Raw genomic sequence first — 56,422 nt, forward strand, 5'->3', positions numbered from 1 at the left:
CGGCGACTGCGCGGCACCGTTTCGCGCCGCGCTCGAGCGGCTGCGCGGCACGGCGGGCTGACGAATGCTGCCTGTGGCCAGCAGCCGGTCGATCTCACCCTGGCCGAGGGGTCGCTCGCGGTCGCTCTCCGGACTCGCTCGACGCTCGGCGCTGTAGAGGTCGAGGCGCTCCTGCAGGGCGGCCTGCGTGAACGGCTTGATGAGGTAGCCGACGACGTGGGCCGCGAGGGCCTGTCGCACCGTCGTCTGGTCGCGGGACGAGCTGATCACCAGCACGTCCGGTACCTTCGCGCCGAGTGTTCTGAGCCGGTGAAGGACTTCGACTCCGCTGATGTCGGGAAGCCGCATGTCAAGGAGCATGAGGTCGACCCCGCTCATGCTCTGCGCGAGCGCGGACTCACCGGTGCTGGCGGTACCGGCGAGCGAGAATCCGGGGATGTCGGTGATGAACCCGCTATGCAGGGCCCTGGCCCCACGATCGTCGTCGACCACGAGCACTCGGATCGGGTTCGAGGCCGCCCGCGGGCTCTCCTCGGTTCTGCTCATGCCGCTCCTCTCCTGGCCGCAACGACGGCGTCGATGATCTCGGTCATGGCAGCCGCTCGATCTCGAAGGCGAAGCGCGACCCGCCGAGTCGTGACGCCCCGACTTCGATGGTGCCGCGGCGCGACGTGACCGTCCGGCGGACGAGCTCGAGGCCGATGCCCCGTCCGAGTCCGCTCGGGTCGGGCTTGGAAGAGAACCCAGGGGCGAAGATACGGCCGCTCGCTTCGGCGTCCAGGCCGGGACCGTCGTCGTCGACGAGCCCGATGATGCGGCTGCCGCTCTCGCGAAGCGTGCAGAGGACCTGGGATGCGCCCGCCTCGCCCGCGTTCCGGCAGAGGTTCGCGATGACGGTCACGACGCCGTCGTCGATGTCCTCGTCGAGCTCGAGGTCGAAGCTCGCCTGCGCTCCCAGCTCGTGTAGTTCGGCCCGCACCGCCTGCGTCGTGGCGTCGAGGAGGGGGAGGTGGAGACTCGAATCGGTGCTGTCGGAAGCGTCGACCCCTGCCGTCCGAACCGGCACGACCTCGTCGATGTACTCGAGCGCGTCCTGGGTGTCGCCTCTCGAGACGAGGCCGTGGACCACGTGCATGCGGGTGCTGAACTCGTGAGACTGCTCGCGCAGGGCGGTGGTCGTGCGCCGCATCTGCGCGTGCTCGGCGGCGAGCGCGTCGAGTCTGCGGAACCGGCGCTCGACCGCGAACGCGAGGGCCGAGCTGGCGAGCGTGCCGAGGACGAGTGCGCCGATCGTCCAGGGGAGGAGCTCCCCGAGGGCCTCGGCGCTGTCCGCGGAGATGCTCGACTCGAGCACGCCGACGGCGACCATTCCGAGGACGGTGTCGTCTTGCCCGACCACGGGGACCTTCGCGCGCAGCGAGGGGCCGGATGCACCTTCCTCCGTGCCGTGGAACGCCTCCCCGGCGAGGACGGAGGCGTTGGCCGTCGAGACCTGCACCCCACGCTCGGCGGGGTCCGGATGCGTGATGCGCACGCCCTCGTCGTCGGTGATGACGACGTAGTAGACGCCCGTCGCGTTCTCCACGAGGCTGGCAAGCGGCTGCAGGGCATCGGTGGCCCCGGCGAGGTCGTCCGCGTCCGCGAGCGCTGAGGTGGTGCCCGCATTCGTGACGGCTTCGAGCGCTCCACGTACCTCGTCCAGCTGTGCCAGGCTCGACGCGACTTCATGCACGCGCTCGGCTGTGGTCTCGCGAAGCTCCCTCTCCTGCGCCGAGAAGGCGATCGCGGCCGTGATCGAGACGGAGCCGAGCGTGATGAGACTCGGCACCACGAGCATCCCCAGGCGCACGGCTCGCTGGCTGAGCTTGAACGGCATCGTCATCCTCACTTCCCGCGCCCCTGGCTTGCGGTTTCTGGCTTCTGGCCTCTGGCTCGAACCTTCCGCCCGCGCAGACCCATGCGGCGCCTCTTCGCGCCGGGCTCGCGAGCACTTATGAGCACAACTCCTCGTGGAGCTCCTCACGTGCGAGCGCGGTGCAATCCTAGGTCGATATTGCGGAGACAACGATGTCCGCGCGAATGGAGCAATGATGATCCGAGCAACGAAAGACCCGGCGGCGCCGGACGAACCGGGCCGGCAGGCCAAGCCCGGCGGCAGGCGTGTGGTCGGCCGCGTCATCGGTGGAGTCGTAGCCGCCGCATCGATCGCCGTCGCGAGCTTCGGGTCGATCACGTCCGCCGCGGCGGGTCAGGACATCAACGCGTCCATGACGATCATCGCCCCGGCAGCTGCCGGTGGCGGCTGGGACACGGTCGCCCGCGAACTGCAGCAGGCGCAGAAAGCCGAGGGGCTCGTCAACAACGTGCAGGTGGTCAACATGCCAGGGGCCGGCGGAACGATCGCGCTTGGCAATGTCTCCGTGCTCGATGGCGAACCCAACAACCTCCTCGTCGGAGGAACTGGCCTGCTGGCCGCCACCATCCAATACGACTCCGCGGCGAAGCTCGAAGACGTCACGCCGCTCGCGGTGATGGTCGAGGAGTACGACGTCATCGTCGTCCCAGCCGACTCCCCGTACGAGACCCTCGAGGATCTCGCCACGGCATGGAAGGCCGACCCGAAGTCCATCCCGTGGACCGGCGGTGGCTCGTTCGACCAGCTCGTGGTGACCGACCTCGCGCTGAGCGCAGGCATCGAGCCCGTCGACACCACCTACATCTCGTCTGACGGCGGTGGCGAGGCCATCCAGGCGCTCCTCAACGGCACGGCGAAGGCCGCGGCGGGAGGCTACGCAGACAACATCGACCAGATCGAAGCCGGCAGGTTGCGGGCCCTCGCGGTGGTGGCGGAGGAGCCCATCGAAGGCGTCGACATTCCGACAGCCGCCGAGCAGGGTTACGACATCTCGCTCACGAACTGGCGCTCGATCCACGCTCCCTCAGGCTTGACCGAGGAGCAGACGGACGCCCTCGCCGAACTCGTGGTGCAGACGACGGAGACACCCGAGTGGCAGGAGGCCATCGAGAGGTACCACTGGAACGAGCGCCTCATCACGGGCGACGAGCTCGACACGTTCCTCGCTGAAGAGGAACTGCGCATCACGGCGCTCTACGAGGAGATGGGACAATGACGCACCACGCGAACCCGACTGCCGCGTCGGCGGTCATCGGCGGAGACCTGACCTTCGCCGCAGGCCCAAGCAAGACGGCCACCCTCCTCAAGGGGCTGACGATGCCGCTGGTCATCGCAGCCTTCGCCACCTACCTCCTCTACGGCATCTTCACGATGAAGGTGCCAGAGGGGGCCGACTTCCCCGGGCCGCAGTTCTTCCCCGGCCTCATCGCCGCCGGCCTGTACCTCTTCGCGGCTCTGCTCGCCGTCGGTGCCGTCCGTGAGCTGCGCGCGACCGCGGCCTCCTCGTCGACGATGACCGAGGAGGAGCTGCTCGCCCGTGCGCTGGCCGACGACGAGGCGCTCGCTGCGGCGGGCTCAGCAGATGCCCCCCGCAAGGTGCGAGTCGACGTGAAGTCGTTCGCCTGGGTCGTCGGCTCGTTCCTGGTGTTCTCGCTGACGCTCGACCTGCTCGGCTGGGTCATCGCAGCAGCCCTCCTCTTCTGGTGCGTGGCCCGCGGCTTCGGCTCGACGAAGCCGGTGGCGAGCCTCGTCGTGGGGTTCACGCTGAGCTCGCTCGCCTACATCGCCTTCGACATGGCACTCGGCATGTCGCTCCCGTCCGGCATCCTCGGAGGTATCTGACATGGAAACGCTCCAACTCCTCATGGAGGGGTTCGCCGGTGCCCTCACCTGGCAGAACCTCATGTGGGTCTTCGTCGGCTGCCTCCTCGGGACCGCCGTCGGCGTGCTGCCGGGCCTCGGCTCCTCGATGGCGGTCGCCCTCCTGCTGCCCGTCACGTTCTCGCTCGAGCCGACGGCCGCGTTCATCATGTTCGCGGGCGTCTACTTCGGTGGCCTCTTCGGCGACTCGACCATGGGCATCCTGATGAACACGCCCGGGCAGGCCTCGGCCATCGCCTCGACGTTCGAGGGCCACAAGATGGCGCTGAACGGTCGGGCCGCCCAGGCGCTCGCGACGGCTGCCATCGGCGCGTTCATCGGTGGCTTCATCGCCTCGATCGTGGTGGTCTTCCTGGCCCCTGCGCTTGCCGACTTCTCCAGCAGCTTCGGGCCGGCGGAGTTCTTCGCCCTCGCGGTGTTCGCGTTCGCGGCGACCTCCACGGTGGTCACCGACAACGTCGTCAAGGGGCTCACGGCCCTGTTCATCGGCCTCGGCATCGCGGTCATCGGCATCGATGGCGTCTCCGGCGCCCCGCGCTTCACGATGGACTCCCCGCAGCTGTTCGACGGCATCTCGCTGGTGACCGTGACCGTCGCGGTCCTCGCGCTCGGCGAGGTCATCTACGTCGCCTGCCTCGAGCGGCACGTCAACGACAAGGGCATGATCCGTCCGAAGGGTCGCCCGTGGCTGAGCCGCAAGGAGTTCAAGGAGGCCACCCCGGCCTGGCTGCGTGGCACGGTCATCGGTCTCCCGTTCGGTGTGGTGCCGGCCGGCGGCTCCGAGATCCCCACGTTCCTCGCCTTCGGCCTGGAGAAGCGACTGGATGCGCGCCGCAAGGACCCGCAGTTCGGCAAGGGCGCGATCAGGGGCCTCGCAGCCCCGGAGGCCGCTGGCAATGCGACGACCGGTATGGCGATGGGCGCGCTCCTGGCGCTCGGTCTCCCCATCTCGGCGACCGCGGCGATCATGCTCGCCGCGTTCCGTCAGTACGGCCTGCAGCCGGGCCCGCTGCTCTTCGACCGCGCCCCCGAGCTGGTCTGGGCGCTGCTCGCGAGCTTCTTCATCGCCATGGTGGTGCTGCTCGTCCTGAACCTGCCGTTCGCGATGCTGTGGGCGAAGCTGCTCCTGATCCCGCGTCCCTACCTGTACGCGGGCATCACGATCTTCTGCGCGCTCGGCATCTACGCCACGTCGGGTTCGACGTTCGACCTGCTGATGCTGCTTGGGGTCGGCCTGCTCGGCTTCCTCATGCGTGCCCTCGACTTCCCGATCGCACCGCTCATCATCGGAATGGTCCTCGGCCCGCTGGCCGAGACGAGCCTGCGGGACGCGGCGATGAGCGCCAACGGCGACTTCTCGGTGCTGGTGCAGGGGCCGATCGCGATCGCGCTCTACACCCTCCTGGCGCTGGTGCTCGCCTTCACCGTGCGCGGCCGCCTCGTGGCTCGCAAGCGTGCAAAGCAGGAGCAGAAGGAGCTCGTGAACAGCTAGCGTGCCGTTCCCGGCACCAGCCTCACGGCTCCACGCTGCTGGTTCCCGGCGTCTGGCCGACCATGGCGGCGGCGATCGATTCGATCGTCGCCGCCATGGCGCGTGCGGCGCGCGAGAGGGGCACGTCGCTCCGGTGTGCGAGGCTCACGGTGCGCTGCAGGATGGAGCTCGTGAGCCTGGCGGAGCGGAAGCCCGCCCGCCCGCGGATGACCATGGCCGGCACGACCGCGACGCCGAGTCCGAGCTCCACGAAGCGCAGCACCGCATCCATCTCCGGCCCCTCGACCACCACGTTCGGTCGCAGATCGGCCTTGAGGAACGCGGCCTCTGCTGTGGCACGGAGGTCGTAGCCCCGCGAGAAGACCACCTGTGGGGCGGCGGCAAGCTCCTCGAGGGAGATGGTGGGGGAGCGGATCGCGGCGGCGCCGTCGACGGGGGACACCACGACGAGTTCCTCGTTGAGCAGCGGCAGCCTGGTGAGGGTGGCGCGCGGGGTCTGCCTGGATTCGGGAGTCGTGATGAGCGCGAGATCGAGCGCGCCTTCCGCGAGCTGCTCGATGAGGCCCTGGGAGCCGCTCTCCGAGACGTGCAGCTCGATGCCGGGATGCGAGGCGTGGAACGACTGCAGCGCGTCCGCGACGAGGCTCACGCACAGCGAGGGCGTGGCGCCGAGCCGTACCGTGCCCCGCTTGAGGTCGGCGAGCTCCGCCATCTCGCGCCGCACCGAGTCGGCGTCGGCGAGCATTCGCCGGGCGAGCGGGAGCAGGGACTCACCGGCATCGGTGAGCGCGACTCGACCTGGCGTGCGGTTGAAGAGCGGCGCGCCGAGGTCCTGCTCGAGGGTCGAGATCTGGCGGCTCAGCGAGGGCTGCGCGAGGTGCAGCACCTCCGCTGCCCGTGTGAAGTGCCCCTGCGAGGCGACCTCCACGAAACTCCGCAACTGGTCCAGGTTCATGCCGATAGCCTACGCGCATCAGGACGAACAGGACTATGCATTGGAGTAATCATCGGGTGCTCTCTAACGTTGCTGACATGACCGCGACCAAGTCCATCGAACGCCAGATCTCCACCACCGTGCTCGTCATCGGAACCGGCGGTTCCGGCCTGCGCGCCGCCATCGAAGTCGCCGAGCAGGGTGTCGACGTGCTCGCCGTGGGCAAGCGCCCCAAGCACGACGCCCACACCTCGCTCGCCGCCGGCGGCATCAACGCGGCCCTCGGCACGATGGACGCGGACGACAGCTGGCAGCAGCACGCCGCCGACACCATCAAGGAGAGCTACTGGCTCGCCAACCCGCACACCGTCGAGATCGTGACCCGGGGCGCCGAGCAGGGTATCCGCGACCTCGAGCGCTACGGCATGGGCTTCCAGCGCGAAGGCGACGGCCGCATCTCGCAGCGCTTCTTCGGCGCCCACAAGTTCCGCCGCACCGCCTTCGCCGGCGACTACACGGGCCTCGAGATCCAGCGCTCCCTCGTCGCCCGCACGGAGCAGCTGAACATCCCCATCCTCGACACCGTCTACATCACCCGCATCCTCGTGCGCGACAACGTCGTCTTCGGTGCATACGGGTTCGACATCAACGACGGCACGAGGTACCTCATCCACGCCGACTCGGTGATCCTCGCCGCCGGCGGGCACAACCGCATCTGGCGCCGCACCTCCTCGCGACGCGACGAGAACACGGGCGACTCGTTCCGCCTCGCCGTCGAAGCCGGCGGGCGCCTGCGCGACCCCGAGCTCGTCCAGTTCCACCCCTCCGGCATCATCGAGCCCGAGAACGCGGCGGGCACGCTCGTCTCGGAAGCCGCCCGCGGCGAAGGCGGCATCCTCACGAACGGCCTGGGGGAGCGCTTCATGGAGCGCTACGACCCCGAGCGCATGGAGCTCTCGACGCGTGACCGGGTCGCGCTCGCCGCGTACACCGAGATCAAGGAGGGCCGCGGCACCGCGAACGGCGGCGTCTGGCTCGACGTCTCGCACCTGCCCCGCGAGACGATCATGAACCGCCTGCCGCGCATCTACCAGCAGATGCTCGACCTGCAGATGCTCGACATCACCGTGAGCCCGATCGAGATCGCGCCGACCGCCCACTACTCGATGGGTGGCGTGTGGGTTCGCCCCGACGACCACGGCACCGACGTCGACGGGCTCTACGCGATCGGCGAGGCGTCGAGCGGCCTTCACGGCGCGAACCGCCTCGGCGGCAACTCGCTCATCGAGCTGCTCGTCTTCGGCCGCATCGTCGGCCGGGCGGCCGTCGCCCACTCCGAGGGCCTGGATGCGCAGCTCCGGTCTCCGGCAGCCGTCGCGCAGGCGCGCGGCGAGATCGACGAGCTGCTCAGCGCGGACGGTCGTGAGAACGTGCGCGCCCTGCAGCGCGCCATCCGCGACACGATGACCGAGTACGCGGGCGTCGTGCGTGACGAGGAGGGGCTCAAGGCCGGCATCGCGGCGCTCGACGTCATCGAGGCTCGGATGGAGGACGTCGGCATCCACCCGGATATCGCCGGGTTCCAGGACCTCGCGCACGCCTTCGACCTCAAGTCGTCGGCCCTCGCAGCGAGGGCGACCCTGGAGGCCGCCCTGGAGCGTCGCGAGACGCGCGGCTGCCACAACCGCAGCGACTTCCCCGAGCTCGACCCCGACATGCAGGTCAACCTCGTGTGGTCGCCGGGCGGCGGCATCACCCGGGAGGAGATCCCGCCCGTCCCCGCCGAGATCGCCGAGCTCATCGGCGAGGTCTCCGTGGAGGGCAAGCTCGTCGAGTAGCTCTCCAGGGCTGGAGCAGACATCACGTGTCCTCTCGCCCCTCTCCTCCGCCCACGCCGCGAAATCCCGAACCGGGAGCTGAGTTGTGGTCGCTTCAACGGTATGTTGACGACCACAACTCAGCTCCCGGCTCAGGTGTCTCGGGGCGCGGGGCGCGGGGGTCAGGGGCGCGGCGACTCGGGATTCGGCTTGCGCTTCGGGCCGTGCTCCGGCAGGCGCAGCACGCCCGTCCGGAGGTCCTCGCGGCGCACGTCCCTCGTGTAGTCGAAGTGCGGGTCCTCACGCAGCTGCAGGATGAGGGAGATGCCCAGCAGCGCGACGATGATCGTGAACGGCAGCGCCGAGAGCATCGCCGCCTGCTGGAGCGCCGCGAGTCCACCGGTGAGCAGCAGCAGGGATGCGCACAGGCCGGTGAGGAGGCCCCAGATCGCGAGGACCGGCTTGGCCGGTTCGAGCGCGCCTCTGGAGGAGAGCATGCTCAGCACGAACGTGTTCGCGTCGGCACCCGAGATGAAGAACAGCACGACGAGGACGATCGCGACGATCGACGTGATCTCCACGAGCGGCAGGTTCGAGAGCATCTCGAAGAACGCCGAGTTCACGTCGGCCGTGGCCGCGGTGCCGATGCTGCCGTCGCCGTCGAGGTCGAACTTGATGGCCGAGCCGCCGAAGATCGTGAACCAGCCGAAGAACACGAGGCTCGGCACGACCATGACGCCGAGGACGAACTGGCGGATGGTGCGGCCGCGCGAGATCTTCGCGAGGAAGACGCCGACGAACGCGCCCCAGCTGAGCCACCAGGCCATCATGAAGTACGTCCACCACTGCATCCACTGACCGTCGTCGGCCGTCAGCGGGGTCGTGAGGCTCATCTCGAAGAAGTTGCTCACGTAGGCGCCGGTCGAGCGCACGAAGAGGTTCGTGATGAAGTTCGTCGGCCCCACGAAGAAGACGAAGATGCCGAGGGCCACCGAGGCGAGCATCGTGATCTGCGAGATGTACTTGATGCCGCGGTTCACGCCAGACAGCGCGGAGAGCGTGAAGATGACCGTGATGACGGCGATCACGAGGATCTGGATGAAGGTCTCCGTCGGCAGCCCCATGACGCGGTTGAGGCCCTCCGTGATCTGCGAGGCGCCCAGCCCGAGGGACGTCGTGGTGCCGAACAGGGTCGCGATGATCGCGAAGATGTCGATGACGTTGCCGAGCCACCCGTCGACGCGGTCGCCGAAGATGGGGCGCAGCATGGGGGAGACGAGCCCCGTGTTGCCCTTGCGGTGCGTGGAGTAGGCGATCGCGACGCCGAAGACGCCGAAGACGGCCCAGGCGTGGGGGCCCCAGTCGAAGTAGGAGAACTGCATGGCGACGACGGCGGCCTCGACGGTGCCGGACTCGGCGAGTCCGTGCGGGGGCGTGACGAAGTGGGAGATGGGCTCGGCGACGCCGTAGCTGATGAGGCCGACGCCCATGACGGCCGAGAGGATCATGGCGAGCCAGGCCCACGTGCTGAACTCGGGCCGGTCGCTGTCAGCACCGAGGCGGATGCGCCCGAACCGGCTGCAGGCGAGGTACACGAGCAGGCCGATGCAGCCGATCGTCACGAGGAGGTACGACCAGCCCACGGTCGCCGAGGCCCAGGTGATCGCGGCCGTCATGGATCCGTTGAGCGTGTCTGGCGAGATCGCCGCCCACGAGACGAACGCCAGGATCAGGCCGATCGATACCCAGAAGACGACGCCGGGACGGTGACGCAGCGCGTCGGCCGCGGCCTGGGCGCGACTCGGGCCGGACGTCGGCTCGAGCCCGTGACCATCGAGTGCGTCGTCATCATGCAGCTCGGGCTTCGGAGGATGGTGAAGAGTCATGGTGTTGCTCCACTTCGGAGGAGGCAGGCCCGGGAGGGCGGAACGGTCATCGCGGTTGTGATGACCTGGTCAGAGCTCTGAGAGCCCTCGTCCATCGAAGAACTTGCCGGCCTTGTACAGAATGGGCGCGTCGTCGGTGGTCGTCGCGTGGTGCACGCGGCCGATGAAGATGGTGTGCGTGAGCGCCTGGAAGCGCTCCTTGATCTCGACCTCGATGGAGGCGGAGGAGCCGTCGATCAGCGGGCTGCCCTCTGGCCCCTCGTGCCAGGTGATGTCAGCGAACTTGTCCGGGGACTTGGAGGCGAAGGTCGCGAGCACGTGCTGCTGCTCGCTCGAGAGGATGTTGATGCCGAGGTGCGTGGACCTGAAGAGCGAGGGGTACGTGGACGACGACTTCTGCACGCACACGAGCACGAGCGGCGGGTCGAGCGACACCGAGGAGTAGGCGCTGACGGCGAGTCCGCGCGGGCGGCCCTCCTCGTCCTTCGTCGTGACGACGGTGACGCCGGAGATGAACTGCTTGTTGAACGCCTTGAGCATCTCGCGCGGGGGAGCTGCGGACTCGTCGGCGTAGTCGGCGTCGGCATCCTCGAACGCCGAGTGCAGGGAGGGGAGGCCGAGGTGGGTGAGCAGCTCGGCGGAGTCCCAGGTCACGCGCTCGGAAGAGACGCGTCCGTCCCGCAGGGTGCCGTAATTGGATCCGTTCGTGACGACGCGCTTGCCCGTCGGGGGGACAGTGCCGAGCGGCTGGCTGAACGTGCCGTCTGAGGTCCAGAAGACGGCGAGCGCGTCATCCTCGACCAGGACCTGGTCGATGCGCGTGACGAGGTCCGGGAACGCGGCGCGCACCTCGGTGACCTCCTGCTTGAACTCGTCGAGTGCGGACACCCGACCCGATCTTGTGCTCTCGCGCCGATAATCCGTGGTCACGAGGGCTTCGAACGCACCGAAGTCACCCCGATCCCAGACGTCGGACCATGCAGCTGCGACAGCATCTTTGATGTTTGCTTGCATGCAACGGAGCGTAACCCTGGGTTCATGCATGCGTCAACGCTTGGTTGTAAACGTTGTGTTTCCTGAGAAAAATCGGAATCGTTGACAATTCTGCGGCATGCCAGCTAGCGTTCTTGTATGCAACAGATCACGCCGTTGGGTCTCAGTGATGAGGCGTACGCAGACCTCCCTCTCCTCGAGCGACTCCGCCGTCTCGTGACGAGCGGCACGTACCCACCCGGCGACCCGATGCCGGAGCTCGTGCTCGCGCAGGAGTTCGGCGTGAGCCGCACCCCCATCCGCGAGGCGCTCAAGCAGCTGGAGAACGAGGGCCTCGTCGAGATCCGTCCCCGCGTCGGGACGTTCGTGCGAACACCCACCCGGCGGGAGATCGTCGAGCTGTTCCAGCTCAAGGAATCGCTGGAAGGGCTCGCCGCGAACCTGCTCGCCCGCCGCGGCCCCACCTCGGAGGTCGCCGCCCTCTCGCGCAACCTCGACGAGAGCGACGCCGCCGCCAAGGCCGGCGACACGGCCGAGTACGCCCGCCTCGTGCACGAGTTCCACTGGACCATCGTGCTCGGCGCCGACAACGCGAAGCTCGCTGAGCACTACGAGCGCCTCATGAACCAGCTCGCCTACCACCGCATCGTGCTGCGCACGATCGAGCGCCCCGGCCGTCTGCTCGCCTCCAACCACGAGCACCGCGCGGTTGTGCGCTCGATCGTGGAGAAGGATGCGATCGGCGCCGAGTTCGCCATGCGAACGCACGTCGAGGCGTCGAGCCGCGCAGCGCTCGCGCCGGCAGATCACGGCAACCCGGCCGACAGCGAGTCGATCACCGCCTGAGTCGCCGACGCCCATCCGGGCACACCAGACGTTCGAGGAGACCAGGAGCCACCATGACCACCACCGCCACAGCGACCGAGCGTCGCGGCGAGACGCTGCGCGAGCGCGCCGTCGCCCTCGGCGTGCGAAAGATCTCGACTGCCTACGAGGACATCATCTCGGACGGAGGCGTCGACGCCCCGACCGCGATCCGGCAGGCGAGTGCCGTCGCCGTCGTCCGCAACCCGTGGGTCGGGGCCGGACCCATCGCCGACCTCACGGAGGCCACGTCCGAGATCGCCCCCATCGTCGCCAAGCTCCTCAGCGACCGCCTCCTGGAGGCGCTCGGCGGGGCCGCGAACGTCGAAGCGTTCGGGAAGGCCGCCGTCGTCGGCGTCGACGGCGAGATCGAGCACGCCGGCGCGCTCATCCACACCCCCTACTTCGGCAACCTGCTCCGCGAGTTCCTCGAGGGCACCTCGATCATCTGCTTCTCGGACACGAGAGCCGAGGCCGGCGGCGACCTGCGAGTGCCGCTCTGGCATAAGACCGCCGCGGCAACGCGCAGCCACTACCAGTCGCTCGACGTGCACCTCGCGGATGCGCCGCACCGCGACGAGATCGCGGTCATCGCGGTCGCGTCGTCCGGCCCCCGCCCTCATCCCCGGATCGGAGACCGCACGACCGACGTGAAGGTCACCTCCGACATCCTGAAAGGAATCGCAGCATGAAGGTTCGCAGAGTCATCACCATCGTCGACGAGACGCTCATCGAGGGCGGCCGCACGGTCTCGCCCGCGGCGAGGACCGCGGTCGTTGCCGCCATCATCGAGAACCCGTGGGCCGGCCAGGGGTTCGTCGAGGACCTGAGCGCCGGCATCGACGCCGTCGCATCCGAGCTCGGAGCGCTGCTCGCCCCCCGCGTCATGGAGGCGCTCGGAGCACCGCTCGAGGCATACGGCAAGGCCGCGATCATCGGGTTGAACGGCGAGGTCGAGCACGGCTCGGCGCTCATCCACACGCTCAAGTTCGGCGACCACTTCCGGAAGGCGGCGAACGCGAGCACCCTGCTGCCCGCAGTCGAGAAGCGCGGGCCGGCCGGTGTCGCGTTCGACATCCCGCTCAAGCACTTCACCGACGCGACGATCCGCTCGCACCATCAGTCGTTCGAGGTGCGGATCGCGGATGCGCCGCACCCGGACGAGATCCTCGTCGCCCTGGCCGGGGCTGCCCAGGGGCGCCCGCAGCAGCGACTCGCGGCGCTCTCGACCGAGCTGTAGCGGGGCGCCGACGTGAGCTCGACGCCGACACGCACGCCCATCGTGCTGCTGCACGGGGTGGGGCTCGATCGGACCATGTGGGGCCGCGTCGAGGAGCTGCTCGACCGGCCGACGATCGCCCTCGACCTGCCGGGTCATGGAGCCCAGCCGCGGCTGCGCGGGGCGATGTCGCTCGCCGAGTTCGCGGCCGATGTCGCCGAGCGGCTTCCGAGCGGGCCGGTCCACCTCGTGGGCTTCTCGCTCGGGGCGCTCGTCGCCCAGCGAATCGCGAGCCACTCGAACCACCGAGTCCGGTCGCTCGTCTGCGTCAGCTCCGTGTGCCAGCGGACCCCGGAGGAGCGCGACGCCGTGCTCGCCCGGCTCGCCTCTGCACGGACCGACTTCGCAGCTACCGTCGAGCGCTCGCTCGAACGCTGGTACTCGGGAAGCGACGTCGCTCCCGAGACGGTCGACGCGACGAGGCGCGTGCTCGAAGCCAACGACGTCGAGTCGTTCGGGCACGCCTACGAGATCTTCGCGACGGGTGACCGGCAGATCGAAGCTGATCTGGCGTCCATCTCCGTCCCGACCCTCGCCATCACGGGGGAGCTCGACCCCGGCTCGACGCCCGACATGAGCCGCAGGCTCGCGGCCGCCATCCCGGATGCCCGGTCGCGCATCGTCGCCGGCGTGCGGCACATGCTTCCCGTCGAAGCGCCCGAGGCCTTCGCCGCGGAGCTCGCGGAGCACATCGAAGACACGGAACTCGCCAACTCCAGGCACCACGAAGGAGCACACCATGACTGACCGCTACGGACATTTCATCGACGGGGGCTGGCGCGATCCCGCCGGCGGCGCCTACTTCGAGAGCATCAACCCCGCGACCCTCGAGGTGCTGTACGAGGCGGCGAGGGGCGACGCCGCCGACGTCGAGCTGGCGGTCTCCGCGGCCAGCCGGGCGTTCGAGGCGCCGAGCTGGAGTGGCCTCACCGCGACGCAGCGGGGGAAGCTGCTGCGCCGCCTCGGCGACCTGGTTGCCGAGAACGCCGACGAGCTCGCCCGACTGGAGAGCCTCGACAACGGCAAGCTCCTGCGCGAGATGCGCGGCCAGCTCGCGTCACTGCCCGAGTACCTCTACTACTACGGCGGGCTCGCCGACAAGATCCAGGGCTCGCAGATCCCCACCAGCAACCTGCAGATCCTCAACTACACGCAGCACGAGCCGCTCGGCGTGGTCGGCGCGATCACGCCGTGGAACTCCCCGCTGACGCTCACGACCTCGAAGCTCGCGCCTGCGCTGGCAGCCGGCAACACCGTCGTCATCAAGCCGAGCGAGTACACCTCGCGCACGGTGCTCCGCTTCGCGCAGCTCGCGAGCGAGGCCGGGTTCCCCGACGGCGTCGTCAACGTCGTCACGGGTCTCGGCGCCGAGGCAGGCGCGGCGCTCGTCGAGAGCCCCCTCATCGCGAAGATCTCCTTCACGGGGTCGACGCGCACGGGCTCGGCCATCGCGGCGAGCGCGGCGGCGCGGTTCATCGGATGCACGCTCGAATTGGGCGGGAAGAGCCCGAACATCGTGTTCGACGACGCGAACATCGAGAACGCGGCGATGGGGGTCATCGCGGGGATCTACGCCGCGGCGGGCCAGACCTGCATCGCCGGGAGCCGCGTCTTCGCGCATCGCTCCGTCTACGACGAGCTGCTCGAGCGCGTCTCCGCTCGCGCGAAGTCCATCGTCATCGGCGACCCCCTCGACGATGCGACCGAGCTGGGCCCACTCGCCTTCAGCGACCAGCTCGAGAAGGTCAGATCGTATGTCGGCATCGGCGTCGACGAGGGCGCGACCCTCTACGCCGGAGGCGGCCGCCCCGACGTGCAGCTCCCCGGCTACTACTTCGAGCCCACCGTGCTGACCGACGTCACCAACAGCATGCGCGTCGTCCGCGAGGAGATCTTCGGGCCCGTCGCCGCCATCATGCCCTTCGACACGGAGGACGAGGTCGTCGGGCTGGCCAACGACACCGAGTTCGGCCTCGCGGCCGGCGTGTGGACGCAGAACCTCGCCCGCGCCCATCGCCTCTCGCGTCGCCTCGACGCCGGCACCATCTGGGTCAACACCTACCGCGCCATGTCGCCCATGTCGCCGAGGCAGGGCTTCAAGAACTCCGGCGTCGGCATCGAGCACGGCATCGAGTCCATGCACGAGTACACCCGCCTCAAGAGCGTGTGGATCAACACCGACGAATCGCCCGTCGCCGACCCGTTCGTGATGCGGGGGTAGGGCCGCATGCCACTCATCGACATCTCCATCGCCAAGGGGCGCACCCCGGAGCAGCTCAGGGCCCTCATCGACGGCGTGCACCGCGTCGCAGAGGAGACCGTGGGCGCCGCATCCGAGAACATCACGGTCGTCATCCGCGAGATCGAGCACGAGCACTGGTCTCGCGGGAACACCACCATCGCGGAACGCGCCAGCCGTCGCTGACGGCAGCAGCACCTCCACTCTCGAAAGGACACGACAATGCGTTTCTCTCTGTTCATCCACATGGAGCGCTGGGACGACTCCGTCAGCACCGAGCAGCTCTTCGCCGAGCTCGTCGAGCTCACGCTCCTGGCGGAGAAGGCCGGCTTCAGCACGGTGTGGATCGGCGAGCACCACTCAATGGAGTACACGATCTCGCCGAGCCCCATGCCGCAGCTCGCGTACCTCGCCGCGGTCACCACGAAGATCCGCCTCGGCGCAGGCACGATCATCGCCCCCTTCTGGAACCCGCTCCGGGTGGCCGGAGAGACGGCCCTGCTCGACGTCATCAGCGGCGGGCGCGCCGAGGTTGGACTGGCGCGCGGCGCGTACCAGTTCGAGTTCGACCGCCTCGCGGGCGGCATGCCGGGCAAGGAGGGCGGTAAGCACCTGCGCGAGCTGATCCCAGCCGTGCGCGAGCTCTGGCAGGGCGACTACGCCCACGACGGCGAGGTCTGGCAGTTCCCCGTCTCCACGAGCGTCCCGAAGCCCGTGCAGCAGCCGACTCCGCCGATGTGGGTCGCGGCCCGCGACCCCGACACGCACGACTTCGCGGTCGCCAACGGCTGCAACGTCATGGTGACGCCGCTCATGAAGGGCGACGAGGAGGTCGCCGACCTCGTGACCAAGTTCGAGACGGCGGTGTCGAACCATCCCGAGGTCGCACGCCCCGAGATCATGGTGCTGCGCCACACCTACGTGCACGAGGAGAGCGACCCAGACGGCTGGCGACCGGCCGCAGAGGGGGTCAACAAGTTCTACCGCACCTTCGACGCCTGGTTCGGCAACACGACCGACCCCGTCGACGGGTTCCTCGAGCCGAGCCCGGAGGCGAAGTTCTCCGAGCGACCCGAGTTCACGCCCGAGTCACTGCACAAGACCGCCATGATCGGCACGCCGGACGAGGTCATCGCCCGCCTGCGCGAGTACGAGTCGCTCGGGGTCGACGAGTTCAGCTTCTGGAGCGACAACTCCCTCTCCCACGAGCAGAAGAAGCGCTCGCTCGAGCTGTTCATCGAGCACGTCGTACCCGCCTTCCAGTAGCTCGGGGCTCACGCGCCCCGGCCGAGGTCAGGGGCGCGTGAGCTTCAGCAGGAGCACGGGCGTCTTCGCCTTGTACTCCTCGTAGTCGGCGTCGCCGCCCCACTTCTTGTCGGCCTTGGCCTCGAGCAGCGGCACTCCGCTGACCTTCGAGAGCAGCAGCACGACGAAGACCGGCGAGATGAGCGCGATCCACTGCCAGCCGACCAGGACGGGGACGGCGACGATGGCGACGCCGACCCAGAGCAGGATCTCGCCGAAGTAGTTGGGGTGGCGCGAACGCGACCAGAGGCCCGTGCGGATGAACCGACCCTTGTTCGCCGGGTCGGCCTTGAACGCGTTCTTCTGCAGGTCGGCGACGACCTCGATGACGAACCCGGCTACCCAGATGACGATGCCGACGATGCCGAGCCAGCCGATGGGCTCGCGCTCCGCGGTGCCCCCGGCGATCGCAATCCACGCTGCGGCGGCCGTGAGGCTCACCCAGAGGCCCTGCATGATCCAGACCCGCAGGAACCGCAGCTTGTCGCCCTTGATGTCGTCGAAGCGATCGTCGGAGCCCGAGCGGTGGATGCGCGCGAAGAGGAACGAGCCGAGCCGCAATGCCCACAGGATCACCATGGCTCCGAGGATCCAGGAGCGAGCATCCGGTGCCGGTGCCGCGATGAGCAGGCCGATGGTGACGACGATGAACGTCGCGCTTCCCGTGAGGTCGAAGAACCGCTCGGTCTTCGCCGCCGCCGAGGGCAGGTAGACGAGCACCTGGATGAGGAACGCGGCCGCGACGGCCCACGCGTAGAGCGGGAACCCGGCCAGCTCCGCCCCGCCCTGGCTGCCGGCGAGCGCGACGAGCGCGCCGATCAGCACGGCGATGGCGATCGTGATGATCGTCGCCCGGTTCTTGCTTCCCGCGGTGCTCGTGCCGCCTGGGGTGATGTCGCTCGTCATGCTGCTGCCTCTCGAGGCGCTGTGCGCCAGGGGGAATGGGGTGATCAGGAAGAGTGGTGATCAGGAAGAGTAGAGGGCGTCGACGACGTCCGTGCTGCGCTGCAGCACCGCTGCGCGCTTGAGCTTGAGCGTCGGCGTCACGAAGGTCGGATCGTCGAGGTCCGTCGCGATGAGCGTGAAGCGTCGCACCTGCTCGCTGCGGGCGACGAGCTCGTTGGCGCGGTCGACGGCGCGCTGGACGTGCTCGCGCGCCTTCGCATCCACCACCGTCAGGAGCTCGTGCTGCTCTGGCCTCGGGTGCGCGCTCGCTGCGACCTCGGCGGAGAACTCGGCGAGTGCCACTGGGTCGAGGATGATGAGCGCCGAGAGGTAGTTGCGTCCCTCGCCGATCATGACGGCGTGCGAGACGAGGGAATCCGACTCGACGGAGGACTCCCACCGCATGGGAACGATGGTCTTGCCGTTCGAGGTGACGATGACGTCCTTCAGACGGCCCTCGAGGACAACCCGGCCCTGCTCGTCGAGGCGGCCGAGGTCGCCGGTGCGGAAGAAGCCGTCGACGAACGCGTCCTGGTTGTGCTCGGGGTTGCGGTAGCCGCTGAAGACGCCGATACCGCGGGCCAGGATCTCCCCGTCGTCGCTGATGCGGACCGTGGAGCCGGGCAGCGGCCGACCCACCGTTCCCGAGCGGATGTCGCTCGGGAGGTTGCCGGTCAGGGGCGCCGTCGTCTCGGTGAGGCCGTAGCCCTCGATGACGGGCACGCCGATGCCGCCGAAGAAGAGGGAGAGCTCGGCGTCGAGGGTGGCGCCTCCGGAGAGGATGTGGGTGACGCGGCCGCCCATGACCTGCCGCAGTCGGCGGTAGAAGACCGAGTCGAAGAGGCGGTGCCGGATGCGCAGGCCAAGCGGGGCGCGTGCGGCCGGAGCTCTCGTCTCGAGGAACTCACCCCACTGGACGGCGGTGCTCTGCGCCGACGCCCAGACCTTGGCGAGCCCGCTCGCGGCGGCCTTGGCACCGGCTGCGGCCTGGATCTTCTGCAGGACGCGGGGCACGACGACGAGGAACGTCGGCTTCAGCTGCCCGAGGGTGCCGACGACGGCGGTCGGGTCGGCGAGGTGGGCGATGCGCATGCCGCTCGCGAGGCAGATGAGCTGCAGTCCGCGGGCGAGCACGTGGGCGAGGGGCAGGAAGATGATGGTGTTGCCCGCGGGATGCACGACCTCGCCGTAGGCAGCTGCGATGTTGAGGACCTGGCCGAGGAAGTTCTCGTGCGTGAGCACGGCCCCCTTGGGCTCTCCCGTGGTGCCGGAGGTGTAGACGATCGTCGCGGGGGAGTCGGGGGTGGCGAGCAGGCGGCGCTCCTCGAGGGCCTCGTCGGCGACGCCGAGCCCGAGGGCGGCGAGGCGCTCGAGGTCGCGATGCTCGCCGGGGCCGTCGGCCGCATCCATCGACCAGACGCCGAGCGCGTCGGATCCGCGCGCATCGAGTGGCGTCGTGAGCAGTCCCACGTGGTGGGCGCTGCCGCCGACCGCGAGCACCACCTTGGCGTCGTGGATGATGGCCGAGACCTGGGTGGGTGCCGAGGTCTCGTAGATCGGCACGACGACGCCGCCGGCGAACCACACAGCGAGGTCTGCGACGGCCCACTCGTAACGGGTGGGCGCCATGATGGCGATCGCGTCGCCGGGGCGCACGCCGATGGCGAGCAGCCCCTTGGCGACGGCTCGCACGGTCTCCGTGAACTCGCTCGTCGATACGTTGCGCCACGGAGCACTCGGATCGGTGGGGTCGCTCGGCACCTCGAACGCCGCGTGGTCCGGGGCGATCTCGGCACGTCGGGCGAGCAGATCGGTGACGTTGCGGTACCCGCCGGGGGCTCCGATGACGTCGGGGCCCACGAGGAGGGGAGTCGAGGATTCCAGCACTGCAGCCGCCTTTCGCGCGCCGGGCTGTCTCGCCCGTGTACGAAGGATTCGGAGCAGGGGAAGCCGGTGGATTGGACCGTATCGTGTCTTCGGCTTCGGGAGCTATCGACCCGCCAGATTTTTGCTAGCCAGGTTAGCTATTACGCCGTCTGGGTGACTGCGTGGCGCTCAGCGCTGGCGGTGCGAGCGCTGCGCGGTCGACGCAGGAGGGCGTCGACGGCCCACCGTCCGCCTCCCGTGAGGACAAGCGCGATGCCGAGGAGTGCCAGGACGAGCACGAACTCGTAGCCGCCGTCCTGCGCGAAGAAGCCGGCCGTGAAGTGCACCGTGAACATGGCACCGAGCGAGACGATCGCGAGCAGGGCTGCGGCGACGCGAGTGAAGAGGCCCGCGATGAGCAGCGCCCCCGCACCGATCTCCACGAAGGGGAGGGCGACGCCGGCCACGTCGGCGAGCGGGACGCCGAGGCCACCGAGCATCTCCTGGACCCCGCCGATTCCCGTGGTCGTGAGCTTCTGGACTCCGTGGAGCAGCATGGTCGCGCCGAGCGCGATACGGAGGATGAGCAGAGCGGCATTCGCTGAGGTTGACATGCGCTCGACGCTAGGAAGCGAGGCAAGCGGGAACCTGAGAAGCGCGGGTCGGGGGCGACGCCGAGCTGTCCGGGTGCGCCCCGGGTGTTCCAGCTCGTCCGCGACGCGAGCTTCACCGACGCGTGTGCCGTGGCGCGCGAGGGCGTGCCTGGTGGAAAGCCGGGCGGGTGAACTGCTCTTCAGGCCGAACCCGTCTGTATGACTTTGCTATGACTCAGAGCTCCCCAGCCCTGGCCGGGCGTGCCTGCCCGGCGTGGTCGCCGGGGTCAGCCGGCGAGCGGCTCGATCCTCGTGCCGCTCTCGATCGTCGTGCCGTTCTCGGTCGCTTTGCCGAACTTCGGTGCCTCGCCGACGAACGTGCATCCGCGGAACGTCGTGGCTGCGTTGAACTTGGCTCCGGTGAAGCTGCAGTCGATGAACCGCGTGTTCGTGAACTCGGCGCCGGAGAGCTCGGCGCCATCGAAGGCGCAGTTCGAGAAGACCGTGCCGGGGACGGCGCGAAGGCGTCGCAGCTTCGCGTCGCGGAACGTGCAGTCGGAGACCTCCGGCCCGATGGAGGCCTGCGGGATGCTCGCGCCCGTGAAGGCGCAGGCCCGCAGTGAGCCCTCGAGTCGGGTGTGCGCCGTCAGCTTGGCGCCGTCGAAGTGGCAGTGCGTGAGGGTGCTGTTGCTGATGCTGAGTCCGCCGACGAGTCCGCTGGCGTCGACGTTCGAGAGCTCGAGGTGCGCGATGGCGATGCCGAGACTGCCGGCCTGCAGCTCGCGGAGGTCCGTGGCTCCAGCGGACGCGTCGTGCCAGCTGGGGGTGAGCCGATGCGGGCCGGGCACGACGCTCGAGAGGCGCGAGAGCTGGGTGCGCAGCGACGAGAGCTCCGCGGAGGTCCAGCGTTCGCGGAGGGTCTTGCGTTCGGCGGCGCTCATGCCCTCGAGCGTAGCGGGCCGGGCCCATGGGGCTGAGCAGAGGGTATCGGGCAGACGTGGGGTAGGAGCCTCGGGCAGGCGCGGGTCGCCTTCGCCTTCGTCTTCGCTATCCTGTTCGCAGCGTCGCGTGCCGCTGGCAGTTCGTGTCAGGCATGGAGGCGCCGAATCGAAGGAGAACGGCGATGATGTCGTCACCCCCTTCGCCCTCGTGTGACTGAGGGCGAACCTGATGAGTGCGAACGAGAAAGCCAGGCTCATTGCCTGGAGCAGCGAGCTGAGGGACGTGCACGCGCGTCTGCGCGCCGCCCTGCGAGTCACCAGGGAAGCGGTCGAGAACGGTGATCCGGCAGAGCCGGCGGCGAGGGACCTGTTGCTGTACTGCCACGGTTTCTGCTCGGCGCTCGATGGGCACCATCGTGGCGAGGACCGCGAGCTGTTCCCGGCGATCGCGGCGGCGCATCCCGAGCTGCGTGACACGTTGCGGTACCTGCAGCAGGACCATTCGATGATCGCGCACCTCCTCTCGGGGCTGCAGTCGTCCGTGGACGCGGGTGCGTCGCCCCGTGTGCTCGACCGCCACCTCGAGGGCATCGCGGCGATCATGGAGTCGCACTTCCGCTACGAAGAGCGGCAGTTGCTCGAGGTGCTCGAGACGCTGGCGTTCGACGCCGATCCCTCTGCCGTGCTCGGGCCCCTGTAGTGCGTCAGTCGCGGTGCCTCTCGGTGTCGGTCGTGCCGCTGGGCTCGGCCCGCTGCTCGCGGGGCGCGCGGGATCGGTGCGACGACCAGGCGGCCCACAGCTCACGGTAGGGGCCCTCGGAATCGAGCAGCTCGTCGTGCGTTCCGTCCTCCACGATGCGGCCGTGCTCCATGACGAGCACCCGTTCGGCGCTGCTCGCCTGCGTCAGGTGGTGGGCGACGGTGACGACCGTCCGCCCCGCGAGGGCTCGCCGTGCCGCGGCCTCGAGGGCGCGTGCGTCGGTCGTGTCGGCGTCGGCCGTCGCCTCGTCGAGGATGACGATGGAGGCGCGGGTCACGAGCGCACGAGCGAGGGCGAGCCGGTGCGCATCCGTGGCCGTGAGCTCGGCGTTGCCCTCGCCGATGAGCGTCTCGAGGCCGTCGGCGAACGTGTGCCGCCATCGTGGCCCCGCGACCGATTCGAGGGCTTCGTGCAGCTCCGAGTCACTTGCGTTCTCGCGCGCCATGAGGAGGTTGTGGCGGAGGGTTCCCGAGAAGACGTGCACGTCCTGGCTCACCATCACGACCCGTCGCGCCCGCTCGTTCTCCTCCATGAGCGCCGGGTCGAGACCGGCGACGTCGACACGCCCTTCGCGCACGTGGAGGAGCCCCATCAGCACGCGCGCGAGGGTGCTCTTGCCTGCGCCGGACGAGCCGACGATCGCGACGCGCTGGCCTGCCGGGATGCGCAGCTCGTCGATCCAGAGGACCGCCGGGCGGCCAGGGTATGCGGCGACGACACCGCGCAGCTCCACATCGGGGGTGGCTGGTTCCCCGGCGACGGCGGCGGCGATCGCGGCCCCTGCCGCGGAGGCGGGCGCGGAGAGCCCGGCCCGTGCCGGAGCGAGCTGGATGACGCCGGCGACGCGGGCGAGCGAGGCGCCCGCCGACTGCAGGTCGTCGACGAGCATGAGCAGCGCGATGAAGGGCCCGAAGAGGGCTTGGAAGAGGAGCGCCGCGGTCGTGACCTCACCGATCGTCGCCGAACCGCTGAAGGCGAGCCAGGCGCCGACGAGGAGGACCGATGCCAGGCCGACGGCCTCGGCCATGTTCATGCGGAACCCGAAGCGGCTCTGCACGATGCGGGTGCGCAGCGACCAGCGCAGCACGTTCCAGGAGCGCGTGCGGATGCGCTCGGTGATGGCCTTGCCCCACCCGAAGGCGTGCACGGTGGGGAGGGCCTGGATGGCGGAGACCATCTCGCGGGAGCGCGCCGCGACGGCGACCCGCTCGGCGGCGTAGAGGCGTGGCGCCTTCCGCAGGTAGCGCCACAAGGCGAAGGCGTGCACGGGCACGACGGTGAGCATGGCGAGCAGGAACAGGGGGTTGAGGACGGCGAGGCCGATGCCCGTCGCGATGACCGCGAGGCCCGCCGAGACGACGGCAGGCACGGCGCCCGTGGTCACCTCGCCGACGGTGTCGACGTCGTCGGTGGCCCGGGAGACGAGCTCGCCGTCGGCGATCTCGTCGACGAGGACGGGCGGCAGGGAGAGCGCGGCGGAGACGAAGTCCTCGCGGAGGCGGGCGAGCGCCGTCTCCAGGACCGCGGCGAGCGCCATCGAGCCGAGGGCGCCGAGGGCCGCGCTGCCCGCGATCCCGGCGATGAGCAGGAGCGCGACGTCGAGGAGGCTGTGGTCGACGCCCGTGACGGCGTCGACGAGGCGCCCCAGCCCCGTGGGCACGAGCAGTGCTGCGCCCGCGGCGGCCCCGAGCAGGGCGATCGAGAGCACGAGCATCCACGGGCGAAGGGTGAGCAGATGCCAGGCGAGCCTGGCTGCGCGCTTGCCGCTCGCGATCGGCAGCGTCGTGGGCTTGGCCGACGAGTGCACGCCCGTCATGCGACCGCCTCCGCGTAGCGGGGGTCCGTCGACATCAGTTCGTCGTGGGTTCCCTCTGCCGCGATGCTGCCGTCGCGGAGCACGAGCACGCGGTCGGTCCTGACGAGGAGCTGCGGGTTGGAGCAGACCACGACGGTCGCGCGCTGGGCCGTTGCCGTGCGCATCCGCTCGCCGATGTGCTGCTCGGTGACGGCGTCGATGGATCCGGTCGGCTCGTGCAGCACGAGGACGGGGGCCGGGGCGGCGAGGGCCCTGGCGAGGGCGAGCCGCTGGCGCTGGCCGCCGGAGAGGGTGCGCCCCGCACCGCCGAGTGGGGTGCGGATGCCGTTCGGCAGCTGCTCGAGCACGTCCTCGAAGGCGGCGGCCGCGAGCGCGTCGTCGGGCGATCGTCGCGCGCCGGCGACCCCGGTCACGCCGACGACGTTCGCCGCGACGGTGCCCGGAACGGTGTGGGCGGCGTGGGGCGCCGCGGTCACGAGCTCGTGGAGGCGTTCGGCGTCGACTTCCGCGAGCGGGAGCCCGTCGACCGTGATGGTGCCGAGGGGCGGGTGGATGCGCCCGCCGAGCAGTCCGACGAGCTCGGCGGCGTCGTGGGCGTCGGCGACGACGCCGATGATCTCGCCCCGCTCGACCGTGAAGCTCACCTCGCGGAGGTGCGCGCCGGTGAGGCCGGAGACCGCGAGTGCCGGGGTCAGGCCCACAGGGACCGGGCGCGCTGCGGTCGGGCGTTCGCGGGCCGACGCGCCGCCTGAGGTCTCCGCACTCGGGTCGACGGCTGGTCCGTCGCCTTCGCGCGGCTCCCGCGCATAGGGGGCCTGGAGCAGGGAGAGCACGCGCTTCGCGGAGGCGCCGGCTCGCGCCCACACGGCACCCACGTTGACGGCGAGCGCTTCCATGGGGCCCATGACGACCTGGACGACGCCGACGACGGTGATGAGCTGCCCGACCGTGATGCTGCCCTGGGCGGCGAGGGCCGCGGCGATGAGGCCGATCGCGACGACGAAGATCCCCGTCGCGGTGCTCGAGACGCCCACGAACCACGCCTCGGCTCGCCTCGTGGCGATCGCCGCGACGCGCGCCCGCTGGCTCGCCTCCGCATAGCTGCGGGCGGCCCGGCCCGTCGCCCCGAGTGCTGTGAGGGTGCGGAACCCCGCGATGGCGTTGGCGGCGAGCGACGCGGAGTCGGCAGTGAGCCGCTGCTGGTCTTCGGCCCGCGCGCGCAGGTGCCTGCCGAAGCGGTCGAGCAGCAGGAGGAAGAGGGGGCCGCCGACGATCACGGCGACCCCGAGCGGCCAGGCGATGCTGATGAGCACGGCGCCGGCGGCGATGACGGCGGCGAGCTCGGCGACGGGGTGCACGAAGAGGAGACCCCCGAACGCGACCCGCTGCACGTCGGACCCGCCGACGCCGAGCAGCTCACCCGTGGGCCGCTGCCGGTCGCCGAATCCGCGGGGGTCGAGGCTCCGCTCGCTCACCCGCATCCGCAGCTCGTGGTGTGCTCGCTGGATGCCGTTCACGAGGAAGTAGACGCCGGTCCGGTACGACCAGGCCAGCAGCACGAAGACGGCGACGAGCACCGCGACCCACACCGCGAGCTGGGGTACGTCCCGGTCGACGATGCCTCGGTCGATGACGAGGCCCACCACGACCGGCACCGCCACCTCGCAGAGCTGGTGCGACACGAAGAGGGCCGTCGCCGGGGCGAGCCAGCGCTTGACGCTCATCGCGGTCTGCACGATGAGGCGCCTCGGCCCGGTCGTCTGCGCTGCTGCCACGCGGTGGCCTCCTGCTTGGTGCGGTCGACGTGCTTCGGATGTGCGGGAACTGAGCCGCGAGACGCCTCGGGTTAGTGCGACCTTGCTATTTTTCCCTAGTTTCGAGCATTCCGCGCCCATGTCGCTCGTGTGCGGCATTCTCGTGTGCGGCATTCACGTGCGCGGCGTTCACCGGTGCGGCATCCACGTGCGGGGCGTTCAGTCGAGGGAGAGCCATCCGCCGAGATGGGCGGCGACGCTGACGTCGCCGGGCAGGGCCCGGACCGTGGCGTCGGGCCGCTGCTCGGTGCGCCACGCGGCGGCCGCACCCCAGCGCTCGGTGCGACGGAGCGCGCGCTCCGACCTCACGACGACGTGCTCGCCGAGGCGGACCGCCCCGAGGTCGGAGATGCCGACCTCGGACACGGCGCGCTGCAGGGTACCTGCCTCGGGTCGATCGAAGCGCACGGCGGCGTCGATCTCGATGCGGACTCGCCCGCGAGGGAGGGCGCGCGAGGCTGGGACCACCCTCGTGTCCGAACCGAAGACCCGGTGGTGCTCGTCCGGGACGACGACGCTCGCGTGGGGGAGGTGCTCGAGGAGGCTGTCCACGCAGACGAAGGCGGCGCCCGCGCTCGGCGCAGCGGCCAGTACGGCGATGACGTCGGGGGCCGCCGTGCGGAGTGCGCGGGGTCGAGAGCCGTCGACGCCGATCTTCCGTGAGAGCAGCAGGGTCTCGTCGTTCTTGTGCACCTGGCTATCTGCGTCGGCGGCGGTCCTTCCCGCCCAGTCCGGGCCGTCGTGCCACGCCACGGCGGCCGGCTCGTAGGCGAGCACCGCCCCGGCGAGCCAGGCTCGGTGGGCCCACTCCCAGTCTTCGCCGCCGTAGCCGAGGAAGTCCTCGTCGAAGCCACCCGTCTGGTCGAAGAACCAGCGGGTGCAGGAGAAGACGGCGCCGATGACGAACCGGTAGGAGCGGTCGTCGGCATCGAGCAGCCTGCGCGAATCACGGTAGGCGTCGGCGAGCCAGGCGGGTTCCTCGAGTTCGTGCTCGGGCCCGGCGGCCTCGATCGCAGCGTCTGTGTCGATGCCGGCGAAGTCCGCGTGCTTGCGGTGCCCCGCGACGACAGCCTCCGGGAGGAGGGACGGGAGCGCCGCCATCCGCGACACGTACTCGGGCTCCGGTGCGGTGTCGGCGTCGAGGAAGCACAGCACGTCGCCCGTCGCGGCGCGCGCGCCGAGGTTCCTCGCGGCACCGGCCCGGAAGCCGAGGTCTTCTTGGACGAGGAGGCGCACCCCCGGTGGCACACGTGGCGCCGCTCGCGACCCGTCATCGACGACGATGACCTCGAGCAGCTCGGCCGGATGCGTCTGCCGCGCGAGGGCGGCGAGGGTGCGGTCGAGCTCCGACTGCTGCTCGAAGTGCACGACGATGACCGAGACGCTTCGCGGTTCGGGGTTCCCGGCACGTGCATCAGCGCCAGCGCCAGCGCCACCGCCACCGTCATTGCTGGAGCCAGCGTCAGCGAGGGCGAGGTCCCAGCGGTTGCCGGGCACCGAGCGGCCGAACGGGGGCAGCTCGGATGCGCTTGCGCTCACAGCGCCGCCCACCAGCTGAGGTAGGCGCGGGCGATCTCCTCGATGCTCGGGGAGGTCGACGTGGTCTCGTCGAGCCACGTCGACTCGGGCTCGCGGAGCGCACCTCGCAGCGCCTCGGCGAGCTGGCCATCCCGGACGAGCAGCATGGTCTTCGGGCGGATGGTGTCCATCTCGCGGAAGTAGTCGGAGTCGACCGTGAGCGGCCTGCGGCCTGCGGACAGCCAGTCGGTGAGGGAGCCGGAGGCCGACACGTGCTGGTGCGCGATGATCGGCACGGCGACGGCCCGGCTGCGCGCGAGGCGATCCTCGGGGGAGAGGAACCCGGTGCTCGTGAACTCGACGCCCAGCTCGGCCGCGTACCTGCCGAGGTCGACGAGCTCCTGCTCGTGCCCGGCGGACGCGCATCCGAGGGCCACGACGCGCGGACGATCGGAGGCCGGGATGGTGGCGACGGCCTCGACGACCTCGAGGTGCCCCTTGCCCGGGTAGTAGAAGCCGAGCACGGCGATCTCGTCGCTCGGCTGCCAGTCGGCGGGGCGGGGCTGCGGTGGCTGCGCCGGGAGCGGCACGACGTGCACCTCCACGCGGCGGCCGAGGGCGAGCTCGAGGAGTCGCTGCTCGTGGGCGCTGTTGCAGACGGTGCCGGCCGCGGCCGCCACGACCCTGCGGTAGCAGTCGGTGCGACGGGGGAAGCCGCGTTCACCGTCGGAGGGCTGTGGGACGTCGTGGAGGGTGACGCTCACGGGTCCGCGCGCGGCGAGGCGCTCGAACCGCTCGGCGGCGCGTTCGGGGGTGCTGCCCCAGAGGCGGTCGGTGAAGTGGACGTGCGCGAGCTGCGAGGAGTCGAGCCCGTGCGCACTGCGGTATGTGACGGCGGAGTCGAGCTTCGCGACGGCTGTCGCGACGGCGCGCGCGTATTGGTCGACGCCGTGGGTCTCGTCGTCGCGGTGGAGGAGCAGGGGCGTGGTGCTCACGCGGCCCTCAGCGCTTCCAACGTCGCCCCGTGCCTGGCGAGCCCCGCCGCGACGGCGTCCGGGTGCTCCCGGTACCAGGCGAGGTGGGCATCGCGAATGCGGTCGGCCGGGATGGCCTTGCCTTCGACGGTCCACGACTCGGTCGCGACGTCCTCGAGCCCCCACGTGTCGATGACGGACTGCTCGCGGGGTGCGTGGATGGAGTTCAGGATCTCGCGGTCGAGGGTGATGGCCACCTCCGGGAGGCCGAGGCGATCGCGCACGCGGCTCGCGGTCTCGAGCCAGATGGGGTTGCCGGGGTGGTTGATCGTGCGCGCCTGCGCGAACGTGGGGTGCCGGAAGAGCTCGGAGACCGTCACGGTGCCGTGGTGCTCCTCGCGGGTGCGCAGCTGGGCGATCGACTCGGCGGCGACGGCCGCGACCGCGTTCCGCGAGGCGGACACGGGGAGCGCATCCACCCCCGCCGCCTCGGCCAGGATGCGGAGGTCGTGGTACGGCACGAGGGGTGGCACCAGCGAGGTGTCGGACGGTGGGCGGATGATCGCCTGGAAGGGGTAGAGGCCAGCGAACCGGATGACGGGGAACAGGGCCATGCGCGCGTCGCTCGGCAGCTGTGCTGCGAGCTGTCGAGTGCCGACGGGCAGCCCGCGGTAGTCGTCGCGCACGGGCTGGGAGACGAGGAAGCTCGCGCGGCCGAGCCAGGCTTCGAGGTACGGGAGGTCGGTGGCCTCGAGCTCGTGCACCGGCGGCGTGCGCACGAAGCGGACGTCGTCGCCGAGCGCGAGACGGAGCGATTCTGCTTGGCAGTTGCCGATGGCGAGCCCGACGGGGCGGTCGTCCTCGGAAACGGGGCCGTTCTCGGGTGCGAAGAACTCCGCGAGGTGCGCGAGGCGTGCGGTGGCGTGCGTCATCGAGGGGAGCGTTCTCCGAACCTGCCGAGGTGGGTGGGGGTGGGGGTGCGGCTCAGCCTAGCTCCCGGGCGACCTGCCGCAGCGTGGGGTTGAGTTCGGGGTGCACAAAGTGGTAGCCGGCCTCCGTGAGGCGCTCGGGCAGCACCCACCGGCTCTTCAGGATGAGCTCGGGCTCGGTGCGCAGCACGGCCATCGCGGGCTCGAGCATCCACCGCCAGGACGGCATGCCGAAGGGGGCCCGCACGGCGCGGCGGATGCCCGCCATGAGGGTGCGGTTGTCGCTCGGGTTCGGGCTGGACACGTTCACGACGCCGTCGAGCTCCGCTCGGTCGAGGAGGAAGCGGACGGCCCCGACGACATCGTCGACATGCACCCAGCTGAACTTCTGGCGGCCTCTCGTGCGGTACTGCGGGGCGCGTCCGTCGCCGCTCGGCGCGCTGCCGATGCCCCGGTAGCGACGGTGGTTCGGCGCCCAGCCGTCGATGTTGGGCCCGCCGAGGCCGATGCGGGCAAGCGTGAAGAGCTTGCTCGCGGCGGGGCCGTCGCCGAGCACGATCGCCATGCGGAGCGCGACCCGACGAGTGCCGGGCAGCTCGCCCTCGAAGAACGCGTGCTCCCAGCTGCGGGCGACGTCGACGGAGAAGCCCTGCCCTAGCTCGCCCGTCGACTCCGTGTTCGGCCGGTCGGTGGCATGGCGGTAGATGGTGGCCGTCGACGCGTTGAACCAGACGCGCGGAGGGGCGGCCGCGGTCTCGACGGCGACCCGCAGTGCGCTCGTCGTCTCGACCCGCGAGCGCAGGATCTCGTTCCTGTTGGCCTCGGTGTAGCGGCAGTTCACGGACTTGCCGGCGAGGTTGATGAGCACCTCGGCGCCGTCGATCGCCCGCTGGATCGCCGCGGGGTCGCCCCAGCGCACCGACTCGTGTCTGCCGATGCGCGTGATCTCCCAGCCGTCGCGCTCGAAATCGGCGGCGAGGGCTCGGCCCACGAACCCGCTTGCCCCGGCGATGACGACGCGGCGTCGGCTGGGGACGGGGGACTGCTCGGCGTGGTTCTTCGGTTCCATGTGGCCGAGTGTAGTACTTTCTGAACATGTTCAGTTCTGAGAGCGGCGAGATGATCGAACCGGGAGCGGCACCCACGAAGCGCGAGCGGACCCGCGCCCTCATCCGCGACATCGCACTCCGGTCCTTCCGCGAGCGCGGGTACGACGCCACGACGGTGCGGCGCATCGCCGACGAGGCCGGGGTGTCGGTCGGCACCACCAACTACCACTTCGCCACCAAGAACCACCTCGTGCAGGAGCTGTACCTCGACGTCCAGCTCGGGCACGCTGCCGCAGCCGAACCACAGCTCGACGGGGTGCGCGACCTCGTCGATCGCCTCGCCGTCGTCTACCGCACCGGACTCGAGCAGCTCGAGCCCTACCATTCGCACGCCCCGGAGTTCCTCGCGGCCTCGGTGTCGCCGCGCTCGCCCATCAACCCGCTCTCCGAGGAATCGGCGCCGGCGCTCGCGGTGATCCGGGGGCTCTTCGAGAGCGCCGTCGAGGGGGCGAAGTCGCCGCTTCCCGACGAGTTCAGGGCTGGCCTGCCGCAGGCGCTCGTGCTGAGCCACCTGCTGCTCGCGCTGCTCTGGGTCTACGACTCCTCGCCCGGGCGCGAGCGCACGGGCCGCATCCTGGACCGCGCGCTCAACCTGCTGCGGATGACGCTGCCACTCACGCGGATCCCCGTCGTGCGGGCCCCGCTGCGCGAGCTCCTCGCGCTGGCCTCCGATGTGAGGGCCTGATGGCCGGGGGAGAGGGTGCGGCGGAGCGTGGGATGAAGTGCGGGCTGGACCGCGAGATGGACCGCGCTGGCGTACCCGAGCCCGAGCCCGAGCCCGAGCCCGAGCCCGAGCCCGAGCCTGGCGTCGGGGCCGGCGTCGGGCTTGGCGTCGAGCCGCGGGCCGTGGGGTCGCTGTCCGTCTCCGAGGCGGTGCTCGGTGATGACTTCGCGCGACTCGACGCCCAGCTCCAGCGCTACTTCGGGCCGATCCCGGCCGGGCATGAGGGCCGCGGGCGAGGCGTCTACGCCTGGGCCGGTTCCCGCTACCGGCTGCTGCGCCCGGTGCTCGCCTGGCTCGCGTGGCGTCACGTCCTCTTCCCCGAGCGCGGCCGCGACGTGCCGTTCACCGTCGTCAACCGGCCGGATGGGCCCGAGTCACTCTCCGCGCGACGGGAGTTCGAGTTCTCCCACGTGACCCGCGTGATGGAGGACACCATGAGCGTCATCCGCAGCCCGGGAGCGCGGCCGCGCCTCGTCGACCGGCTCGGCAGGCGTCGCGGGCTCGAGGTCGAGCTCGAGCTGTCCGTCGAAGACGGCGGTCTGCGGATGCGATCGACGCGGCTCGCGCTCCGGCTCCGCGTGCCGCGCCTGCTGACGCGCTGGGTGTCCGGGGTGCGTGGGGTGCGCCGGGTTCGCGGCGTGCACGGCGTGCACGGGGCGGGCACCGTGTCACCCATCCGGCACCTGCGCATCCCGCTGCCGCGCATCGTCACGATGACGCTCGACGAGCGCGCGCATCCGGAGGGCGACGGGCGCCAGTGCGTCGACGTGCGCCTGCGGGCGCCGCTGCTCGGGGACGTGTTCCGCTACCTCGGCGAGTTCGACTACGGCATCGTGCCGGTGCTGGCCCCGGGGTCGGTGCCGCTGCCGGTGTCGGTCTCAGCCCCGGTGCCGAAACCGGAGCAGCTGTCGAGGTCGGGCGGCTCCGGAGGATTCCCGGGCACGGGCGCGTAGTCTCGCGCCGGAACGAGCCGCACAGGGACCGGCATCCCAAGACCCGCATCCCGAGACCAGCATTGCGAGGCCGCATGGACACGAGCACCGAGACGCCCGAGATTCCGGAGATCGCCATCGGCGGCCCGATCAGACGCACGATCGCCATCCTCGGCGCGGGCGGCGACCTGACGGAGCGATTGCTGCTGCCCGGCATCGCGAAGGTCGTCGACGCGAGCCCGGAGGTCGAGGTGCACCTCATCGGGGCGGCCCGCACGCCGCAGTCCCGCGACGAGTGGCGGGGCGTCGTCCGCCGCAGCCTCGAGGCCGCCAGCGTGTCCGCCGCGACCATCGATGGGCTCGTGGCGAGGTCCGAGTTCGTGGCGACCGACGCATCGTCGCCCGAGGAGCTGCGGGAGCTGCTCGATGCGTGCCCGACCGCGCCGCTGCTCTACATCGCCCTGCCGCCCGCCATGGGCAAGAAGGTCGCTGCGGCGCTTGCCGAGCTCGAGCTGCCGGGAGAGCTGCGGATCGCGATCGAGAAGCCCTTCGGAGAGAGCGAGGCCGACGCACGGGAACTCAACGAGGCCCTCGCCAAAGTCGTGCCCGACGAGCGACTGTGGCGCATCGACCACTTCCTGGGCACGCCGGCCGCCGTCGAGCTGATGCGCTCACGCGAGGTCGTCGACGCGAGCGGCGTCCCCCTCGTCGAGGCGAGCGAGGGCGGCCCCCTCGGGCGGGTCGAGATCGTCTTCGAGGAGGAGCTCGGCATCGAGGGACGCGGCGCCTTCTACGACGAGACCGGTGCGCTGCGCGACATGCTGCAGAGCCACCTCATGCTCATGCTCGCGCTCACGGCCATGGAACGGCCGGGCGACCAGGAGAGCGCGCGCGATGCGGCGCACCCCGGCGAGCCGGTCGGCACGCTCGACGACGCCATGATCGACGTGCTCCGCAACGTGAGCGTGTGGGACGACGAGCCGGTCTCTGCACGCCGGGCGCGCTACACGGCGGGCGAGGTCGGCGGCAAGCAGCTCCCGGCGTACGTCGACGAAGAGGACGTGGAACCCGAGCGCGGCACCGAGACGCTCGCGGAGATCACGCTGCGGGTCGAGACGCCGAGGTGGCGGGGCATCCCGTTCCTTCTGCGCTCCGGGAAGGCCATCGGGGCTGCGAGGCAGGAGATCGTCCTGACGCCCGCCGATCCGGGAGCGGAGCCGACGCGCATCCCGCTCGACGCCCCCGCCGACGACAACAGCGCTGACCCCTACGCGAGGGTGATCGCCGGCATGCTCGGCGGCAGCACGCTGCTCTCCGTGCGTGGGGATGTCGCCGAGGAGCTCTGGCGCATCGTGGGTCCCGTGCTCGACGCGTGGGACCGGGACGCGGGCGACCTGGGGGAGTACGAGGCTGGCTCGGCGGGGGAAGTCGGGAACGAGGACGAGGGCGAGGACGAGGGCGGCCGCTGAGCGGTTCACGCCCGAACCCGCCCCGCGCCAGGAAAGGACCTGCCCCGTGAGAGGAGGGAGGCGCGTGCTGCGTGCATGTCGAATCGGCATCGGGTCATGCAGATTCTGAAGCGCCACTGTCGGTGGTCGGCCATAGCCTCGAAGGAGGACTCACCACAGCGCGAGGCTCGCTCCAACGCATGAGGCTCGCTCTAACGCACGGGCCTCGCTCCAACGCGCGAGGCTCGCTCCAACGCACGAAGAAAGGCACGCAATGACGCTGGCACCACATTCGCTCATCGCCGGAAGCAGCGAACTCGGGGGCGGCGACGAGCTCGTTGCTCGTCGCGCCGCGGACGGGGCGGTGCTCGCGCCGACCTTCCGCAGCAACACGAGCGAGGAGCTCGAGGCCGCCATTCAGGCGGCGCACGAGGCGTTCGACGAGTACCGCTCGACGTCACCGGCTGATCGGGCGGCCTTCCTGGAGCGGATCGCGGCGGAGATCGAGGCCGACAAGGACGAGATCATCGCCCGCGCCCACGAGGAGACCGGGCTCCCGGTCGCGCGGCTGACCGGCGAGGTCGGGCGCACGACCGGGCAGCTGCGCCTCTTCGCCAAGGTCGTGGCGGAGGGCAGCTGGCATGGGGCCCGCGTCGACGAGGCGCTGCCGGACAGGGCGCCCCTCCCGCGCGCCGACATCCGCCAGCGGAAGATCCCGCTCGGCCCCGTCGCCGTCTTCGGCGCGAGCAACTTCCCGCTCGCGTTCTCGACGGCGGGCGGCGACACGGCCTCCGCGCTCGCGTCGGGCAGTCCCGTCGTGGTGAAGGCGCACAGCGGCCACCTGGGCACGGCGGCGCTCGTCGGCCACGCGATCGCGCGCGCCGTCGAGGCCTCCGGCCTGCCGAGCGGCGTCTTCTCGCAGCTGTACGGCTCCGGGCGGGTCATCGGGCAGGGCCTCGTGGCCGACCCGCGCATCAAGGCGGTGGGCTTCACCGGCTCACGTTCCGGCGGGCTCGCCCTCGTGCGCGTCGCCCAGCAGCGAGCGGAGCCGATCCCGGTCTACGCCGAGATGAGCAGCGTCAACCCCGTGTTCGTCCTGTCGGCGGCGCTCGCCGCCGACCCAGCGAAGGTCGCAGCCGACTACGTCGGCTCGCTCACGCTGGGCTCCGGCCAGTTCTGCACCAACCCCGGGGTCGTCCTCGTGCCGAGCGGTGAGTCAGGAGACGCCTTCCTCGCCGAGGTGGGCACTCGCATCGCCGCGGCGAACGGCCAGACCATGCTCACGTCCGGCATCGGCGACGCCTACCGTGAAGGGGTCGCCGAACGCGAGGCCTCCGGTGCGACGGTCGTCGCGCGTGGGCAGGCCGACACTGCGGCGAACGCCCCGGCGCCGATCGTGTTCAGCGATGCCGTCGAGGCCTTCGGCGAAGCGCTCGAGGGCGAGATCTTCGGCGCCGCCGGGCTTGTCCTGCGCTACGACGGCACCGAGCAGCTTCGCGAGTTCGCGGAGCAGCTCGAGGGGCAGCTGACGGCAACGGTCCTCGCGGCCGACGCTGACGCCGACGAGGCCCGAGCCCTCCTGCCCGTGCTCGAGCGCAAGGTCGGGCGCATCCTCTTCAACGGTTGGCCCACCGGCGTCGAGGTCGGCTACTCGATGGTGCACGGCGGGCCGTACCCGGCGACGTCGGATGCGCGCTCGACGTCGGTCGGGGCGCTCGCCATCGAACGGTTCCTGCGCCCCGTCGCCTACCAGGACGTGCCAGACGCTCTCCTGCCCGAGGCGCTGCGCGACGCCAATGAGTGGGGCGTTCCTCGCATGGTCGAGGGGCGCATTCAGCTGCCCGCCAAGTACTGAGCCACCGCCAGTCGTGCTGAGTCGCCGCTGGTGGCGCTGAGTCGACACCGGTGGCGCTGAGTCGACACCGGGGTTGGGTGTCGCCACCGGTAGCCCGACGGCGCCACCGGTTCCGCCCCCCCCCGTCGAAAGCCCGTGACACGAGGAAGACCTCACCCGAACCGGGGTGAGGTCTTCCTCGTGTGGTCAGGTGCGCTGAGCAGTCAACCGGCGCGCTCAGCGCTGCACTGGCCTGCTCAGAGCTTCACTGGGGTGCTCAGAGCTTCACGGGGGTGAGCAGGGTGCCGTTCTCGAGCCAGGACGAGAGGTTGTCGAGGACGAGCTGCCGCATGTCCGCTCGGGTCTCGACGGTCCCGCTGCCGAGGTGGGGGAGCAGGACGACGTTGTCGAGGTCGAGGAGCTCCTCTGGCACGTTCGGCTCGTCCGCGAACACGTCGAGGCCGGCGCCGCGGATCGTGCCGGCCGTCAGGGCGGCCACGAGCGCGTCCTCGTCGACGACGGAGCCACGGGCGATGTTCACGAGCACCCCGTCCGGGCCGAGCGCCTCGAGGACCTCTGCGGAGATGAGCTTCTGCGAGTCCGGCCCTCCCGCCGCGGCCACGACCAGGGCGTCGCTGCGGCGTGCGAGCTCGACGAGCGAGTCGACGTACGGGAACGGGGAGCCCGGGATCTCGCGGCGGTTGTGGTAGCTGATGCGGCAGTCGAAGCCCTGCAGACGCTGCGCGATGGCGGAGCCGATCCGCCCGAGGCCGACGATGCCGACTCTGGTTCCCGTGAATCTGGTCGTGAGCGGGAAGTTGCCCGAGGCCCAGGAGCCGGCTCGCACGTAGCGGTCGGAGGCGCTGATGCCCCGGTACACGTCGAGCAGGAGCGAGAGGGCGGTGTCGGCGACGCAGTCGTTCAGGACATCGGGGGTGTTGCTGAGCGCGATGCCGCGCTCGCGGGCTTCGACGGTGTCGGTCGTGTCGTAGCCGACCCCGAAGTTCACGATCGCCTCGAGGGCGGGGAGGCGGTCCATGAGCGCTGCGGACACGCCGAAGCGTCCGCCCGTGACGACGACGCGCACCTGCGTGAGCTCCTGCTCGCGCTCCGGTGTCAGCTCGTCGGCGACGGCCGAGATGCGTGGAGCGTCGAACTCGGCGATGAGCTCCTTCTCCAGCTGCGGCATGAGCGGTCCGACGCGCAGCACGGTGGCCGCAGTGCCGGGCGAGGGGGACACGGGCGTGGTGTCCGGCGAGCCGTTGGGAGCGGTGGCTGGGGTCGACGCGAGAGGGGTTTCCATGTCTGGATCGTAGGACGCACGACCGATGCTGGTCCAAGATGCACTTTGCATAGATTGATTCCCTCGGAGCATTGATGCGTGTGTTGCCAGTAATCGCAAGGGAACGCGGGTCGCTAGTGTTGAGCCCGGCCCCGCGCCTCCCGCCGTCCCCCGCGGCTCCCTCGCTCAGCTCTGTTGACGCCGCCGAATCGGCGGACACAAGCTGAAGGCGTCTCAACGAGGAGAACCACTGACTCAGGGCAAGGCTCTCGAGTTCACAACACCGGAGGAACAACGATGTCTTCTTCACACGAACCGTCCCCGACCATCGGGCGATCCCCAGCTCACCGCCCGTCACGCGCGCGCCGTCCCATCGCATCCGTCACCAAGGCCGTCGCCGTCGGGGCCGCCGCGCTGCTGCTCACGAGCTGCGCCGTCGCCAACTCGGACGGCGCCGCGGGCGGCACCGGCGGCGGAGCGGCCGGTGCGCTCCGGGTCGTCCTTCAGCAGGAGCCGCCGACGCTCGAGCCCTGCGAGGCGAACCTCACCTCGACGGGCGTCGTCGTGCGCTCGAACATCACGGAGCCGCTCATCGAGCGCAACCCCACGACGGGCGACCTCGACCCGCTGCTCGCGACCGAATGGGAGCAGACGAGCGACACCGAGTGGACCTTCACGCTGCGTGACGACGTCGCCTTCCAGGACGGCACCCCCTTCGACGCCGAGGCTGCGGCCTTCTCGATCGACCGCGCCGTGAACAGCGACCTCGGCTGCAACGTCGAGGGCTACGTCTTCGGCGAGACCGACCTCGAGGTGAACGCGGTCGACGCGACGACGCTCACCGTCACGACGCCCGAGGCCGACCCCATCCTCCCTCTGAAGCTGTCCTTCATCGAGATCGTCCCGACCACGACGAGCACTACCGACAAGGTCCGCGAGCCCATCGGCACCGGCCCGTACCAGATCGGGCAGTGGGACGTGGGAACGAAGCTCACGCTGAACGCCTACGACGGCTACTGGGGCGACGCCCCCGCCTACCCGCAGGTCGACTACCAGTGGCGCGGCGAGGGCACGGTCCGTGCCGCCATGATCACGGGCGGCGAGGCCGACATCGCGATGGGCCTCAGCCCGGATGACGGCATCGGCGAGAACGGCGTCAGCTACCCGAACAACGAGACGATCGCGCTCCGCTTCTCGGGCGACATCGCGCCGCTGGATGACATCCGCGTCCGTCAGGCGATCAACTTCGCCGTCGACAAGGAGGGCATCATCTCCTCCCTCTACCCGAACGGCGACGTCGTCGCCTCGCAGCTGATCCCCGAAGGTGTCGTCGGACACAACGACTCGCTCGAGCCGTGGGCGTTCGACCTCGACAAGGCGAAGGCGCTCGTCGCCGAGGCCAAGGCCGACGGCGTGCCCGTGGACACGAAGATCACCCTCGTGACGCGGACCGCGCAGTTCCCGAAGGTCAACGAGCTCTCGCAGGTCCTGCAGGAGCAGCTCACCCAGGCGGGCCTGAACGTCGAGCTCCGCATGGTCGACACGACGCAGCACCTGCAGTACCAGCTGCGCCCGTTCGTCACGAACGAGGGCCCCATCGCGCTGCTCGTGCAGCACGGCAACCAGGCCGGTGACGCCCAGTTCACGGTCGACCAGTACATGAGCTCCACGGGAGCCCAGTCGACGTTCGGCACCCCCGAGTTCGACCAGAAGCTCGACGCTGCGGCGAAGACCTCCGGCGACGAGCGACAGACGGCGTACGAGCAGATCTTCGCCGACCAGAACGAGGAGATCGTGCAGTTCGCGCACATCGCGCACCAGACGGGCCTGCTCGGCATCGCGTCTGGCATCACCTACGAGCCGAACTCGGCGAGCGGCGACGAGCTGCGCATCGCCGAGGTGAAGCCAGCGGCCTGACGGCCGCCCGCCACCCCGGAGAAAGCAGCCGCTCATGTGGACCTATCTCAGAACCAGAATCGTCTCCAGCCTGCTGCCGCTCGTGGCCGTCGTCCTCGGCGTGTTCATCCTGGCTCGCCTCACCGGAAACCCGGCGAGCCTGTACCTGCCGCTCAACGCGACGGAGCAGATGAAAGAGGACTTCGCGGTCCGCAACGGGCTCGACCAGCCGCTGTGGATGCAGATCGTCAACTACTTCTCCGGGGTGCTGCGCTTCGACTTCGGCGAGTCCCTCCGAACGGGAGAGCCCGCAGCAGCCATGGTGCTGCGGGCCTTCCCGGCCACGCTGCAGCTGGCCGGCGTCACGATGCTCCTCACCGTGGTCCTCGCCGTCATCATCGGCAGCTGGGCGGCGCTCAAGCCCAACGGCGTCGCCGACCGCATCGCGAGCTTCTTCTCGATGGCCGCCGCCAGCGTTCCGGACTTCTGGCTGGCCATCATGGGCATCTGGATCTTCGCGATCACGCTCGGCTGGCTGCCCACCTCGGGCGTCGACAGCGGCGGGCTCTCCTGGATCCTCCCCATAGCGACGCTCATGCTTAGGCCCGTCGGTGTGCTCACGCAGATCGTCCGCGGCTCCATGGTGAGCGTGCTCGGGCAGCCGTTCATCAAGGTGGCCCGCAGCAAGGGCGCAGGCCAGCTCCGGGTCGTGTTCAAGCACGCGCTGCGCAACGCGGCGGCCCCAGCTCTGACGGTGGCGGGTGACCTCACGGTCGGCCTCATCAACGGCGCGGTCGTCGTCGAGACGATCTTCGGCTGGCCCGGCATCGGGAAGCTCATGATCGACTCGATCCTGCAACGCGACTTCGCCGTGCTGCAGGCCGCCGTGCTCATCACGGCCCTGTCGATCTTCATCCTCAACATCCTCATCGACCTCGGCTACGCGCTCCTCGACCCGCGGGTCAGGCCCGCCGCTAAGCAGTCGCGCATCCGCCCGACGAACAAGGACGACAAGCGGGACGCGGCCGGAGCTGCCGCTCGCACCTCCGGCAGCAACGCAGAGAAGGGCAAGGCGCATGTCTGACCCCCAGAACCCACCGATCTCGGGCGGCCCGAGCACGGGAGCCGCCCCGCAGCAGCCCCCCGCGACGACCAACGTGCTCCTGCAGAAGGAGAAGCGCGAGCGGAACGTCGCCGAGCGGCCCTCCATGTTCACGCTGCTGCTCAAGGACAAGGTCGCGACGGTCGCGGCCGCCGTCCTCGCCGTCGTGGCCGTCGTGGCGGTCTTCGGCCCGCTCATGGTGGGCGAGCTCGCGTCGAAGCAGGACCTCACGGCGATCAACCTGGCCCCCTTCAGCCTCGACAACGGCTGGGCATTCATCCTCGGCAGCGACTCGCTCGGCCGCAGCATGCTGGCGCGCCTCGTCATCGCGACGGGGACGACGCTCGGCGTCGCGGTGCCCGCCGTGCTCGTGGCGCTCATCATCGGCTCCATCTGGGGTGTCTGGGCCGGCTACTTCCGGGGCTGGCGCGAGTCGGTGTCGATGCGCATCGCCGACATCATCATGAGCTTCCCGTCGCTGCTGCTCGCCGTCGTCATCCTGTACGTCTTCAACCCGAGCCTCGCGAACATCGTGGCGGTGCTCGCGCTGACCCGCATCCCGATCTACCTGCGTACCGCGCGGGCCGAGGCCGCTGAACTGCGTTCGCGCATGTTCGTGGATGCGGCGACCAACTTCGGGACCAAGCCGCGGAGCATCATCTTCCGCCACATCGTGCCGAACGTCGTGCCGACCCTCGTCACGCTCGCGACGCTCGAGTTCTGCTACGTCATGCTCGCGGAGTCGTCGCTGAGCTTCCTCGGCATCGGCGTGCAATCGCCAGACGTCAGCTGGGGCCTCATGGTGGCGCAGGGACGCCAGTACCTGCAGCAGGCGTGGTGGCTCTCGGTGCTTCCCGGCCTCGCGATCGTCATCACGGCCGTCGCCGCGAACGTGCTGGCCTCCTGGCTGCGCATCGCGACCGACCCGAACCAGAAGTGGCGCCTCATGCAGAAGGCCACCAAGGTGAAGCTCCGCCCGGCGCTCCCCACGCGCGAGCCCGCCGGCGAGGTGTGAACCTCATCCAGGATCTGCAGTCTGAGCCTGCGGTTGGCGCCGCAGTCACCCACTCGGCCGGAGTCGCACGATGACTCCGGCCGAGTGGGTTGCGCTCGTCGTCATCTTCCTCGCCGCCTCCTGCCTGCAGGCCGGCATCGGCTTCGGGATGGGGATGCTCGCGGCCCCGTTCATCGCGCTCATCGACCCGGCCCTCCTGCCGGCGACCGTCATCATCATGTCGATCCTCCTCACCTCGATCGTGACGGTCGCCGAGAAGGACTCGCTCGACCTGCGGGGCGCGGGCTGGGCCCTCGTCGGCCGCGTTCCCGGCAGCGTCGCGGGGGCGCTGCTCGTCACGGTCATGGCACCCGCCGTGCTCTCGTGGGTCGTGGTCGCGACCGTCGTCACCGGCGTCGTGTTCTCGCTGCGCGGGTGGGCCCCGAAGGTCACCAGGTGGTCGCAGATCGTGGCGGGTGCCGCATCCGGCGTCATGGGCACCACCACCTCCATCGGCGGGGCGCCCATGGCCATCATCTGGCAGGGCTCGGACTCTGCTCGTCTGCGCGGCACGCTGTCGGCGTTCCTGCTCGTCGGGTCGATCATCTCGTTCGGCCTGCTGCTCGCCTTCGGTGCGGTCGCCCCGCAGACGTGGCTCGTCGTCCTGTGGATGATCCCCGTCGTCCTGCTCGGCTTCGTCGCGAGCAGGTTCATCACCCCGCATCTCGACAAGACGCGCACGAAGCGGCTCGCGCTCGGCGCGTCCCTCCTCGGCTGCGTGCTCCTCGTGGCGACGCAGCTCGTGCAGTTGCTCGCCTGAGCGCTCGCGCTCGCGCCTGTGCCGGTGTCTGCTCCCTTGCAGCGCAGACCTGGGGTTCGCGCATTCCGCCGGGCAGCCGTTGACGTCGAACCCCCAGGTCTGGAGTGGTGCCGGGCATGCTGTGCAGACTCTGCCGGGCATGCTGTGCAGACCTTGGAGTAGCGCACCTGCTGGGCCGGGCGTGGGTGATGAAGTCCCAGGTCTGTCGGGGCGCGGGGGTGTGCTGTGCAGACATTGAGTTGCGCACGCGTTGGGCCGGGCGCGCTATGCAGACCTTGGAGTAGCGCACCTGTTGGGCCGGGCGTGGGTGCTGACGTCCCAGGTTTGTGGGGGTCGCGGGGGCGCGCCGTGCAGACCGTGGGGTTGCGCACGCGTTGGGCCGGGCGCGCTATGCAGACCTGGGGGTTGCGGACGTGTTGGGCTGCGCGTGGGTGCTGACGTCCCAGGTTTGTGGGGGTCGCGGGGGCGCGCCGTGCAGACCGTGGGGTTGCGCACGCGTCGGGCCGGGCGCGCTATGCAGACCTGGGGGTTGCGGACGTGTTGGGCTGCGCGTGGGTGCTGAAGTTCCAGGTTTGTGGGGGCGCGGGGCGTGCTGTGCAGACCTGGGGGTTGCGCACGTGTTGGGCCGGGCGTGGGTGCTGACGTCCCAGGTTTGTGGGGACGCGGGGCGTGTTGTGCAGACCTGGGGGTTGCGGACGTGTTGGGCTGCGCGTGGGTGCTGAAGTTCCAGGTTTGTGGGGACGCGGGGCGTGCTGTGCAGACCTGGGGGTTGCGCACCTGCTGGGCCGGGCGTGGGTGCTGACGTCCCAGGTCTGTGGGGGCGCGGGGGTGTGCTGTGCAGACATTGGGGTTGCGCACGCGTTGGGCCGGGCGTGCTGTGCAGACGTGGGGGTTGCGCACGTGTTGGGCTGCGCGTGGGCGCTGACGTCCCAGGTTTGTGGGGACGCGGGGGCGTGCTGTGCAGACCTGGGGGTTGCGCACGTGTTGGGCTGGGGGTGGGTGCTGAATCCACAGGTCTGGGCGAGCAGGCGGACGCGCACGCACCGCAGCATCCGCGACACCATCTCCCCGTGAGCCTGCGGCAGGGGAGGGGCAGTGGCAGGGGTCAGGGAATGGGGCTAGCGGATGACGCGCTCCAGGGGCAGGCCGGCCGCGCGCAGGTCGATGTTGCGCGCGATGTCGGCGGCCCGCAGCTCGAAGACCTGGCGGGCGTGGCCGGAGTGGTGAGGCGTGAGCACAGTGTTGGCGAGGGGCGAGAAGCGCTCGACCGACGCGGGAGCGTGGCCGTCCGCATCCGGAGCTCCCCACCACACGTCGATGCCGGCGCCGGCGATGCGTCCCTCGGCGAGCGCGTCGAAGAGGGCGTCTTCGTCGACGACCCCGCCGCGCGCGACGTTGATGAGCACCAGCTCGGGCTTCGCGGCGGCGAGCTCGGCGGCGCCGATCGTGCCGCGCGTGCGCTCCGAGAGGGGGATGGAGACGACGAGCACGTCGGACGCCGCCACGAAGTCGAGCAGCCGGTCTGGCCCGAAGACCTCCGCGAGGTCGATCCCGTCGGGGCGGCGAGCATCCGGCCGCTGCCGGAGCGCGATGAGGCGCATGCCGAGGGCCTGCGCGAGGCGACCCACCTCGGTGCCGATCTCGCCGACCCCGAGGAGCCCGAGGGTGGTTCCGCGCAGCATCGGGTGGAAGGGGACGCTCGCGTCGTTGCCGATGGTGCGCCACTCGCCCGCGCGCATCTGCGCATCCGCCTGCAGGGCTCGCCGGCGCAGCATGAGCGCCGTCATGACGACGTGCTCGGCGATGGCCGCGCCGTGATGGCCGGTGTTGCAGATGGTCACCCCCGGTGGCAGGGCGTCGACGCTCACGCGGTCGGCCCCCGCGCCGGTGACGTGGAGGAGCGCGTCGGGTCGGAGCGACGACGCCTGCTGGGCGGTGAGCACGGAGGCGATGACGATGTCGGCCCCGCGGAGCGCGCTTTCCAGCTCCGCGGGGCCGAGCTCGGCCGCGAAGCTCCATTCGTGCTCCCGCTCGGTGCGGGCGAGGAGCTCCGCGAAGCGGGCGATGATCGGGTCGGTCACGAGGATGCGCATGGCGGTCTCCGGCTCTCTCGAAGGGGCGGCGGGGCTCGCGGCTACCAGCGTGGGCTGGCGACGGTGTAGTCGGGCTGGAAGCGCTGCATGTAGCCGGTGTCGTCGCGCTGCGTGATGCCGCTCGCCAGGAACTGCTCGTGCAGCTTCGCGAGGCCGTCCTCGTCGAGCTCGACGCCGAGGCCGGGGCCTGTCGGCACCCGGACGGCGCCGTTCACGAACGAGAGGTCGTGCGTGACGACGTCCTCGTCTGTCTGCTTCCACGGCCAGTGGGTGTCGCACGCGTAGCTGAGCGATGGGGTCGCGGAGGCGAGGTGCACCATGGCGGCGAGGCTGATGCCCAGGTGCGAGTTGGAGTGCATGGACAGGCCCCAGTCGAGCGACTCGGCGAGCCCGCCGAGGGTGCGCGAGCGGGTGAGCCCACCCCAGAAGTGGTGGTCGGAGAGCACGATGTCGATGGAGCCCTGCTCGACGGCGGGCTTCACGTCGGCGAAGCTCACGACGCACATGTTGGTGGCGAGCGGCAGCGTCGTGCCGCGGCGCACCTCGGCCATGCCGGCGAGGCCCGGGGTCGGGTCCTCGAGGTACTCGAGCGAAGATTCGAGGGCCTTGGCGACGCGCAGAGAAGTGTCGACGCTCCAGGCGGCGTTCGGGTCGAGTCGGAGCCCGAGGTCTGGGAAGGCGTCGGCGAGGGCGAGGATCGCGGCGATCTCCTGGTCGGGTTCGAAGACGCCGCCCTTGAGCTTGAGGGCCGTGAAGCCGTAGCCGTCCACCAGCTGGCGTGCCTGCTCGACGATGCCCTCGGGGGTGAGGGCTTCGCCGAACTCGTCGTCGCCAGCGCCGGGATGGCCGGCCCACTTGGAGGACCCACTCGGAGCAGGGGGATGGCCGGCCCACTTGTAAAACAAGTAGCCGCTGAAGGCGACCTCCGGCCGGAGGGCGCCCCCGAGGAGCGAGCTGACTGGCACTCCGAGGATCTTGCCCTGCAGGTCGAGGGCGGCGACGTCGAAGGGGGAGAGGACGCGGTCGGCGGTGCTCGACCCGGTCACCATGCCGCTCATGCCGTGCCCGCCCTGCGAGGTGTCGGCGATGAGGGCCGCGGCCACCTGGAAACGCAGCCGGTTGGTGTCGAACACGTTCACGCCGACGACGGCATCCGCGGCGAGGGAGAGGCGGTGCAGGTGGGGTGCATCCCCGTAGGTCTCGCCGAGCCCCGTGAGCCCGGCTCGTGTCCGGACCTGCACGATCGCGCGCAGCGCGTACGGCTCGTGGACGCCGACCGTGTTCAGCAGCGGCGGGTCCTTGAAGGCGACCGGCGTGATCGTGACGCTCGCGATCTCGTTCCCGGGGCTCCGGTCGAAGGGCTGTGGGAGCCCGGTCTCTGCTGCTGAAGCGGCTGCGGTCTGCGTGGTTGTGCTCGACGCGGTCATGTCGTCTCCCTCGGTTCGTCGTTGAACGTCGCGGTCGGTGGTCAGATGGGCGCACCCGATTGTGCCTGACGGGCACAATCGGGTGCCCTCAGCTCAGCGTCAGGCGACGGTGGCTGCGACGCGGTCCTGCTCCGTGGGGGAGTCGGCGCGCTTCGCGAGGAGTGCCCTCGTGTCGTCGATGAGTCGCTTCAGCTCGGTGACGTGCTCCGGCTTGGCGTCGATGAGGGGGGCGCGCACGTGGCCGGCGTCGATGCCCGACAGCTTGGTGGCTTCCTTGACGAGCGAGACGGCGTACCCGGGAACCGAGTTCCGGAGGCGGACGAGCGGGTGGTAGAAGCTGCGGTTGAGCTCGGCGAGGCGTTCCTTGTCGCCCGACTCGACCGCGTCGTAGAACGCGAGGGCGATGTCGGGGGCGAACGCGAAGGACGCGGAGGAGTACAGGGGCACGCCGATGGCCTTGTAGGCCTCCTGCGCGATCTCGGCCGTGGGGAGGCCGTTGAAGAAGAGGAAGTCCTCGCCGCGCGACTGGGCGTCGTCGGTGACGGAGCGCACGATGCGCGACATGAGGTCGATGTCGCCGACGCCGTCCTTGAGGCCGATGACGTTCGAGATGCGCGAGACGGTGACGGCGCTGTGCTCGTCGAAGCGGGCGGTGCTGCGGTGGTAGACGATGACGGGGAGCGTCGTGGCCCCGGCGACCTCCTCGACGTAGGCGACGAGCCCCTCGCTCGGGCCTGCGACGAGGTAGGGCGGGAGGAGGAGGATGCCGTCGGCGCCGACGGCTTCCGCACTGCGCACCTGCGCCTTGGCGTCGGCGACCGTGCCGCCGGCTCCCGCGAAGACGGGGGTCGCCTTCTTGGTGGTCTTCACGGCGGTGTCGACGACGGTCGTGTACTCGTCGAGGCTCAAGGCGTGGAATTCGCCGGTGCCGCAGGCGATGAAGATGCCGCCGGGCTCATGGGCGAGGCCCTGCTCGAGGTGCTGCGCGAGGGCTGCGACATCGACGGCATCGTCAGCCGTGAAGGGGGTGACCGGGAAGAAGAGGATTCTGTCGAGCACGTCGATCTCCTTAGTTGCGTGTCTCCGCGGTGCGTCGTTGCACGGTGCGGCTGTTCCGAGTTGTTTGCCCGGCTATCTGCGACGCTATGGTCTTATGGATGCGCAAACAAACTAAAGTGTGGATGAATCAATGTTGGGAGTGAATTGATGTTTACCCTGGTCCAGCTTGAGTGCTTCGTCGCCGTCGCCGAGGAACTGCACTTCGGGGCGGCCGCCGAGCGGCTCCGGATGACGCAGCCGCCCATCAGTCGTCAGATCCAGCAGCTCGAGCGCGAGCTCGACACGCAGCTGTTCGTGCGCACGAGCCGCCGGGTCGCGCTCACGGAGGCGGGGCGCACGCTGCTGCCGAGTGCTCGCAAGCTCATCGACCTCTCGGCGAAGGCTGCCGCCGACGTTCGCGCGGTCGGCGAGGGGGCGACGGGCACGCTCACGGTGGGCTACACGGCGGTCGCCGCGCACAGCGTGCTTCCCAAGCTGCTTCGGGCGGCGGCCGAGGAGCTGCCGGGCCTCCAGCTCATCCTGCAGGAGTCGGTGACGGTCGACCAGATGGATGAGCTCGAGCGCGGGACGGTCGACATCGGCCTGCTGCGTCCCATGCGCGACCGGCCTGGCGTGCAGTCGACGACGGTGCTGACGGAGCGTCTGGTCCTCGCCCTCCCGAAGGGTTCGAGGCTCGCGGAGTTCAGTGGACCGATCTTCCTGAGCGACCTCAACGACGAGGCGCTGCTCATGTACTCGCCGGGCGGTGCGCGCTACTTCCACGACCTGCTGCTCAGCATGTTCGTCGCCTCCTCGAGTCACCCGCGCATCGTGCAGTACGCGGGCCAGGTTCCCGCGCTGCTCGCCCTCGTGAACGCCGGCATCGGCGTGGCCCTCATCCCGGAGTCGGCGACGCAGCTCGCCCCGGATGGGGTCATCTGCCGGCCGGTCGCCGACGGTGACCGCTCCGAGCCCTACAACCGCGTGCATCTCGATATCGCATGGCGCGAGGATTCCGAGAACCCCCTCGTGAAGGCGGTCGTCGAGCTCATGCAGCGCCACGCGTGAGCCGCCGGGGCCAGGGTCGGGCTTTCGCGATCAATGCCGAAGGCGCATCCGATCATGCCGAATTCGCCCTCGATCGAATGGATGCTGCTCTTTAGAGTGGCAATACGGCACCGTGGCCAACGCCACGCGTGACCAGTCAGCGCGGCGATGGAGGCGGAGCTATGAACCAGGTGACGGTCGAGAAGTGGGACGTGATTCCCGTGGCGGGCCACGACAGCATGCTGCTGAATCTCAGCGGAGCCCACGCGCCCCTCTTCACACGCAACCTCGTGAAGCTCACGGACAGTGACGGGCGCGTCGGCATCGGCGAGGTGCCGGGCGGTGAGAGCATCCGCTCCACGCTCGTGGCCTCCGCGGAGCTCATCGTCGGCAGGCCGGTCGCCGACTACCGGGCGATCCTCCGCAGCATCAACGAGGAATTCGCCTGGCAGGACAGCGCGGGACGCGGCGCGCAGACGTTCGACCTCCGCACCACCGTGCACGTCGTCACCGCCTGGGAGTGCGCGCTGCTCGACCTCCTCGGCCAGCAGCTCGGCCTGCCCGTCTCGTCCCTCCTGGGCGAGGGCAGGCAGCGCGAGACGGTCGACGTGCTCGGCTACCTCTTCTTCGTCGGCGACCCCGACGCCACTGGCCTCGACTACCTGCGCGGCGACGACGACAGCGACGTCTGGGGTCGGGTGCGGCGCGAGACGGCGCTCGACAGCGACGGGGTCGTCCGACTCGCGACGGCGGCGCAGGAGCGCTACGGGTTCCGCGACTTCAAGCTGAAGGGCGGCGTGCTGGAGCCATCCGTCGAGGCTGGGGTCGTCACCGACCTCGCCGCCGCGTTCCCGGATGCCCGCATCACGCTCGACCCGAACGGTTCCTGGCCGCTCGCGGAAGCCCTGCGCCTCGGCCCGGACCTCAAGCGAGTCCTCGCCTACGCCGAGGATCCGGTCGGCGCCGAGAGCGGCTACTCGGGCCGTGAGGTCATGGCCGAGTTCCGCCGTGCGACGGGCATGCGGACCGCCACGAACATGATCGCGACCGACTGGCGCGAGCTCGGCCACGCCATCCGCTCGCAGGCCGTCGACATCCCGCTCGCCGACCCGCATTTCTGGACCATGAGCGGCTCCGTGCGCGTCGCGCAGCTCTGCGACGAGCTCGGCCTCACCTGGGGCTCCCACTCCAACAACCACTTCGACGTGAGCCTCGCCATGTTCACGCACGTCGCGGCCGCCGCGCCGGGAACGCCGACGGCCATCGACACGCATTGGATCTGGCAGGACGGGGAGGAGCTCACGACGGCCGCCCCGAAGATCGAGGACGGCGTCATCCGCGTGCCGACGGCCCCCGGCCTCGGGGTCACGCTCGACGACGACGCCGTCCGCCGCGCGCACGAGCTCTACCTGGGTCTCGAGAACTCGGCGCGCGACGACGCGTTCGCGATGAAGACCTTCATGCCCGAGTGGGCATTCCACCCGAAGCGGCCGGCGCTCGTCCGCGCCTAGCGGGCGACGCACGAGCTCCCAGAGCAACCAATCCAACACGACGAGGTGTGAGAATGGACCAGCGAATGACGCAGCAGCAGCTCCAGGCCGAAGAACTGGCCGAGGCGGCGGGGCGAGCCGAGGCTCCCCAGCCCGATCTGGTGGCGAACGACGACAAGGCCGGGAGGCCCATGCTCCTCTCCGTGCGCGACCTCTGCATCTCCTACGGCATCGGCGGCCGAGCCGTCGACGCGGTGCGGGGTGTCTCCTTCGAGCTGTACGCGGGGGAGGTCCTCGCGGTCGTGGGGGAGTCGGGCTCCGGCAAGAGCACCGTCGCGCACGCGCTCATCAACCTGCTCGCCCCCAACGCGACCGTGACGTCGGGCGAGATCAAGTTCGACGGTGAGCCCATCCAGGGGTTCAGCGACGCGCAGTGGCGCGGCATCCGCGGTCGCCGCATCGGGCTCGTCCCGCAGGACCCGGCCCTGTCGCTCAACCCGACGACGAAGGTCGGCGCGCAGGTCGCGGAGCCGCTGCTCATCCACGGACTCGCGAGCCGGAAGGACGCCCACGCCGAGGCGGTGCGCCTGCTCGACATGGCGGGGCTCACCGAGCCCGCCGCTCGCGCGCAGCAGTACCCGCACGAGTTCTCCGGCGGCATGAAGCAACGCGCGCTCATCGCGACGGCGCTCGCAGGTCAGCCCGAGATGGTCATTGCCGATGAGCCAACGAGTGCGCTCGACGTGACGGTGCAGAAGCAGATCCTCGACCACATCGACTCTCTTGTGCAGGAGCTGGGCACCGCGGTGCTCATGATCACGCACGACCTCGGGGTCGCCGCCGACCGCGCCGACCGCATCATCGTCATGCGCAAGGGGGAGATCGTCGAGACGGGCACCGCCGACGACGTCATGCTCCGACCGCAGCACGACTACACGAAGAAGCTCCTGCGCGCGGCGCCCAGCCTCCACAGCCACGAGGCGCGCACCGTGCTCGTGACGGACAAGGCGACGGGCAGGGCCGCAGGCGCGGTGACGGGAGCGGCCGCGGGGGCGAAGAGCGGGCAGGCAACGGATGCGCGTGCCGGCGTTCCCGACATCAGCTCGCCGCTCCTGCGGGTCGAGAACCTCACGAAGGAGTTCGCCCTGCCTGGTGGGCGCGGCGGCAAGAAGACCCTGACGGCCGTCGACAACATGAGCTTCGACCTGCACCGCGGCGAGACGCTCGCGGTGGTCGGGGAGTCCGGGTCGGGCAAGAGCACGACCGCGCGGCTCGTGCTGCGCCTCGAGAAGCCCACCTCCGGCCGAATCGTCTTCGACGACCAGGACATCACCGACCTCGAGGGGGAGCGCCTGCGTGCGCTCCGCCGCAGGTTCCAGATGGTCTACCAGAGCCCGTACGCCTCCCTCAACCCGCGCTTCTCGATCGAGCAGCTCATCGCGGAACCGCTTGTCTCGTTCAAGCTCGGCGACTCGAAGTCGCGCGCGAAGCGGGTGCGAGAGCTCCTCGACCAGGTCGCGCTGCCGCAGCTCTTCCTCAACCGCGGGCCCGACGAGCTCTCCGGCGGTCAGCGCCAGCGCGTGGCGATCGCGCGGGCGCTCGCCCTCGAGCCGGAGTTCATCGTCCTCGACGAGGCCGTCTCGGCGCTCGACGTCTCGGTGCAGGCGCAGATCCTCGACCTGCTCACCGAGCTCCAGCAGGAGAACGACCTCACCTACCTGTTCATCACGCACGACCTCGCGGTCGTCGCGCAGATCTCCGACCGGGTCGCGGTCATGAAGAACGGGGTGCTCGTCGAGCTCGGGAAGACCGGGGACATCCTCATGAAGCCGCAGGAGCCGTACACCCGCAAGCTCATCGACGCCATCCCCGGGCACGGGAGCTCGCACGCCGCGTAGGCTCGGCGCCCATGGGCGACGACGGAGATGAGGCAGACGCGGGCCGCGGAGGCTGTGGCGCTGAGCAGCCTGATGCCGCTGCACAGGGCGGCGATGCTGCGCAGGAGGGCAACGCTGGGCAGGACGGCGACCCTGCGCGGGGCGACGATGCTGCGCAGGACGACGAGCGGTGGCTGGTCGTCAAGGGTCGACGCTGGCGGCGCACCGACCCGGCGCTGCCTGTGGACATGGTGGAGCGCCTGAAGTCGCATCTCGGGCGCGGCCGTTCCGGGGTCGGTGCTGCGAAGCGCCGAGGTGACGATGCCGCGGTGGCGGAAGCCCGGACGAGGGTCGGCCTTGCCAAGCACGGGCTCGGGGAGCGCGGCCCGCGCTGGTGGGAGGAGCCGGAGGAGGCACGTCTGCAGCGCGCCCGGGAGGCGCTCACGGATCTCGATGCCCTCGACGAGTCGGGCACCTGAGGACTCGACCGCCACACGATCGACCACCACTGTTTACACGTGGGAAACTGTGTTCACTCGATACTTGGTTCATGAGCACTGAATTCCTGAGCGTCGACGCCGTGACCACCGCCGTACCGCCGTTCCGGGTGACCCCGGACTTCTGGTCCGAGCTGCCCCGGATGCCGCTCGAGCAGTATCCGGGCACCGACGGCTACATCGCGGACGTCTACTCGAACCCCGACGGCTCCGCCATGTCGGCGGGCTACTTCGCGTTGAACCACACCGATGCGCCGCTCGACTACTTCTACGACTACGACGAGATGAAGGTCGTGCTCTCCGGCACGTTCCGCCTCGAGAACGTCGACACGGGGCAGGTCTCGTTCGCGGGCCCGCGGGACGCGATCTTCTTCCCGAAGGGATCGCGCATCCTGTTCAGCACCGAGGATTCGGCGCTCGCGTTCTACGTCGGCCACCGCTCCGTCGCGCCCTGACCGTGATGGAGGCGACAGCCGTGGAACCGGTGGCAGGCGCTGCAGCGGTCGAGACCGAGGTCGCCCCGGGGGTGAGCCTGGCCGCGACGAGCTCGTCTCGCTGGCGGCGGCTGCTGGCCTCGGGGAGCAGCCGGGACGCGCACCCCGACCTGGGTGAGGACGCTCGCGCCCGCTGCATCACGTTCCTCGTCGACACGGCGGATGGGGCTTGTACCGGCGCCGGCATCGTCGTCGAGCTCGGGGATGTGGCCTCGCCCGCATCCCGAGCACGGATCGACGCCGCGCTCGCGCGGGCCCGGACCGGGTGGCGATTCCGCGTCGGCGGCGACGAGGCCGCTCTCGGTGCGTTGCGGGCGATCCTGCACGAGGCGGGTGTGCTCGACGAGGAGATCGAGTTCGTGCTGGCGACTCCCGGGCAGAGCGACGCGCAGGTCACGGTCTACTGCGGTCACTGTCACGCGAAGACGCGCACGACGGCGGCGCGCGCGAACGGTCCGGCGGATCCGGCGCAGCCGTCCGAGCCATCCAAGCCATCCGAGCTGGTGTCCTGCGGGGGATGCGGCATCGCACTCACCGTGTACTACCACTACTCGCGTCGCCAGGGCTCCTACCTGGGGTACTTCGCCGCCGCAGAGCAGGGCCGTGCCGAGCAGGAGCCCGCCGAGCAGGAACCTGCCGATCAGGACCCTGCCGAGCACTCCTCGGCGGGTCGGCGCCCCGTCAGTCGTGAGCGCTCAGAACTGGCCCTCGCGTGAGCGGCGCCGTCCTCGACATGGTCGTCGCCGGTGTCAGCGAGCTCTGCGTCGGCGTCCGCGCCATCGAGCTGCGGGATCCGGAGGGCCGCGTGCTGCCGTCGTTCGCGCCGGGGAGCAGCATCGCGGTGCAGCTCGGCGACGGGTCGCGCAACTCCTACTCGCTGACCGGCCCCGGTCGCCGCCCCGACCACTACTCCGTCTCTGTGCGGCTCGACGACCGAGGGCGAGGCGGGTCGCGGTGGATGCACGATCGCAGGATCGGCGACCCCGTCACGGTCAGCGTGCCCTCGAGTGCGTTCCCGCCCGTGCTGTCCGCCCGGCATCACCTGCTCGTCGCCGGCGGCATCGGCGTCACGCCGATCCTGTCCCATGCGAGGGCGGCGGCCGAGTGGGGTCGCTCGTTCGAAGTGGTCTACGCGTTCGGCGACGGCGGGGGTGCGCACCGTGAGGAGCTCGAGCGCCTCAGCGGCGGGCGTCTCACCGTGTGCGGCAGCAGGACCGCGTTGAGCGAGCACCTCGACCAGGCGCTCCTCGACCAGCCCCTCGGTGCCCACCTCTACGTGTGCGGGCCGGTGGCCATGATCGACGCCGTCCGCAGGGCGGCGCTCGCCGCCGGGTGGCCCGCGGCGCGCATCCACGCTGAGGCCTTCACGGCTCCAGAGCTCGAGCCAGGCGAGGCGTTCGACGCGCGGCTCCTGGGCCTCGGTCGGACGATCCGCGTCGAGTCGGGCACGACGCTCCTCGACGCCCTGCTCGCCGAGAACGTTCCGGTGCCGAACCTCTGCAGGCAGGGCGTCTGCGGTGAGTGTCGCGTCGGCGTCCGACCGGCGCGCGGCGCGGAGATGGCCGGCATCGAGCACCGCGACAGCTTCCTCACCGAAGAGGAGAAGGGCCGCGGCGACTGCCTCATGCCGTGCGTCTCCCGCCCGAGAGGCGAGATCCTGGAGCTTGAACTGTGACCGCATTCGCCGCCCGCGAGGTCGACCATTCGGTCGCCGTCGCCGGATTCCCCTTCCCGTTCCCCAAGGAGACCTACCGGTACAGCACGAACGTGGAGCCCGCCTCGGTGCCCCGCGCGACGCCGGTCGGCTCCTGGGGCGAGCATCCGGTCGACATCGACCATGCCTACCGCGGCGAGCTCGCTGAGCGGGCCCGCATCCTCAGCGCCGACCCCTCGCGGCTGCAGTGCCTGCCGCACATGGTGCCCGCCGCGTGGGATGCGATGTTCGTGCTCATGGAGCGGCTCTCCGAGGCCTACCCCGAGCACATGAGCCTCACGCGTGAGGGCGGGGGCTGGCACTGGCACAACGGACTCCTCGGCATCGACCGCTGCTTCGCGGTCGGTGAGTCCTCCTCGATGCCGGAGGGGCCCCTCGGGTTCATCGGCCAGCAGATGCAGGAGGACGTCGTGCTGCTCGACCAGCGCGACGACGAGCTCTGGGCCGACGCCGGGCTCGTGACGTTCGCCGCGGACTGGTCGTTCGGCTTCGACGTAGGTATGTCGTTCCTCGAGATCCACGGGCCGGTGCCTCGCGTGCACGACGAGGGGGTCATCCCTCGGGCCCAGGCGTTTCTCATGCGGCTCGAGCCTGGACAGAGCTACCGGCGCACGAACTGGACCCTGACCGTGGATGGGAAGCTGGACACGTCGACGGAGACGTACCCCGAGTGGGGGCCGGACAGGACCTCGCTCGTCGACGGGCCGCTCGCGGACGTCGGCACGCGACTCCACCTTCGAACCGAGGTGCAGCACCTCATCCGCCTGCCAGAGTCGAACGCCATCATGTTCCTGATCCGCAGCTACCTGCTGCCGTTCGCGGCGCTCGCGACGGTGCCGGAGTGGGCGGTGCGGACGGCGGATGTGCTCGAGGAGCTCCCGGAGGACATGGCCGAGTACAAGGGCGTCAGTCGCACGCGCGAGGTGGGCATCCGCTGGCTGCGGGAGTTCGGCGGAGCCTGCGATGGCGAGGCCGCAGGGGCTGCCTAACTGCTCTGCTGGCTGCTGGCCGCCGGTCAGGTCAGCCAGCGCTCGCGCTCACGGCGGTGGCGTCGGGCTGCTGTGTAGCCTTGCCGTCATGGCTGATGCTGACCAGGTCCCATCCGAACTCGCCGACGAGACTGAGCCGCCAGCGCTCACCCAGCAGGAACGCGCCGAGGCGACGCTCCGGTCGATCATGTCGGGCGGCAACCTGACCGCCGAGACCATGAAGCTCTCGAACGAGTTCACCGACCGCCACGTGTCACGCCTGAAGGCGCTCTTCCGGCGCTCGCCCTAGCAGGTGCGGGCTGGCGGCCGGAGGCGAGGAGCGATCTCGGGCAGGCAGCGATCCCCTGCGAGCACCCGCCCCAGGCGAGTGGCGATCTCAACCGAGCGCAGGGCTCAGCCGAGGAGCGTTCTCGGACCTCAGACGAGCAGGTAGACGGCGCCGGCGACCGTGAGTACGAGCACGATGCGGTCGAAGACCTTCTGGCTCAGGCGGGGTGCGAGCCAGCGCCCGAGGAAGGCCCCGCCGATGAGGAGCGGCACGAGGAGCAGGTCGAGCACGAGGGTGCCCGGAGTGATGAGCCCGAGGCCGACCGAGAACGGCAGCTTGGCGATGTTGACGATCGCGAAGAACCAGGCGGCCGTCCCCAGGAAGGCCTTCACGGGGAACTTCGCGGCGAGGAAGTACATCGCCATGACCGGGCCGCCGGCGTTGGCGACCATGGTCGTGAACCCGCCGAGCGAGCCGTAGCCAGCGCGAGCGACCTTCGCCGCCCGATCGCTCGGCGTCTCCGGGGTGCGGTAGCGGCGCCACACGGTGATCGTGACGAGGATGAGCAGGATGATGCCGATGACACGGCGAACCCAGCTGTCGTCGGCGAAGGCGAGGAACGCGGCGCCGGCGAGGAGGCCGACGGCGACGGCCGGGATCAGCTTGACGAGGGTCGGCCAGTCGGCGTGGCGTCGGTACGTCCACAGGGCGAACATGTCGCCGACGATGAGGAGCACGAGCAGCGCCCCGGTCGACTGCTTGGCGGGGAGGACCGCGGCGAAGGTCGCGACGGAGAGCGTCGTGACCCCCGGCAGTGCGGTCTTCGAGACGCCGACGGCGAACGCGGCGACGGCGAGCAGCACCCAGGCGAACGTGGGGAGTTGGGGGAGCAGCTCGAGCATCAGAAAAGTCTAGGCCCGAACTCGGTTTTGTCCTGTCGTGACGACAACGGAGTGCTCGGTGCCCGTCGGTCGGTGTCTCTGCGCCTGCGCCCGCTGCCGCGCGCCTGTTACCCCGCGCTTGTCGCCGAGCGCCAGAGCCCGAGCACCAGACTCCACCCCCCCCGAGGCACAGACCCGGGGCGCCCTAGTCGAGTCGGGGCGCTGGCTCCTCGCCGGCGAGCTCCCGCGGCCAGGGTGGGTTGGCGCCCGCACGCGCCACGGTGACGGCCGCGCTGCGTGCCGCGGTCGCGAGGGCCGCATCCGCCCACGCATCTTCATCGAGGCCTTCGACGAGCGCGTGGCGGGTGCTCGCGGCGGAGACGGCGTGCAGGAGTCCGGACATGAAGGCGTCGCCGGCGCCGACGGTGTCGACGACGCGGACCGGCGGAGCCTCTGCGGTGAGCTCACGCCGTGACGTGCGCGCGAGTGCGCCCTCGCTGCCGCGGGTCATGACGGCGAGGCGCGCTCCGAGCGTCGTGAAGCGCCGCAGCACCTCGGAGGGGGAGACGCCCGGGTAGAGCCACTCGGCGTCTTCGTCGCTCAGCTTCACGACGTGGCTGAGCGAGGCGAGGGCTTCGACGCGCTCGCGCACCGAATCGCGGTCGCCCATGATCGCCGCGCGCACGTTGGGGTCGTAGCTCGTGAGGATGCCGCCGCGTGCCCTGGCCTCGGCGAAGGACGCACGGACGACGGCGCCGCCAGGGTCGACGACCGCGCCGATCGACCCGGTGTGGAGCACGTCGACGCCATCGAGGTGCGGCGTCGGCAGCGAGAAGTCGAGGTCGAACTCGTAGCTGGCGCTGCCCTGCGCGTCGAGGGTGGCCTTCGCCGTTGAGGTGCGCTCGCCGTCGAGTGCTCCTTCGACGAGCGCGACGCCGGACTCCTTGAGGTGCGTGAGCACGAGGCGCCCGAGCTGGTCGTCGGCGAGGCGCGCGGCGAGCTGGGAGGGATGGCCGAGACGCGCGAGTCCCACGGCGACGTTCATGGGGGAGCCGCCCGGCAGGGCGCGCCCCTCCGGGGAGCCGGCATCTCCCGGCAGGAGGTCGATGAGGGCTTCACCGAGCACGAGGGCGCTCGCGAGGTGGGTGCTCGTGAGGTGACCTGCGGAGTCGTGGCGCTCGGACCTGTCGTGGTGCTCGGAGCTGGACGCTGTGCTGTCGGTGGATGGTTCCCGCTGGTTCATGAGATCGCCTCCGGTGCGACATCGCGACCGCTCAGCCACATGAGCAGGTCGATGGCTGTTCCCCGGACGGCCGGCCCGTGGCCGAGCGTCAGAGATCGGTCTGGTGAGGCACCCGCGTCGATCGCGACGAGGGCGCGGTCGGCGGCGAGCTCCCGGCCGCCGCCCATGGCGACGGGCGTCTTGCGCTGGTGGGCGATCGCCTCGAGCACCGCGGCGCGCGGGTACGTGTGGGTGATGCCGAGGGGCCTGCGGATGTCCTCGCCGTGCACGAACGCTTCCACGTAGCGCGTTGCCGCGGGCGTCGGTGCGCTCGAAGTGCGTCCGGCGGCGGCTCGGAAGCGCTCGAGCGTGTCGCGCGGATGCTCCTGCCGCTCGGCTTCCATTCCGCGCTGGTTGAGGGCGTCGAAGTCGAAGCGCGCCGACGCGAGCTGCGCGACGAAGCTGAACGGCGTGGTCTTCGCG

Annotated in this window: 51 protein-coding genes (2 of these 51 only partly in view); 29 read left to right on the forward strand and 22 right to left on the reverse strand. The window is 70.3% G+C overall.

Annotated features, from left to right (window positions below):
• Both C5E06_RS07230 and C5E06_RS07235 read right to left on the reverse strand, forming a co-directional pair.
• Window positions 1-546 carry the 5' portion of a response regulator gene (locus tag C5E06_RS07230; RefSeq protein ID WP_104306452.1) on the reverse strand. Its footprint begins 234 nt before the window's first position, so only the first 546 of its 780 coding nucleotides appear in the window; it begins with the start codon at window positions 544-546; its stop codon lies beyond the left edge, outside the window.
• 43 nt (window positions 547-589) lie between these two features.
• The gene (locus tag C5E06_RS07235; protein ID WP_104307233.1) at window positions 590-1,876 is read right to left on the reverse strand and encodes an ATP-binding protein; all 1,287 of its coding nucleotides are present in this window, start codon (window positions 1,874-1,876) and stop codon (window positions 590-592) included.
• A 211-nt stretch (window positions 1,877-2,087) separates the two neighbouring features.
• Here C5E06_RS07235 and C5E06_RS07240 point away from each other — a divergent pair, with 211 nt between their 5' ends.
• The 3 genes from C5E06_RS07240 to C5E06_RS07250 are packed head-to-tail and all read left to right on the forward strand — an operon-like array spanning window position 2,088 to window position 5,288.
• Window positions 2,088-3,131, forward strand: a complete 1,044-nt coding sequence (locus C5E06_RS07240; protein WP_104240953.1) for a tripartite tricarboxylate transporter substrate binding protein — start codon at window positions 2,088-2,090, stop codon at window positions 3,129-3,131.
• Window positions 3,128-3,757, forward strand: coding sequence for a tripartite tricarboxylate transporter TctB family protein (locus tag C5E06_RS07245; protein WP_104306453.1), 630 nt, complete (start codon window positions 3,128-3,130; stop codon window positions 3,755-3,757). The genes C5E06_RS07240 and C5E06_RS07245 overlap by 4 nt, the downstream gene beginning before the upstream one ends.
• Window position 3,758: 1 nt before the next feature.
• Window positions 3,759-5,288, forward strand: a complete 1,530-nt coding sequence (locus tag C5E06_RS07250; RefSeq protein WP_104299570.1) for a tripartite tricarboxylate transporter permease — start codon at window positions 3,759-3,761, stop codon at window positions 5,286-5,288.
• Between the two features lie 22 nt (window positions 5,289-5,310).
• Here the strand turns inward: C5E06_RS07250 and C5E06_RS07255 are convergent, their stop codons facing one another.
• Window positions 5,311-6,243 carry a LysR family transcriptional regulator gene (locus C5E06_RS07255; RefSeq protein ID WP_104306454.1) on the reverse strand — a complete coding sequence of 311 codons (933 nt, stop codon included), beginning with the start codon at window positions 6,241-6,243 and terminating at the stop codon, window positions 5,311-5,313.
• 77 nt (window positions 6,244-6,320) lie between these two features.
• Here C5E06_RS07255 and C5E06_RS07260 point away from each other — a divergent pair, with 77 nt between their 5' ends.
• Complete coding sequence (locus tag C5E06_RS07260) at window positions 6,321-8,060, forward strand: L-aspartate oxidase (protein WP_104306455.1); 1,740 nt, start codon at window positions 6,321-6,323, stop codon at window positions 8,058-8,060.
• A 161-nt stretch (window positions 8,061-8,221) separates the two neighbouring features.
• On the opposite strand, the gene C5E06_RS07265 is transcribed toward C5E06_RS07260, so the two are convergent.
• Both C5E06_RS07265 and C5E06_RS07270 read right to left on the reverse strand, forming a co-directional pair.
• Window positions 8,222-9,925 carry a BCCT family transporter gene (locus C5E06_RS07265; RefSeq protein WP_104306456.1) on the reverse strand — a complete coding sequence of 568 codons (1,704 nt, stop codon included), beginning with the start codon at window positions 9,923-9,925 and terminating at the stop codon, window positions 8,222-8,224.
• A 69-nt stretch (window positions 9,926-9,994) separates the two neighbouring features.
• Entirely contained in the window at window positions 9,995-10,939 is a 945-nt protein-coding gene (locus C5E06_RS07270) for a flavin reductase (protein WP_104306457.1), read from the reverse strand.
• 117 nt (window positions 10,940-11,056) lie between these two features.
• Between C5E06_RS07270 and C5E06_RS07275 the strand changes: the two genes are divergently transcribed.
• The 7 genes from C5E06_RS07275 to C5E06_RS07305 are packed head-to-tail and all read left to right on the forward strand — an operon-like array spanning window position 11,057 to window position 16,566.
• Window positions 11,057-11,764 (forward strand): GntR family transcriptional regulator, encoded by a 708-nt coding sequence (locus tag C5E06_RS07275; protein WP_104240960.1) that lies wholly within the window; start codon window positions 11,057-11,059, stop codon window positions 11,762-11,764.
• A gap of 53 nt (window positions 11,765-11,817) precedes the next feature.
• Entirely contained in the window at window positions 11,818-12,474 is a 657-nt protein-coding gene (locus C5E06_RS07280) for an amino acid synthesis family protein (protein WP_104240961.1), read from the forward strand.
• Complete coding sequence (locus C5E06_RS07285; RefSeq protein WP_104240962.1) at window positions 12,471-13,022, forward strand: amino acid synthesis family protein; 552 nt, start codon at window positions 12,471-12,473, stop codon at window positions 13,020-13,022. The genes C5E06_RS07280 and C5E06_RS07285 overlap by 4 nt, the downstream gene beginning before the upstream one ends.
• A gap of 12 nt (window positions 13,023-13,034) precedes the next feature.
• A complete protein-coding gene (locus C5E06_RS07290) occupies window positions 13,035-13,808 on the forward strand; it encodes an alpha/beta fold hydrolase (RefSeq protein ID WP_258067554.1) in 774 nt (257 codons plus the stop codon).
• The gene (locus C5E06_RS07295) at window positions 13,801-15,282 is read left to right on the forward strand and encodes an aldehyde dehydrogenase (RefSeq protein ID WP_104240963.1); all 1,482 of its coding nucleotides are present in this window, start codon (window positions 13,801-13,803) and stop codon (window positions 15,280-15,282) included. Before C5E06_RS07290 ends, C5E06_RS07295 begins: the two co-directional genes overlap by 8 nt.
• Window positions 15,283-15,288: 6 nt before the next feature.
• Window positions 15,289-15,486: a 2-hydroxymuconate tautomerase gene (locus C5E06_RS07300; protein ID WP_104306458.1), complete on the forward strand. Its 198-nt coding sequence runs from the start codon at window positions 15,289-15,291 to the stop codon at window positions 15,484-15,486.
• Window positions 15,487-15,522: 36 nt separating this feature from the next.
• A complete protein-coding gene (locus tag C5E06_RS07305) occupies window positions 15,523-16,566 on the forward strand; it encodes an LLM class flavin-dependent oxidoreductase (protein WP_104240965.1) in 1,044 nt (347 codons plus the stop codon).
• Between the two features lie 27 nt (window positions 16,567-16,593).
• On the opposite strand, the gene C5E06_RS07310 is transcribed toward C5E06_RS07305, so the two are convergent.
• The 4 genes from C5E06_RS07310 to C5E06_RS07325 form a co-directional block, all read right to left on the reverse strand.
• A complete protein-coding gene (locus tag C5E06_RS07310; protein WP_104306459.1) occupies window positions 16,594-17,511 on the reverse strand; it encodes a DUF1295 domain-containing protein in 918 nt (305 codons plus the stop codon).
• Between the two features lie 60 nt (window positions 17,512-17,571).
• Window positions 17,572-19,437, reverse strand: a complete 1,866-nt coding sequence (locus C5E06_RS07315; RefSeq protein ID WP_104299563.1) for a long-chain fatty acid--CoA ligase — start codon at window positions 19,435-19,437, stop codon at window positions 17,572-17,574.
• Between the two features lie 140 nt (window positions 19,438-19,577).
• A complete protein-coding gene (locus C5E06_RS07320) occupies window positions 19,578-20,030 on the reverse strand; it encodes a DoxX family protein (RefSeq protein ID WP_104306460.1) in 453 nt (150 codons plus the stop codon).
• 266 nt (window positions 20,031-20,296) lie between these two features.
• Window positions 20,297-20,950, reverse strand: a complete 654-nt coding sequence (locus tag C5E06_RS07325; protein WP_181062911.1) for a pentapeptide repeat-containing protein — start codon at window positions 20,948-20,950, stop codon at window positions 20,297-20,299.
• 229 nt (window positions 20,951-21,179) lie between these two features.
• Between C5E06_RS07325 and C5E06_RS07330 the strand changes: the two genes are divergently transcribed.
• Window positions 21,180-21,650 carry a hemerythrin domain-containing protein gene (locus C5E06_RS07330; RefSeq protein WP_104240970.1) on the forward strand — a complete coding sequence of 157 codons (471 nt, stop codon included), beginning with the start codon at window positions 21,180-21,182 and terminating at the stop codon, window positions 21,648-21,650.
• Window positions 21,651-21,654: 4 nt separating this feature from the next.
• On the opposite strand, the gene C5E06_RS07335 is transcribed toward C5E06_RS07330, so the two are convergent.
• The 6 genes from C5E06_RS07335 to C5E06_RS07355 form a co-directional block, all read right to left on the reverse strand.
• Entirely contained in the window at window positions 21,655-23,526 is a 1,872-nt protein-coding gene (locus C5E06_RS07335) for an ABC transporter ATP-binding protein (RefSeq protein ID WP_104306462.1), read from the reverse strand.
• Complete coding sequence (locus tag C5E06_RS07340; protein WP_181062912.1) at window positions 23,523-25,301, reverse strand: ABC transporter ATP-binding protein; 1,779 nt, start codon at window positions 25,299-25,301, stop codon at window positions 23,523-23,525. The genes C5E06_RS07335 and C5E06_RS07340 overlap by 4 nt, the downstream gene beginning before the upstream one ends.
• 198 nt (window positions 25,302-25,499) lie before the next feature.
• On the reverse strand, window positions 25,500-26,879 hold the full coding sequence (locus C5E06_RS07345; RefSeq protein ID WP_258067555.1) for a glycosyltransferase family 2 protein: 1,380 nt from the start codon (window positions 26,877-26,879) through the stop codon (window positions 25,500-25,502).
• Complete coding sequence (locus tag C5E06_RS19590; RefSeq protein WP_181059598.1) at window positions 26,876-27,853, reverse strand: hypothetical protein; 978 nt, start codon at window positions 27,851-27,853, stop codon at window positions 26,876-26,878. Before C5E06_RS19590 ends, C5E06_RS07345 begins: the two co-directional genes overlap by 4 nt.
• Window positions 27,850-28,764 carry a WcbI family polysaccharide biosynthesis putative acetyltransferase gene (locus C5E06_RS07350; protein ID WP_104306465.1) on the reverse strand — a complete coding sequence of 305 codons (915 nt, stop codon included), beginning with the start codon at window positions 28,762-28,764 and terminating at the stop codon, window positions 27,850-27,852. The genes C5E06_RS19590 and C5E06_RS07350 overlap by 4 nt, the downstream gene beginning before the upstream one ends.
• Window positions 28,765-28,816: 52 nt before the next feature.
• A complete protein-coding gene (locus tag C5E06_RS07355) occupies window positions 28,817-29,830 on the reverse strand; it encodes an epimerase (protein WP_104306466.1) in 1,014 nt (337 codons plus the stop codon).
• 26 nt (window positions 29,831-29,856) lie between these two features.
• Between C5E06_RS07355 and C5E06_RS07360 the strand changes: the two genes are divergently transcribed.
• From C5E06_RS07360 to C5E06_RS07375, 4 genes are all read left to right on the forward strand, one after another.
• Complete coding sequence (locus tag C5E06_RS07360) at window positions 29,857-30,555, forward strand: TetR/AcrR family transcriptional regulator (RefSeq protein WP_104306467.1); 699 nt, start codon at window positions 29,857-29,859, stop codon at window positions 30,553-30,555.
• Window positions 30,556-30,587: 32 nt separating this feature from the next.
• On the forward strand, window positions 30,588-31,547 hold the full coding sequence (locus C5E06_RS07365) for a DUF4166 domain-containing protein (RefSeq protein ID WP_181062913.1): 960 nt from the start codon (window positions 30,588-30,590) through the stop codon (window positions 31,545-31,547).
• A gap of 74 nt (window positions 31,548-31,621) precedes the next feature.
• Window positions 31,622-32,995: a glucose-6-phosphate dehydrogenase gene (locus tag C5E06_RS07370; RefSeq protein ID WP_104306469.1), complete on the forward strand. Its 1,374-nt coding sequence runs from the start codon at window positions 31,622-31,624 to the stop codon at window positions 32,993-32,995.
• A gap of 253 nt (window positions 32,996-33,248) precedes the next feature.
• Complete coding sequence (locus C5E06_RS07375; protein WP_104306470.1) at window positions 33,249-34,829, forward strand: aldehyde dehydrogenase (NADP(+)); 1,581 nt, start codon at window positions 33,249-33,251, stop codon at window positions 34,827-34,829.
• 256 nt (window positions 34,830-35,085) lie between these two features.
• Here the strand turns inward: C5E06_RS07375 and C5E06_RS07380 are convergent, their stop codons facing one another.
• Window positions 35,086-36,111 (reverse strand): 2-hydroxyacid dehydrogenase, encoded by a 1,026-nt coding sequence (locus C5E06_RS07380; protein ID WP_104306471.1) that lies wholly within the window; start codon window positions 36,109-36,111, stop codon window positions 35,086-35,088.
• Between the two features lie 276 nt (window positions 36,112-36,387).
• Here C5E06_RS07380 and C5E06_RS07385 point away from each other — a divergent pair, with 276 nt between their 5' ends.
• The 4 genes from C5E06_RS07385 (at window position 36,388) to C5E06_RS07400 (ending at window position 40,902) form a co-directional block, all read left to right on the forward strand.
• Entirely contained in the window at window positions 36,388-38,007 is a 1,620-nt protein-coding gene (locus C5E06_RS07385; RefSeq protein ID WP_104306472.1) for an ABC transporter substrate-binding protein, read from the forward strand.
• Between the two features lie 34 nt (window positions 38,008-38,041).
• Window positions 38,042-39,070: an ABC transporter permease gene (locus C5E06_RS07390; RefSeq protein ID WP_104240982.1), complete on the forward strand. Its 1,029-nt coding sequence runs from the start codon at window positions 38,042-38,044 to the stop codon at window positions 39,068-39,070.
• Window positions 39,063-40,103 (forward strand): ABC transporter permease, encoded by a 1,041-nt coding sequence (locus C5E06_RS07395; RefSeq protein ID WP_104240983.1) that lies wholly within the window; start codon window positions 39,063-39,065, stop codon window positions 40,101-40,103. The genes C5E06_RS07390 and C5E06_RS07395 overlap by 8 nt, the downstream gene beginning before the upstream one ends.
• 70 nt (window positions 40,104-40,173) lie before the next feature.
• Window positions 40,174-40,902, forward strand: a complete 729-nt coding sequence (locus C5E06_RS07400; RefSeq protein ID WP_104306473.1) for a sulfite exporter TauE/SafE family protein — start codon at window positions 40,174-40,176, stop codon at window positions 40,900-40,902.
• A gap of 1,118 nt (window positions 40,903-42,020) precedes the next feature.
• Here C5E06_RS07400 and C5E06_RS07405 read toward each other — a convergent pair.
• The 3 genes from C5E06_RS07405 to C5E06_RS07415 form a co-directional block, all read right to left on the reverse strand.
• Window positions 42,021-42,995, reverse strand: a complete 975-nt coding sequence (locus C5E06_RS07405; protein ID WP_104306474.1) for a 2-hydroxyacid dehydrogenase — start codon at window positions 42,993-42,995, stop codon at window positions 42,021-42,023.
• 41 nt (window positions 42,996-43,036) lie between these two features.
• The gene (locus C5E06_RS07410) at window positions 43,037-44,422 is read right to left on the reverse strand and encodes an enolase C-terminal domain-like protein (protein WP_104306475.1); all 1,386 of its coding nucleotides are present in this window, start codon (window positions 44,420-44,422) and stop codon (window positions 43,037-43,039) included.
• Between the two features lie 99 nt (window positions 44,423-44,521).
• Entirely contained in the window at window positions 44,522-45,481 is a 960-nt protein-coding gene (locus C5E06_RS07415) for a 5-dehydro-4-deoxyglucarate dehydratase (protein ID WP_104240987.1), read from the reverse strand.
• Between the two features lie 147 nt (window positions 45,482-45,628).
• On the opposite strand from C5E06_RS07415, the gene C5E06_RS07420 reads away from it, so the two are divergent.
• The 9 genes from C5E06_RS07420 to C5E06_RS07460 all read left to right on the forward strand — a co-directional run bounded on the left by C5E06_RS07420 (window position 45,629) and on the right by C5E06_RS07460 (window position 53,857).
• A complete protein-coding gene (locus tag C5E06_RS07420) occupies window positions 45,629-46,528 on the forward strand; it encodes a LysR family transcriptional regulator (RefSeq protein ID WP_104240988.1) in 900 nt (299 codons plus the stop codon).
• 161 nt (window positions 46,529-46,689) lie between these two features.
• Complete coding sequence (locus tag C5E06_RS07425) at window positions 46,690-48,018, forward strand: enolase C-terminal domain-like protein (RefSeq protein ID WP_104306476.1); 1,329 nt, start codon at window positions 46,690-46,692, stop codon at window positions 48,016-48,018.
• Window positions 48,019-48,083: 65 nt separating this feature from the next.
• A complete protein-coding gene (locus tag C5E06_RS07430) occupies window positions 48,084-49,895 on the forward strand; it encodes an ABC transporter ATP-binding protein (RefSeq protein ID WP_258067556.1) in 1,812 nt (603 codons plus the stop codon).
• A gap of 173 nt (window positions 49,896-50,068) precedes the next feature.
• Window positions 50,069-50,353 carry a biopolymer transporter Tol gene (locus tag C5E06_RS07435; protein WP_104307236.1) on the forward strand — a complete coding sequence of 95 codons (285 nt, stop codon included), beginning with the start codon at window positions 50,069-50,071 and terminating at the stop codon, window positions 50,351-50,353.
• Between the two features lie 71 nt (window positions 50,354-50,424).
• Complete coding sequence (locus tag C5E06_RS07440; RefSeq protein WP_104240990.1) at window positions 50,425-50,826, forward strand: ethanolamine utilization protein; 402 nt, start codon at window positions 50,425-50,427, stop codon at window positions 50,824-50,826.
• A gap of 20 nt (window positions 50,827-50,846) precedes the next feature.
• Window positions 50,847-51,581: a hypothetical protein gene (locus tag C5E06_RS07445; RefSeq protein ID WP_104306477.1), complete on the forward strand. Its 735-nt coding sequence runs from the start codon at window positions 50,847-50,849 to the stop codon at window positions 51,579-51,581.
• A complete protein-coding gene (locus C5E06_RS07450; RefSeq protein ID WP_219819538.1) occupies window positions 51,578-52,540 on the forward strand; it encodes a PDR/VanB family oxidoreductase in 963 nt (320 codons plus the stop codon). Before C5E06_RS07445 ends, C5E06_RS07450 begins: the two co-directional genes overlap by 4 nt.
• Entirely contained in the window at window positions 52,537-53,568 is a 1,032-nt protein-coding gene (locus C5E06_RS07455; protein ID WP_104306478.1) for a DUF3445 domain-containing protein, read from the forward strand. The genes C5E06_RS07450 and C5E06_RS07455 overlap by 4 nt, the downstream gene beginning before the upstream one ends.
• Window positions 53,569-53,656: 88 nt before the next feature.
• Entirely contained in the window at window positions 53,657-53,857 is a 201-nt protein-coding gene (locus C5E06_RS07460; RefSeq protein WP_104240994.1) for a hypothetical protein, read from the forward strand.
• 128 nt (window positions 53,858-53,985) lie between these two features.
• Here the strand turns inward: C5E06_RS07460 and C5E06_RS07465 are convergent, their stop codons facing one another.
• The 3 genes from C5E06_RS07465 to C5E06_RS07475 all read right to left on the reverse strand — a co-directional run.
• The gene (locus C5E06_RS07465) at window positions 53,986-54,738 is read right to left on the reverse strand and encodes a sulfite exporter TauE/SafE family protein (protein ID WP_104240995.1); all 753 of its coding nucleotides are present in this window, start codon (window positions 54,736-54,738) and stop codon (window positions 53,986-53,988) included.
• Window positions 54,739-54,922: 184 nt separating this feature from the next.
• The gene (locus C5E06_RS07470; protein ID WP_104306479.1) at window positions 54,923-55,960 is read right to left on the reverse strand and encodes a carbohydrate kinase; all 1,038 of its coding nucleotides are present in this window, start codon (window positions 55,958-55,960) and stop codon (window positions 54,923-54,925) included.
• On the reverse strand, window positions 55,957-56,422 hold the 3' portion of the coding sequence (locus C5E06_RS07475) for a maleylpyruvate isomerase family mycothiol-dependent enzyme (protein WP_104307238.1). Its footprint extends 152 nt past the window's final position; only the last 466 of its 618 coding nucleotides appear in the window; its start codon lies off the right edge, out of view; the stop codon is at window positions 55,957-55,959. The genes C5E06_RS07470 and C5E06_RS07475 overlap by 4 nt, the downstream gene beginning before the upstream one ends.

The organism is Pseudoclavibacter sp. RFBI5 (assembly GCF_002931395.1).
In the GTDB taxonomy this organism is placed as follows: Bacteria; Actinomycetota; Actinomycetes; order Actinomycetales; family Microbacteriaceae; genus Pseudoclavibacter.

Bases quoted from the DNA above. Each gene is read 5' to 3' on its own strand.
- C5E06_RS07235 (WP_104307233.1), bottom strand. From the start codon at position 1,876: ATGCCGTTCAAGCTCAGCCAGCGAGCCGTGCGCCTGGGGATGCTCGTG.
- C5E06_RS07240 (WP_104240953.1), top strand. From the start codon at position 2,088: ATGATGATCCGAGCAACGAAAGACCCGGCGGCGCCGGACGAACCGGGC.
- C5E06_RS07245 (WP_104306453.1), top strand. From the start codon at position 3,128: ATGACGCACCACGCGAACCCGACTGCCGCGTCGGCGGTCATCGGCGGA.
- C5E06_RS07250 (WP_104299570.1), top strand. From the start codon at position 3,759: ATGGAAACGCTCCAACTCCTCATGGAGGGGTTCGCCGGTGCCCTCACC.
- C5E06_RS07255 (WP_104306454.1), bottom strand. From the start codon at position 6,243: ATGAACCTGGACCAGTTGCGGAGTTTCGTGGAGGTCGCCTCGCAGGGG.
- C5E06_RS07260 (WP_104306455.1), top strand. From the start codon at position 6,321: ATGACCGCGACCAAGTCCATCGAACGCCAGATCTCCACCACCGTGCTC.
- C5E06_RS07265 (WP_104306456.1), bottom strand. From the start codon at position 9,925: ATGACTCTTCACCATCCTCCGAAGCCCGAGCTGCATGATGACGACGCA.
- C5E06_RS07270 (WP_104306457.1), bottom strand. From the start codon at position 10,939: ATGCAAGCAAACATCAAAGATGCTGTCGCAGCTGCATGGTCCGACGTC.
- C5E06_RS07275 (WP_104240960.1), top strand. From the start codon at position 11,057: ATGCAACAGATCACGCCGTTGGGTCTCAGTGATGAGGCGTACGCAGAC.
- C5E06_RS07280 (WP_104240961.1), top strand. From the start codon at position 11,818: ATGACCACCACCGCCACAGCGACCGAGCGTCGCGGCGAGACGCTGCGC.
- C5E06_RS07285 (WP_104240962.1), top strand. From the start codon at position 12,471: ATGAAGGTTCGCAGAGTCATCACCATCGTCGACGAGACGCTCATCGAG.
- C5E06_RS07295 (WP_104240963.1), top strand. From the start codon at position 13,801: ATGACTGACCGCTACGGACATTTCATCGACGGGGGCTGGCGCGATCCC.
- C5E06_RS07300 (WP_104306458.1), top strand. From the start codon at position 15,289: ATGCCACTCATCGACATCTCCATCGCCAAGGGGCGCACCCCGGAGCAG.
- C5E06_RS07305 (WP_104240965.1), top strand. From the start codon at position 15,523: ATGCGTTTCTCTCTGTTCATCCACATGGAGCGCTGGGACGACTCCGTC.
- C5E06_RS07310 (WP_104306459.1), bottom strand. From the start codon at position 17,511: ATGACGAGCGACATCACCCCAGGCGGCACGAGCACCGCGGGAAGCAAG.
- C5E06_RS07320 (WP_104306460.1), bottom strand. From the start codon at position 20,030: ATGTCAACCTCAGCGAATGCCGCTCTGCTCATCCTCCGTATCGCGCTC.
- C5E06_RS07325 (WP_181062911.1), bottom strand. From the start codon at position 20,950: ATGAGCGCCGCCGAACGCAAGACCCTCCGCGAACGCTGGACCTCCGCG.
- C5E06_RS07330 (WP_104240970.1), top strand. From the start codon at position 21,180: ATGAGTGCGAACGAGAAAGCCAGGCTCATTGCCTGGAGCAGCGAGCTG.
- C5E06_RS07335 (WP_104306462.1), bottom strand. From the start codon at position 23,526: ATGACGGGCGTGCACTCGTCGGCCAAGCCCACGACGCTGCCGATCGCG.
- C5E06_RS07350 (WP_104306465.1), bottom strand. From the start codon at position 28,764: ATGACGCACGCCACCGCACGCCTCGCGCACCTCGCGGAGTTCTTCGCA.
- C5E06_RS07355 (WP_104306466.1), bottom strand. From the start codon at position 29,830: ATGGAACCGAAGAACCACGCCGAGCAGTCCCCCGTCCCCAGCCGACGC.
- C5E06_RS07360 (WP_104306467.1), top strand. From the start codon at position 29,857: ATGTTCAGTTCTGAGAGCGGCGAGATGATCGAACCGGGAGCGGCACCC.
- C5E06_RS07365 (WP_181062913.1), top strand. From the start codon at position 30,588: ATGAAGTGCGGGCTGGACCGCGAGATGGACCGCGCTGGCGTACCCGAG.
- C5E06_RS07370 (WP_104306469.1), top strand. From the start codon at position 31,622: ATGGACACGAGCACCGAGACGCCCGAGATTCCGGAGATCGCCATCGGC.
- C5E06_RS07375 (WP_104306470.1), top strand. From the start codon at position 33,249: ATGACGCTGGCACCACATTCGCTCATCGCCGGAAGCAGCGAACTCGGG.
- C5E06_RS07380 (WP_104306471.1), bottom strand. From the start codon at position 36,111: ATGGAAACCCCTCTCGCGTCGACCCCAGCCACCGCTCCCAACGGCTCG.
- C5E06_RS07385 (WP_104306472.1), top strand. From the start codon at position 36,388: ATGTCTTCTTCACACGAACCGTCCCCGACCATCGGGCGATCCCCAGCT.
- C5E06_RS07390 (WP_104240982.1), top strand. From the start codon at position 38,042: ATGTGGACCTATCTCAGAACCAGAATCGTCTCCAGCCTGCTGCCGCTC.
- C5E06_RS07395 (WP_104240983.1), top strand. From the start codon at position 39,063: ATGTCTGACCCCCAGAACCCACCGATCTCGGGCGGCCCGAGCACGGGA.
- C5E06_RS07400 (WP_104306473.1), top strand. From the start codon at position 40,174: ATGACTCCGGCCGAGTGGGTTGCGCTCGTCGTCATCTTCCTCGCCGCC.
- C5E06_RS07405 (WP_104306474.1), bottom strand. From the start codon at position 42,995: ATGCGCATCCTCGTGACCGACCCGATCATCGCCCGCTTCGCGGAGCTC.
- C5E06_RS07410 (WP_104306475.1), bottom strand. From the start codon at position 44,422: ATGACCGCGTCGAGCACAACCACGCAGACCGCAGCCGCTTCAGCAGCA.
- C5E06_RS07420 (WP_104240988.1), top strand. From the start codon at position 45,629: ATGTTTACCCTGGTCCAGCTTGAGTGCTTCGTCGCCGTCGCCGAGGAA.
- C5E06_RS07425 (WP_104306476.1), top strand. From the start codon at position 46,690: ATGAACCAGGTGACGGTCGAGAAGTGGGACGTGATTCCCGTGGCGGGC.
- C5E06_RS07430 (WP_258067556.1), top strand. From the start codon at position 48,084: ATGACGCAGCAGCAGCTCCAGGCCGAAGAACTGGCCGAGGCGGCGGGG.
- C5E06_RS07440 (WP_104240990.1), top strand. From the start codon at position 50,425: ATGAGCACTGAATTCCTGAGCGTCGACGCCGTGACCACCGCCGTACCG.
- C5E06_RS07460 (WP_104240994.1), top strand. From the start codon at position 53,657: ATGGCTGATGCTGACCAGGTCCCATCCGAACTCGCCGACGAGACTGAG.
- C5E06_RS07465 (WP_104240995.1), bottom strand. From the start codon at position 54,738: ATGCTCGAGCTGCTCCCCCAACTCCCCACGTTCGCCTGGGTGCTGCTC.
- C5E06_RS07470 (WP_104306479.1), bottom strand. From the start codon at position 55,960: ATGAACCAGCGGGAACCATCCACCGACAGCACAGCGTCCAGCTCCGAG.